Origin of the sequence: Rhodococcus sp. 06-462-5 (assembly GCF_002258315.1) — a bacterium.
Lineage (GTDB): Bacteria > Actinomycetota > Actinomycetes > Mycobacteriales > Mycobacteriaceae > Rhodococcoides.
Map to the genome: position 1 here is coordinate 1 of NZ_NOYD01000029.1, position 56353 is coordinate 56353.

A 56353-nucleotide genomic window follows, 5' to 3' on the forward strand; every position below is an offset into this window, starting at 1 on the left:
TCGGACACCTCAGGGGCGGGCGGCACCGTCTCGATGCCGTCCACCCCTGATCCGCCGTCCCCCGAAAGCATGAACAGAATCTACCGCGACCCACCGACAAACTTTCGAACAGAAGTTCCCAGGACTCAGGGGTCGCACGATGCATTGACGGTCACGGTTCCGAGTGTCGTGTTATGGCGTGGATAACCGAGCCTCGAAATTGTGACATTGTCGGTTTTGCGTAACGCCGAGTCGCGCTGTCGCTGGTCACGGCGTTCAATAGCGGGCAAGGCAGACGTAACGACCACAGCAGCGTTGCTTGTTCGGCGACAGACGCGACTGCATTGCAGCACCTCCGGAGCTCGATTCCGAGCCGGTGTCCGTTGGCTGAGTGTTGACCCAGTGGGGATGATCGACATGAACGACGCTTTTCGCTTCGCCGCTTCGTGCAGTTCACCGAGGGAACTGATCGCCCGACTTCAATTCGGAATGACGGAGTTGTGGCCCGAGGACACAGCAATACCCGTCCGCTGGCACTGCATGGCAGACCTGATCGATTCGGAGCGAGGATTGCTCGTCGAATTGGATGGAGCAGTGTCCAAACCGGTTGTGGATGCGCTCGCCGCCACAGCTGAATTGTGCAGACAATCGGCTTCCGAGCCTGTTCCCCAGTCGGATTGGAGGTTGCTCCGTCGCGCCTTGGAGTGGCTGGAGTGCAGTGGTTCGGAAGTAGACCGTGCTCTGCTTGCCGTGGGAGACGAAGTGGCACTGGTCGGTCTCGACAGCGAGGACGAGGATCTTTCCGTCGCGACCTGGTTGTGCATCGAAGCACTCGATCGGTTTGCCGCCACCGAAGACGCGCTCGGCTATTGGGTGCACCGCTTGGATGTGCACGAGTCGAAACTTGCTCAGCAGCCCACGGATTCGGACCGCCGCGGCAGCGAAACTTCCGCCTTGCCGATGGCCGTCTGAGTCGGTACGGCTCTTGCTGTTCGCTGGGAGCCGGTGGCTCAGCCGGTCGTGGAAGCAATGGGTCGTCGGCACCTGACTCGTCGGAAGTATTCCCTGTCGCATCGATCGGTATCCGGCGTCCACCCTCCGTCGAAGAAGTTGTCGTCACTGCAGAGAGGTGCGAATCGATAGGCGAAATAGGCCAGGTCGTCGATGCGTCGGCCCGGTCCGGCTTCGTCGAAATCTATCAAGGCGACGGCAGTGGAACCCTCGAAGACGATGTTGTACGGGGCTGCGTCCCAGTGGCAGATCACCTCGGGTTCGATGCCGTCGGGCAGGTGTATGGCGTGACCGTCGGGCAATCGCAGACCGACGGTGAGGTCGTGCAGCCGACGCAAGATTCGGGTAGCGCTTTCCAGCGCTTCGATGGTGCGAATGTCGGCAGGAATCGGATAGTTGCCGACAATTCCATGCCGGTACGTGAGTATTTCTCGACCCTTGTCGTCTACTCCCAAGAATCGCGGAGCGTATTGGAAACCTCTGCGCTCCAGATGGTTCAGTAGAACGTGCACCGCGGCCGAGTGGTCACCCGTTGTTCGACGCACCGTCTCGCCGACCCGATGCACGACGGTCCTGTTCCCTCCGGGCAACGGGATCTCCGTCTCGTCGTTCATGCTTCTACGGTCTCACGTGCTGGGGAATTCCTACCCCGGTTGGCAACTGCGCCGGCCCTCTCGTAGTATCGAGAACGTAGGACCATCCAGAGCGACCGAGAGACCTGGCTCTATGACGTCGCAGCAACCCCCCGACTCGTCGGGTGAGGGTGCTACCGCCGGGACCGATGGAGGAATGTACGTGAACACCCGAGTCGCCTCAGGTTTCGTCGACGGATGCCGTCGGATTCATGTCGATCTGTGCCGTCTGAACGGTTCGACCTGTCGTAGCTGACATTTCGGCACCGTACTTTTCGACACCACACCTCATCATCTGCACGAACTCCTTCCTGGGCACACATGGCTCGGACGCGGGAGTTCTCGTGCGATCGACCAGATACCGGAGACACCCACGTGTCCACTCGCCCTGTTCTTTTGGTGGCCGGAGTAATCGCCGCCACCGCCACACTGCTCGCCGGGTGCGCAGGGAGCGCCTCCACCTCGGCTGCCGACGCCGGACCACCGCAGTCCGGAGGGACGCTGCGCTACGGTCTGTCCGGCGCTCCCACCTGCTCCGACCCGGCACAGTCCGGTACCAATCAGACGATCTACGTCACCCGCCAGGTGGTCGACTCACTCACCGATCAGAATCCGGAGACCGGCGAGATCGAGCCATGGCTGGCCGAGAGCTGGGAAGTGAGTCCGGACGCAAGGTCGTTCACCTTCCAGCTGAAAGACGGTGTGACGTTCAGTGACGGCACCCCGCTCGATGCCGCTGCCGTCAAGGACAATTTCGACGCCATCACCGGCACTCTCGGTGCCGCCAAGGCGCCGCTGGCCGCCAGTTACCTGACCGGATATCAAGGTGCCACGGTCGTCGATCCGCTCACGGTCCGCATCGACTTCGCGGCACCGAATGCGCAGTTCCTGCAGGCGAGTTCGACGCCTCAGCTCGGAATTCAATCCGTCGCGACCTCGGCCCAGTCGGCCGAGTCGCGGTGCTTGGGTACCAACATCGGATCGGGACCGTTCACCTACGCGGACTACCAACAGGACCGCTCCGTCACCTTGGCCAAGCGAACCGGATACAACTGGGGCTCTGCGGTATTCGGTCACGAGGGCGAGGCGTACCTGGACCGCATCGAATTCACCATCGTGCCCGAGTCGGGTGTACGTACCGGCAGTTTGTCCTCCGACCAGCTCGACGCGGTCAGTGACGCGTTACCGCAGGACGCGCCGCAGATCGAGGCGACCGGTGGCCGGATCCTGGCGACGTCCAACCCCGGCGTTCCGTTCGGCATTCAGCCCAACGTCACTCGCGGAGCGCTGCAGGACCCCGCCGTCCGAACGGCCCTGGTGCCGGCGATCAACCGTCAGGAACTCGTCGACACAGTTCTCGGACCTGACTTCCGAACGGCGACAAGCACGTTGGCCAGTGCCACCCCGGGGTACGTCGAACTCGCCGACGTCACCTACGATCCCGAGAAGTCGAAGTCGCTCCTCGACGCAGCGGGTTGGGCTCCCGGAGCCGACGGGATCCGCGAAAAAGACGGGCAGAAGCTGAGTTTCAAGGTCATGTACTCGGCCGTGTTCGCCGGCAACCAGGCGATTCTGGAGCTGACCCAGCAGCAATTGCGCGCGGTTGGTGCCGACCTACAGCTCGAGCTGGTCTCCAATTCGGAGGCGACGGCGCGGCAGGGCACCAAGGACTACGACTCCACGTACTACAACAGCACTCGCGCCGACGGGGATATTCTGCGTACCTCGTTTGCCGTGGACGGGCGGAACCTGAACGCGCGCGGCCCGATTCCGGATCTGGATGCATCGTTGTCCGAGCAGCTCTCGACCACCGACGTGGCCGAGCGCAACGAGATCCTCGCAACCGCGCAGCAGCAGGTGCTCGACAACGGTTTGTGGATTCCCACGATCGAGCTCTCGCAGGCCGTCGGCGCGGCGTCGAAAGTACAGGATCTGAAGTTCGAGGCCTCCGCTCGCCTGCAGTTCTTCGACACCTGGCTGAGCGGGTAGTAGCGCCGTGACCCGCTACATCGGACAGCGAGTACTGCAGGCACTGGCAGTGCTGTGGGCTGCGTTCACCATCTCGTTCATCGTGCTCTTCCTCCTTCCGTCGGACCCGGTCAGTCTTGCCGTGGACTCGGCCGGATCGGGCACCCCGGCGGACGCTGCGGCCATCGCCGAACTGCAGGCTCGCTACGGCCTGGATCAGCCGGTGCTGGTGCAGTATTGGCATTCACTGGTCGGGGCCGTGCAGGGCGACTTCGGATTGTCCATTGCCACCGGCCAGTCGGTGACGACGGCCATTCTCGACGCGGTGCCCAGCACACTCGGTTTGGCGGCCACTGCCCTGGTGCTGGCGGTCGTGTTCGGATCCGCGGTGGCCTACGCCGCCACGTACACCCAGATCGCATGGCTGAAGAACCTGTTGCTCGCACTCCCACCGCTCGGGGTGGCGGTGCCGACGTTCTGGGTAGGACTGCTGCTGCTGCAACTGTTCTCGTTCCGACTGCGCTGGTTCCCCGCATTCGGCGACGCAGGCGCAGCGTCGTTGGTGCTGCCTGCGGTGACACTGGCATTGCCGACCGGTGCTGTCGTCGCTCAGGTCCTGGCTACCAGCATGGCCACCACGTGGAAGCAACCGTTTGTGGATGTGGCCCGCGCCAAGGGGGTCTCACGCCTCCGGGTGCAGACTCGACACGTTCTGCGACTGTCTTCGATCCCTGCCTTCACGATTGCCGGGGTGCTGGTGGGCACCCTGCTGGCCGGATCGGTGGTGGTCGAGACGGTGTTCTCCCGCGCCGGAGTCGGACGGTTGACCCAGACATCGGTCCTGGCCCAGGACATTCCGGTGGTGCAGGGCATCGTCGTTCTGACCTCGCTGGTCTTCGTCCTGGTCAATCTCGCAGTCGACCTGCTCTATCCGCTGATCGATCCGCGCATCGTGCGCGAATACCGGCCCGCGCGGGCCAGTGCAGAACCGGAGAAAGCTCATGTCTGACATATTGATTCGTGAACCTGCCGTTCATTCGGCAATTCCCGCGGCAGGCGAAGACGCACCGGCACCCACGCGGCACCGGGGTCCGCGAGACGTGTTGAAGCACATCTGGCTCGCTGGCTCCGTGGTCGTGCTGTTGCTGGCTCTCGGGTTCGCGTTGTTCCCGTCCGTCTTCGCCAGCGGCGACCCGCTGGTCGGTACACCGGCCGATAAACTCCAGGCACCCAGCGCGTCGCACTGGTTCGGCACCGACAACATCGGCCGTGACGTCTTCACCCGAGTGGTCCATGGTTCCGGACTGTCTCTGACGGCAACGCTGTTGGCTGTCGGTATCGCCCTGGTGGTCGGCTCGATCATCGGTCTGGTTTCGGGTGCCGTCGGCGGAATGGTCGACGCGGTGCTGATGCGAATCGTCGATGTGTTGCTGTCGATTCCGACGCTGCTGCTCTCGTTGGCACTGGTGACCGCTCTGGGCTTCGGCACTGTGAACGTCGCTATCGCCGTCGGTGTCACGCTGATTGCCAACTTCGCCAGAGTGATGCGCTCGGAAGTACTGCGGGTGCGCAGATCCCTGTACGTCGAAGCGGCCTACGCCTCGGGTGTGAGGTGGTTCGATGTGTTCCGCAGGCACATCCTCAGAAACTCGTACGGCCCCGTGATTGCCCTCGCTGCAGTCGAATTCGGTATGGCAGTTCTCGCGGTATCGGCGCTGAGCTTCCTCGGTTTCGGCGCTGCTCCGCCCACCCCGGAGTGGGGATCGCTGATCTCCGAGGGCCGCAACTTCCTGGCCACCGCCTGGTGGATGACAACATTGCCGGGATTGGTGATCGTGGCCGTCGTCGTGTCCGCGCACCGCCTCGGGCATGCACTCGAAAGGCGATCACAATGAGCCCCATTCTCGAAGTAGAGAATCTGCACGTGAACTACGGTGAGACGACCGCCGTCTCCGGCGTCGGGTTCACAGTCGACCGCGGTGAAGTGGTGGCCGTGGTCGGTGAATCGGGCTCCGGAAAGTCGACGACTGCGCACGCCCTCATCGGTCTGCTCTCGGGTTCCGGACGCATCGTGGGCGGATCGGTGACGTTCGACGGGCAACGGCTCGATACGGCGTCGGACAAGACGCTGAACCGGTTGCGCGGCCGCCACATCGGGCTCGTCCCTCAGGATCCGACCACCTCGCTGAACCCGGTGGTTCGCGTCGGCGACCAGGTTGCCGAGGTGCTGCGGGTGCACGGTCTGGCCGATCGACGCTCCGCGACGATCGAGGCGATTCGCATCCTCACCGAAGCCGGTCTGGACAACCCCGAAGTGCGGGCGCGGCAGTATCCGCAGGACCTGTCCGGTGGGCAGCGTCAGCGCGTACTGATCGGAATCGCTCTCGCGTGCCGCCCGGATCTGGTGATCGCCGACGAGCCGACCAGTGCCCTCGACGTCACTGTGCAGCGTCGAATCCTCGACCATCTCGACACCCGAATCGCCGAGACCGGTGCCGCTGTCTTGTTGATCACCCACGACTTGGGCGTGGCTGCGGACAGAGCCGATCGCCTGATCGTCATGAGCGCAGGACGGATCGTCGAATCCGGTCCCACCGCAGAGGTACTGGCGAACCCGACGCACGCGTACACACGTCAGCTGTTGGCCGCGGCACCGTCGCTGAATACGACCGTGCGACCCGCGCACACCACGGCGGCCGAGCCGATCCTGACGGTCGCCGACGTCTCGAAGCGGTTCACCATAGGCCGCGGCGTTCACCTCGATGCGGTCAGAAAAGCCACGTTGACCGTCGAACGTGGGCGGACGGTCTCCCTCGTCGGCGAGTCCGGGTCGGGCAAGTCCACGTTGGCGCGCATCGCGATCGGTCTCGAGACCGCGTCGTCGGGTTCGGTCACTTTCGACGGCAGGGACATCACCGGTCTGCGTGGCAAGGCCAGGCGTGAACTGCGGCGGCGTGTTCAGATCGTCTATCAGAACCCGTACGCCTCACTGAACCCGAAGCTGCGCGTCGGCGAGATCGTGCGAGAACCGTTGGATGCGTTCAAGATCGGTTCCTCGAGTGAGCGTTCCGAGCGCGCCAGGACGCTTCTCGATCAGGTAGCACTCACCAGCGACTACCTGGCCCGCCGGCCGGCCGAGCTCTCCGGCGGGCAGCGCCAGCGCGTTGCCATTGCCCGAGCGTTGGCTCTCGCACCGGAACTGGTGGTGCTCGACGAGCCGGTCTCGGCCCTCGACGTATCGGTGCAGGCGCAGATTCTGACGCTGCTGGGCGACCTGCAGTCCGAGCTGGGTCTGAGCTACCTCTTGATCTCGCACGATCTGGCCGTCGTTCGTCAGATCAGTGACACCGTGGCCGTCATGCAATCCGGCGTCATCGTGGAATACGGCGACACCGCAACACTGTTCGACAATCCGCAGCAGGACTACACCCGCGAGCTACTCGGGGCCATTCCCGGAAGCACGCACGAGAAAGCGAGCACCAGTGTCTGACAAGCTGTTTCTGACCGCGATCGAGCTGAGAGGCACCGGCGCACATCCTCAGGCCTGGCGTCGTCCCGATTCTCGCGTCGAAGAGGTGTTCACAGCCGGGTTCTGGATCGACCAGCTCCGGACTGCAGACCGAGCGGGTATCGATCTTGCGTTCCTGGGCGATTCGTTCGCCAGTCGGACGCTCGAGGCCGCAGCAATCGCGGCTCGGGCCGCCGCCCGCACCGACAACATCGGGCTGGTACCCACGATCACCGTCACGCACACCGAGCCGTTCCATATCTCGAAGCAGATCGCGAGCCTCGATTTCGCGTCCCACGGCCGGGCCGGTTGGCAGGTCGAGGTGAGTCCGGGAGCCGAGCAGGCAGCGCTGTTCGGCCGGAAAGCGGAGCAGGACAACGGCAGCCTGTGGCGCGAAGCGGACGAGGCAATCGAAGTCGTCACCAGGCTCTGGGACAGCTGGGAGGACGACGCGGAGATCCGCGATGTCGAATCGGGACGGTTCATCGACCGAGACAAGCTGCACTACATCGACTTCGAGGGTGAGAACTTCTCGGTCAAGGGTCCGTCGATCACTCCGAGATCTCCGCAGGGGCAGCCACTCGTCGTGATTCGCGGCGACTCCGAGGAATCCGTATCGGTGGCCGCCGCGCGTGCCGACATCGTCCGCATCGTCGCCGACACGGTCGAGGATGCGGCAACGACCGCCGCCCGTATTCGACGCGCCGTCGTCGCGGAAGGCCGTGACCCGGCCGACGTGTTCGTCCTGCTGGACGTGGAGGCCTTGGTATCCGATTCTGCCGCTGAAGAACTCGCTCAGCTCGACAACTGGGCGGGGCACGTCAGAGCCGCCGAGAGTGTGTCGCATATCGGCGACCTGGCAGGCCTTCATCTCCTGCTCGGTTCGATCGAAGCAGCCGGCCTGGACGGAGTCACCCTGGTACCGCTCGCGTTGCCGTCAGGAGTAGAGGCACTACCGGCCACGGACACCCGCAGTGGATCGACTCTGCGTGATCGTCTCGGCCTGTCGCGTCCGGTCAATCGCTACGCACTCGAAGGGAAGAGCCTGTGACGAAGAAGCAGATACATCTGGGTGCTCATTTCCCCGGCGTCAACAACACCACCGTCTGGGCCGATCCGGAATCGAAGAGCCAGATCGAGTTCGACTCGTTCGTGCACCTCGCCGAATCGGCCGAACGCGGTCTGTTCGATTTCTTCTTCCTCGCCGAAGGACTGCGACTGCGAGAGCACCGCAACAAGATTCACGATCTCGATGTGGTCGGGCGACCGGACACGCTCACCGTCCTCAATGCGCTTGCGTCGGTGACGACCAAACTCGGACTGGCTGGGACGATCAACACCACGTTCAACGAACCGTTCGAGCTCGCCAAACAATTCTCGTCGCTGGATCATCTGTCCGACGGTAGGGCGGCATGGAACATGGTGACGTCCTCGGACGCGTTCACCGGCGAGAATTTTCGGCGGGGTGGCTACCTCGATCGTGCCGACCGTTACGTGCGGGCCAACGAGATCATCGACGTCGCGCGAAAGCTCTGGGACTCCTGGCAGTCCGACGCGTTCGTCGTCGATCGCGAGCGTGGCATTTTCGGTCGCGAATCCGAGATCCGCGCAGTCTCGCATTCCGGTCCGCAATTCGATGTCCAGGGTCGCTTCACGCTGCCGCGCAGTCCGCAGGGACATCCGGTTCTGTTGCAGGCAGGCGATTCCGACGAGGGCCGCGAGTTCGGTGCGGCCAAAGCCGACGCCATCTTCACCATCCACGGCACGCTCGAGGACGGACAGAAGTTCTACTCCGACGTCAAGGGTCGGCTCGCCAAGTACGGCCGCGAGCACGACGACCTGAAGGTGCTGCCCGCCGCGACGTTCGTGCTCGGCGATTCTGCGCAGGACGCCGCCGAGAAGGCGGACCACATCCGGCATCAGCAGGTCAGCGGCAGGACGGCCATCGCATTCCTCGAGCAGGTGTGGGGACAGGACATGTCCGCGTACGACCCGGACGGGCCACTGCCCGACATCGAACCCAGCGGCGATGTGTCCATCACCCGGGGCCGTGCGCGACACGGCGACCCCAGAACCATTGCGCAGCAGTACCGCGAGCGCGCCCAGGCCGAGAACCTGAGCATTCGTGAACTGATCATCGCGATGACGACGCGGCAGCAGTTCGTCGGAACCCCCGCGCAGGTGGCCGCGGAAATCGACAGCTATGTGCAGAACAACGCCAGCGACGGGTTCATTCTCGTCCCGCATATCACCCCGGCCGGCCTCGATGAATTCGTCGACAAGGTGATACCGGAACTTCAGGACCGCGGCAGCTTTCGCACCGAATACAGGGGAACCACCTTGCGCGACCACCTCGGTCTGCGCCATCCGTACGAACAGCGAGAAGGAGTGCGAGCATCATGAGTGAATTCGAGCAGGACTGGAAGCAGTGGCATGCAGACCGCGAGGCGTCCTACGGTGATTCGCTCGGTTGGGTGTCGTTGACCGGGTTGTATTGGCTCACCGATGAATTCGAGACTGTCGCGGATCTCCCCGGCCGGTGGAAGGCCGACGCCGACTCGGTGACTGTCGAAGGGCTCGACGGCGTGACGACGCTGAATCCGGTGGAGGGTGCGCCGGGGATTCTGGTCGAGGACGGCGATCGGCGTATCGAGGTGATCCGTCGCACGGGTTCGGTCGCACTGCGGGTTCACGACCCGAAAGCTCCGACCCTGCAGTCCTACAGCGGCATCCCGGCCTACGAACCGAGCGAGAAGTTCGTTGCCACCGGGACGTTCACCTCGTACGACTCGCCGGTGACCGTCACGACCGGAGCGGTGGTGGAAGGACTCGAACATCATCACTCGGCGGTTGGCACTCTCGACTTCGAATTGGCCGGTACCGCCGCGCAGCTGATTGCGTTCGGCGGCAACGGCAACGGCAATGGTCTGAAGGTCCTGTTCACCGATGCCACGAGCGGGGTGACCACCTACCCGGCTGCGCGGATCCTGGCAGTGCCCGCTCCGGTGGACGGCACCGTCGTTCTCGATTTCAACCGCGCTTCCAACCTTCCGTGTGCATTCACCGACTACGCGACGTGCCCCGTGGCACCGGCCGAGAACAGGCTGACCGTCGCCGTCGAAGCCGGGGAGAAGAACCCGAGATGACGCGCGTTCCGTTGTCGGTTCTCGATCTGTCCCCGATCAGCGAGGGGTCGACAGTCTCGCAGGCACTGCGAAACACCGTCGATCTGGCTCGCCAGACCGAGGAGTGGGGTTACGAGCGCTACTGGGTGGCCGAGCACCACTTCGTGGCAGTCGCGAGTTCGTCACCTGCCGTGTTGATCGGTCTGATCGCCGCTGCCACCAACAGGATTCGCGTCGGATCCGCGGCTGTGCAGCTGGGGTTCACGACGGCTGCTGCCGTTGTGGAGTCCTTCGGGACGGTGGATGCGTTGTATCCGGGACGTATCGATCTGGGTGTCGGTAGGTCCGGGCAGCGGCGAGCAGCAGCCCTGGCCGGTGCACCACCGTCCGCTCCCGAGCCCGCCGTGTCTTCGGGGCCCGGCGGACTGTTCCCGGTTGCCCCCGCCGAGGCGGCACCGCGGAAGACCCCGCTGCTGGCCGCATCGTTGGCTGCGCTTCAGCAACCGCACGCTCAGGCTCCGGAATTCGTCGAGCAACTCGACGACCTCGCTGCGTTGCTCGTCGGTACCTACGAGCGCGACGGGGTGCCGTTGACGGCACGCCCGGGTGTCGGGGCCGACGTGTCGCTGTGGCTGTTCGGCAGCAGTGCCGGGCCCACGGCCCGTGAGGCCGGTGCCCGCGGTCTGCCGTTCGCGGCCAGCTACCACTTCAGCCCGGGAACGACCCTCGATGCGATCGACGAGTATCGCCGAGCGTTCGTTCCGTCGACCCGCTTGTCCGAGCCCTACGTGGCTGTCTCGGCCGATGCGGTGGTTGCGGAATCGGATTCGCAAGCCCGTGAGCTGGCTGCGTCGTTTCCACAGTGGGTGCACAGTATTCGCAGTGGTCGAGGTGCCGTCGAGTATCCGGATCCGACGAGCGTCGCCGCACTGACCGACGAGCAGTATCGGCTCGTCGCCGATCGGGTGGAGACCCAGTTCGTCGGATCCGCGGCAACGGTGTCGGACAGGCTGGAGGCGCTGCAGGAAGCGACCGGTGCGGACGAACTGGTACTCACCTCGGTCACGTACGACCATGCGGACAGGCTGCGCTCGTACGAATTGCTCGGCAAGGAGTGGGGACTGCCGCGGCTCCGAGTCTGAGCGGAACATTTGCGTCGTGGTGACCGTTGTACCGCGCATGACACGAGTTGCGGTTGCAGCGTCCTACGGTGGTCCGGAAGTCGTCGAGATCGTCGAGCAAGAGCTACCTGAGCCGTCCGAGGGCGAGGTTCTGGTCGAGGTGAAGGCGATCGGCGTCAACCCCTTCGACTTCAAGAGTTACAGCGGTGCTTTCGGCACCGACGAATCCAAGCTCCCGATCGCATTGGGCAGCGAGGCGTCGGGGATCGTCGTTGCGGTCGGCGGAGCCGTCGAGGGCCCGGTCGGCCCTGTCGCCGTCGGCGACGAGGTGATCGTGTCCGGCCGGAACGGCACGTACGCCGAGAGGATTCTGGTTCCCGCGCGATTCGTGTTCCCGAAGCCGAAAGCCTTGGACTGGATGGTTGCTGCCGGTGTGCTCGCTGTAGCTGGAACTGCTTACGACGCACTGGAATCCGTTGGCGTCAAGGGCGGTGACACTGTTCTCGTGCATGGGGCGGCAGGCGGGGTGGGGTCAGTGGTGGCACAGCTCGCGAAGGAGCGCGGTGCCACCGTCATCGGGACTGCACGCCAACAGAACCACGACGCGCTCCGTGCCTACGGTGCCGTGCCCGTCGAGTACGGCACCGGACTGATCGACCGGGTACGAGCAGCCGCCCCGAACGGTATCGACGCGGCAATCGACACGGTGGGCACCGACGAGGCCGTCGACGTATCTCTCGAATTGCTCACAGACCGAGCGAGATTGGTCACCACGGGAGCATTCGGACGGGCTTCGGCGGACGGGTTCCTCACCGTCGGCGGGCCGGCGAGCATGGAGCGGCGACGCCTCGCATCCCCGCGGCTGTTGGAGCAGGCAGGTGCAGGTGTGTTCGAGGTGACGGTTGCCAAGACCTTCCCGCTCGCCGAGGCTGCCGTGGCGCACGCTGAACTGCAATCGACGCATCCGCGCGGAAAGTTCGTCCTGATTCCCTGACGCGGGAGCTGTTCGATCCGCTCTGTGGCAGGCCGCCGCGGACGTTCTGCGATCGGTTAGCGTGGGCGCATGAACTCGGCCACGGACGACCTGGTGAAGAGCTACCTCGACGCCCTCCATCGCGCCGACCTCGATGCGATCGTGAGTCTGTTCGCGCCAGGTGCCGTTGTGCATTCGCCGTTGTACGGTCCGACTCCCGCACCCGACTTCTATCGCGCTTTGTTCATCGATACCGACAGCGCGGAGCTGACGTCGAAGGGCGTGTCAGAGGGGCACACCTCGGCAGGAACGCGGCTCGTCACGTTCTGGTTCCATTTCGACTGGCGGCTACCCTCCGGGGTGGCTGCCCCGTTCGACGTCGTCGATGTCGCCGAACTCGACGACGACGGCCGGATCACAACACTGTCGATCGTGTACGACACGGTCGACGTGCGACCAGCTTTCGAACGGGAGACCGGATCTTCTTGGAGGTCGACGGAACAGGATCGGTAGCGCCAGGCCTTCGAATCAGCGTGATTGCAACGGGTGCGCTGTTCGGGCGGCGAGCCTAGCGTCGCGTTCATGACCTGGCTCAGAAGACGACTGACGGCCATCATCGATCGTCTGGGATCACAACCTGCCTGTACCCACGCTGCCGTCGACTTCGGTGTTCGCGGCTGAACGACGTCGAATCCGGCCGAGGTGCAGTGGGGGTGGGGCGTTTTCGTGTCAGCGGTCGTATGAATCCCACCATGTCAGCACTCGGGTTCCGATCAAGGTCAGGTACTTCGAGCGTTCGCCCTCCGGCACGTCGGTCTCGAACCAGACCCGACCGGACAGGGTTCGACCCTGCAACCACGTTCCGTCGCTCTGTCGGGCGGCCCGGACGACTCCGATTGCCTCCTCCAGACGGCGATCCGGCTGCGTTCCGTCGAGCAGAGACGCGTGCCGAAAATAGTCGAGTGCGTTGAGAGCGCTGTACATCCAGCGGAACGGGTGGACGAAGCGACTCACCCAGGGTCCGACCGCCTCGCCGGTGGACAACGTGTACAACAGCTTTCGCGTCAACAGATATTCTTCACCGGTGCGTCGTGCGGCCCGCGTCTCCATCGTGGCGCGGGTGGCCCTGTCGTACTCCAGCAATCCTTTCAACGAGTTCAGCGTCGAGTGGAACGACGATCGGGTCGAACCGTCGACCCACTCGCAGTTCCATCCGCCGTCCTGCAGTTGGTGCTCGAGAAACCATTCGACGATGCCCTCGACGTCGGCACCGAGCCACAGCCCGTTGGCGAGGGTCCACGCATTGATGCAGCAGTCCACCTCGCCGCCCCAGTACGGCAGGTTCTCGTACTCCCACCGGCTGTTCTCCGCGAGCAGCTCTGCGGTGCGACGCGATTGCAGAACGGCTGGGTCGACACCCCATTCGCGCAGCGAGTTCAGCGACCAGGTGGTTGCGGTCCAGGGTTGCCCCGGTTCGGCCGAACCGTCGAAGCCGGCAGGGAAGTACGCACCACCCGCCCATTGGCCGTCCGCGTCCTGCAGCGCCAATAGCCGTGCACCGAATCCTTCGGTCGGCACTCGTGCGCGCGTTGCCTCCCATATCGCGGGGGATTCGTTCACGATGTCGCGCTCGACCTGCCAACGCAGCGCCGGATCCGAGTCGATGAGCCATTCGCGCAGGGAGTCGGCGACCATGGCCGAGGAGTCTAACGTCGTTCGTTCGCGGGCGGTCCAGCTAACGATCGGGTCTCGACTCGCGTGGGGTAGCGCTCTGCACGATCTACGATTGCGACATGACTGCCGATCCGACCACGCCCGCATCGTCGACCAGTTCGGCCAACTGGAAACGACGCGCCATCCTCGTCGGAGCGGGCATCGTGCTGCTTCTGATCGCCTACTTCATCCTCGCGGCTTTCCTGCCGCGCTGGTGGAGTCTGCGGGTCGAGGAACTGGCCGATCGCACGTTCACCAAGGGCATCTTGTGGGGACTGCTGTTCGGCATCGTCTGCACCTTCGCGCCGCTGGTGTTCTTCTGGAGCGCATGGTCGGTTCGCAAAGGCAGGGCAGGAAAGCAACTGGCGATCGGATCGGTCATCCTGGCTGTCGTCACCGCCATCCCGAACCTGTTGACACTCACCATCGTTCTCGGAACCAGCAATGCCGCTCATGCCGGCGAACGCACTCTCGACACCAGCGCACCGGGCTTCCGCGGCGCGACGGCATTGGGCGCGATCATCGCCGTGGTCCTCGTGGCTCTGCTGGTCTTCGTTGTCGTTCGCCGAAATCGTCGTCGCAGGTCCGTCGCACTGTCGCAGTAACGGTCAGGCGCTCCGCAGTACGGTCGGGTCGGTGATGACGCGGATGCCCGGCTCCGGGTCGAACCGGTAGCCGGCACCGCGGACGGTGGTGATCAGCCGGCCGAAGTGACCGAGCTTGGTTCGCACACGAGACAGGTGAACGTCGACGCTGCGACCGCCGTCCGAGGTACTCAACTCCGACCTCCCGACGACGACGCGTGGGCGCTGCGCTAGATACGCGAAGATCTCGAACTCGGTGTGGCTGAGGCGCACACTCTTGCCGCCGACGATCACGTCGCGAGCCGGCAGGTCGATCACCAGAGGAGCGTTGAGTTCGTTGACCCGCACGTCGAATCGGGTGAGGATCTTCGCATGCGGGGCATAGCTTTTCGCTGCGCCACGAAGGGCATCGGCGAGTGCGTGCAGTTGTGGGCGGGTCAATCCCTGCAAGGACGACGTGCCCGAGTCCGAAATGCGGAGGACGACTGTGGCTTCGGTGCTCATAGCTGGTTGTCTCCTGTGACGAACGTGCGCTGCAGAACTGGGTCGGATGGTCAGCGTGGGCAGTGACAGTTCTCGTTCACAGTCACAGAATGATCGATGGGGTGAGGTTTCGTCAGGGATGCGCTCACCGTGATTGCAACGGTTGACCGGAGGATCTCGCGCATGTTGCGATCAGGCGTGACCGACGCACTCCACCCTTGCACCGACCTCATCACCCGTTCCGTCGACTGGGATCATCCCGACGCCGACGCTCTCCGGGCCGAGATGGCCGCCGAGGTGGGTCCTCGCTACGCAGATCGCGCTGCCCTGATGGCGAAGACCCAGGCCAATGCCGTCGACGAGGGCACGGTGCACCGCACGTTCGTCGTCTACCGCCGCGATGCCGAGGGGGTCGAGCAGGCGGTCGGCCATGCGGCACTGCGGTGGAACGGGCTCGACCTCGAGCTCAAACGAATGTTCGTCCACATAGACCACCGTGGAACAGGCGTCTCGACGGCACTGCTGGTCGCCTCGGAGAACGCGGCTCGTGAGCAGGGACTGCCGCGGCTGATCCTGCAAACCGGAGACCGTCAGCCCGACGCAGTGAGGCTGTACGAGAAAAGCGGTTACACCCGTATCCCGGTGTTCGCGCCCTACGAAGTGCTCCCGTTCTCCAACACCTTCGAGAAACGGTGGTGAGTCGATCGACGGTCAGAGCTTGGGCAGGGTCATGATCTCGGCACCGTCGTCGGTGATGATCACGGTGTGCTCGCTGTGAGCGGTGAGGCAGCCCGTCGTACTGCGCAGAGTCCAGCCGTCGGGATCGGTGACGAGTTCGGCGGTGTCCTCCATGACCCACGGCTCCAGTGCCAACATCAAGCCCGGGCGTAGACGGTAACCACGGCCGGGACGTCCGGAGTTGGAGACGTGGGGATCCTGGTGCATCGTCGAGCCGATGCCGTGGCCGCCGAACTGCATGTTGATCGGGTACCCGGCAGCGCTGAGCACCGTGCCGATGGCGTGGGAGATATCGCCGATCTTGTTGCCCGGTCGAGCCGCTTCGATTCCCGCGGCCAGCGCGCGCTCGGTGGCGTCGATCATCTCGAGGCTCTTGGCGGGCTTGTTCTCACCCACGACGAAACTGATGGCCGAGTCCGCTGCGACGCCGCCGAGGATCACGGCCAGGTCCAGAGTCAGCAGGTCGCAGTCGCCCAGCGCGTAGTCGTGCGGAAGGCCGTGCAGCACAGCATCGTTGACGGAGGTGCAGATGTAGTGACCGAACGGACCGCGGCCGAAGGACGGCGCGTAGTCGACGTAGCAGGACGTCGCCCCGGCTCCCTCGATGATCTCCTTGGTCCACTGATCGATCTCGAGCAGATTGGTGCCGACTGTGGCGCGTTCGCGGACGGTCCGAAGAATTCCGGCGACCAGGGCTCCGGATTCGCGCGCGAGGGGGATCTTGGTGGGGGGAAGGATTTCGATCATGTGGTGCCTTTCGACGTATGCCGAACAACGATACCGGTATAAGTATTGGTGTCGAGTCCGACGGCGCGCAAAGCCGTGTGTCGGTTCGTGCGACGCTGTCTGTCGTGTCTGCTCATCCTCTCGACGACCCCGTTCGTAATTCCCTCGAGGGCTCGCTCTCGCGGTTCGCGGTCCGGCGTGGGCGGATCGTGCGGGCCGATCCCGAGGTGTCTCCGTTCCTGGTGCACCCCGACGTGCTCGAGTCCCAGGACTGGGACGACATCGCCGCCCTGTTCGGGCCACGCACCGTCGTAGGGCTGAACGGTCCGGAACGCGCACTGCCCGAAGGGTGGTCGCAGGTGGAAACATTCGGCTTGGTGCAGCTGGTCGGCACGCATCTCGAGACGCGGCCCTTCGCCGAGGCGGTCGAGCTGACGGCAGCGGATGTCCCGGAGATGCTCGACCTGGTCGGCCGCACCGAGCCCGGACCGTTCCTGCCCCGCACCATCGAACTCGGCACGTACCTCGGTGTTCGACGCGATGGCGTGCTGAACGCGATGGCGGGCGAGCGCATGCACCCTCCGGGGTGGACGGAGATCAGCGCGGTCTGCACCGACCCGGCGTTCCGCGGGCAGGGGTTGGCCACCGACCTGGTTCGCGCGGTCGGTCACGGTATTCGCGCCCGCGGTGAGGAGCCGTTCCTGCATGCGTCGGACGCGAACGTCCGCGCCATCGAGCTCTACTTGTCCATCGGGTTCGAGTTGCGCCGAACCTCGCACCTGACGTTGGTCCGTACGCCCGCGCCGAACCCGAGATAGGTCTCGAAATTCGCTGTTGCGTGCTCCGATCTCGAAGACATACCGTTACCTATGCGAATAAAAGGAGACGTGATCTACGACGACGGGCTGGTCCGTCTCGACGAGGCAGGCGTCACCCTGAGGTACTACTACTTTCCCTTCGCCACGAAGAAGTTCGTGCCCTACGACAGGATTCGCGCCGTCGACACCGCCGTCCTCGGCAATTGGAACGGGCGGTGGCGGCTGTGGGGTGCGCCCTGGATCGATCAGTGGCTTCCGCTGGACGTGATGCGTCCCAAGAAGGACACTGCAGTGGTGCTCACCCTTCGCCGCATCTCGCCGGTTTTCACCCCCGACGATCCGGACCTGGTTGCTCATCTGATTCGCGAGCGCATGGCCGTACGGCAGTGACGCGCCCCGACGAGCGGTTCACGCTCGCCAGTGAACGCACTTTCCTTGCCTGGCTGCGGACCTCGCTCGGGCTCCTGGCCGGTGGTATCGCAATCGTTCACCTGGTTCCGGATTTCAGCACGGGATGGGTTCGGACGACCCTCGGTCTGATTCTCATCGGCCTCGCGGCCGCGGCACCGATCATCGGTCTGCGACGGTGGATGCGCGTTCGAGCTGCCCTGGAGAACGGTGCGCCGATGCCCGAGTCGCGGGATCTGTGGATCTTCGCCGTCGGTATCGGCGCGGTGGCGGTGCTGGCGGCGGTGGTCACGGTTCTTGGGATCCAGTAGCGCGCTGCCGACGGCCGAAGGTGCACAATCGAGGAACTAGGACGACCAACGACAGGAGTTCGGCGTGGCGCAGGGTCTCAAGCTGGGGTACAAGGCATCGGCGGAGCAGTTCGGACCGCGGGAGTTGGTCGAGCTCGGTGTGCTGGCCGAGCAGCACGGTATGGATTCGGCGACGGTCAGCGACCACTTCCAGCCGTGGCGTCACGAGGGTGGCCATGCGCCGTTCTCGCTGGCCTGGATGACGGCCGTCGGTGAGCGAACCAGCACGATCCAGCTCGGCACCTCGGTGCTGACGCCGACGTTCCGCTACAACCCGTCGGTCATCGCGCAGGCGTTCGCGACCATGGGCTGCCTGTATCCCGGACGCATCATGCTCGGTGTGGGTACCGGTGAGGCGCTCAACGAGATCGCCACCGGGTTCACCGGCGAATGGCCGGAGTTCAAGGAACGATTCGCGCGCCTGCGTGAGTCGGTGCGGTTGATGCGTGAGCTGTGGCTCGGCGACCGCGTCGACTTCGAGGGCGAGTACTACACGACCAAGGGCGCGTCGATCTACGACGTTCCCGAGGGCGGCATCCCGGTCTACATCGCCGCAGGCGGACCAGTGGTGGCGCGCTACGCAGGACGCGCAGGCGACGGATTCATCTGCACGTCGGGCAAGGGCATGGAGCTCTACACCGACAAGCTGCTTCCCGCGGTGGAAGAGGGCGCGGGCAAGGCCGAGCGCGACGCCGGTGAGATCGACAGGATGATCGAGATCAAGATCAGCTACGACACCGATCCGGAACTGGCGCTGGAGAATTGCCGCTTCTGGGCCCCGCTGTCGCTGACGCCGGAGCAGAAGCACTCGATCGACGATCCGATCGAGATGGAGAAGGCTGCCGACGAGTTGCCGATCGAGCAGGTCGCCAAGCGGTGGATCGTGGCATCGGATCCGGACGAGGCAGTGGAGAAGGTCAAGCAGTACACCGATGCGGGCCTGAACCACCTGGTGTTCCACGCACCGGGCCACGATCAGAAGCGATTCCTCGAACTGTTCGAGAAGGACCTCGCGCCGCGCCTGCGCAAGCTCGGCTGACTCCCGACGAGATCAGAGATCGGCCGTGAGGGCGAACAATCGCATGTCGCGGTCGGTCCTGGTCTCGTACTCGCCGTACACCTCGACCATCGCGTCGAACTGGCGGTAGATGCGAGCCTTCTCGTCGCCGGTGATGCGGGTGGCGGTCACCGGAATTTTCTTGCCGCCGATGGCCACCACGGCCTTCGGGTCGGCGAGCAGGTTCGACGTCCACGCCGGATGGTGCTGCTGACCGAAATTGGAGCCGACGACGTAGATCTTGTCGGCCTCCCGGTAGTACAGCAGCGGGCTGGTCCTGGGCTTGCCGGATTTGCGGCCGGTGGTGGTCAGCAACACCACCGGGGCCGCGATCGGGCCGAGGACGGTGAAGCGGCCGTCGGATTTCGTCAGCAACCACCGGTCGACGCCTGCAAGGTTCCTGATGACCCACGAACCGGGCTTCGTCGACGCGAACTTCACGGCGGGCTTCCGGATGAACGAGGTTTCGCTGCCCCAGCGCACATCCGGGAACGGTGATTCGGCCATGGTTCATGGGACAACCCGACCGCGCCCGGTGTCAACACCGCAACCATTAAGCTGGCGGGCATGGCTGAGCCCAGCGGCACCGACGCGTCGGACATGTATCCCTCGAGCATCTACATCGCGTCACCGGAAGGGGACACCGGGAAGTCGACCATCGCGCTCGGTGTGCTGCAGATGCTCGCCGCGTCCGCGGCTCGGGTCGGGGTGTTTCGTCCTATCGCCCGATCCACCGACGAGCCCGATTACATCCTCGAGTTGCTCGTCGAGCACACCACCGCAGATCTGACGTACGAGCAGTCGCTCGGCGTCACGTACGAGCAGGTGCATGCCGATGCGGATTCGGCGCTCAGCGAGATCGTCAACCGGTACCACGAGGTGGCCGCTCAGTGCGACGCCGTGGTGATCGTGGGCAGCGATTACACCGACGTCGGCAGCCCCAGTGAGCTCGGTTTCAATGCCCGCATCGCCGTCAATCTCGGTGCCCCCGTGTTGCTTGCGCTGCGTGGGTCCGGTCGCACTCCCGACGAGATCGCGCAGTTGGCCACTCTGTGCCACGGCGAGCTGCGTCAGCACCATGCCCACCTCGCTGCGATCGTGGCGAACCGTTGCGCGCCGGACGATCTCGACGCGGTCACCGACGCATTGGCGTCGGTCGGCGTGCCTGCTTGGTCGCTGCCGGAGATTCCGCTCCTCGTCGCGCCGACGATGGCGGAACTGCTCGAGGCGGTGGACGGCACGCTCTACTCCGGTGACTCGTCGCTGCTGCAGCGAGAAGCATTGCGAGTCATGGTCGGTGGCATGACGGCCGAGCACATCCTCGAACGTCTCACCGAGGGCGTCGTCGTCATCGCGCCGGCAGACCGATCCGACGTGTTGCTCGCCCTCGTCAATGCCCATGAGGCGGAAGGCTTTCCGTCCCTCGCCGGCATCATCATGAACGGCGGCATCGAACCCCACCCGGCGATCGCCCGACTGGTGGCAGGGCTCGGCCCCCGGTTGCCGATCCTGACCACCGAGCTCGGCACCTTCGATACCGCCTCTGCTGCAGCGCAGACGCGCGGCCGCGTGGCGGTGGGCTCGCAGCGCAAGGTGGACACCGCACTCGGCCTGATGGAACAGCGGGTCGACGCGAAAACCCTTCTGGGGCGGCTCGACATCGCCATTCCCACCATCACGACCCCGCAGATGTTCGAGTACCAGCTGATTCACCGGGCCCGCGCCGACCGCAAGCACATCGTGCTCCCCGAGGGCAGTGACGATCGCATCCTCCGGGCTGCCGGACGTCTGCTGCAGCGTCAGGTCGCGGACCTGACGATCCTCGGCGAGGAAGGTCCCATCAGGCGACGTGCATCGGAACTGGGCGTCGACCTCGACAGCGCAACGGTTCTCGACCCCAAGAACTGCGACTACGCCGAGGACTTCGCCGCCGAGTACACCGAGCTGCGCAAGCACAAGGGCATGACGATCGACCGTGCCCGCGAGATCATGGCCGACATTTCGTACTTCGGAACAATGATGGTGCACAAGGGAATTGCCGATGGCATGGTCTCCGGTGCCGCGCACACCACCGCACACACCATCAAGCCGTCGTTCGAGATCATCAAGACCACCGAAGGCGTGTCGACGGTGTCGTCGATCTTCCTGATGTGCCTGTCCGATCGGGTGCTCGCCTATGGCGACTGCGCCGTCGTACCCGACCCGACCGCCGAGCAGCTCGCCGACATCGCCGTGTCCTCGGCACAGACTGCAGCCCAGTTCGGCATCGAGCCGCGGGTGGCCATGTTGTCGTACTCCACCGGTGAGTCCGGTTCCGGAGCCGATGTCGACAAGGTTCGGCAGGCCACCGCGCTTGTGCGCGAACGTAATCCGGAACTGCTCGTGGAGGGTCCGATCCAGTACGACGCGGCGATCGAACCGTCCGTCGCCGCGTCGAAGCTGCCCGACTCCGACGTCGCAGGCCGTGCGACGGTCTTCATCTTCCCGGATCTCAACACCGGCAACAACACCTACAAGGCCGTCCAGCGCAGTGCCGGTGCGGTCGCCGTCGGACCCGTTCTGCAGGGTCTGCGCAAGCCCGTCAACGATCTCTCGCGCGGTGCGCTGGTCGAGGACATCGTCAATACCGTCGCCATCACCGCGATTCAGGCACAGGGCATCGCGGCCGCAGCCGATCAGGAGGGCAAGTGAGCATCCTCGTCGTCAACTCCGGTTCGTCCTCGGTCAAGTTCCAACTGGTCGACCCCGGCTCGGGGGAGTCCGTGGCCAGCGGGCTCGTGGAGCGCATCGGTGAATCCGACGGCCGCGTCGAACTCGACCACCGAGGCGAGACCGTCGAACGAATCCAGCACATCGACGACCACGGTGCCGGTCTGGCCCTGGCCTTCGAGATGCTCGCCGACGCAGGCGTCCAACTGGAATCGGTCACCGCCGTCGGGCATCGCGTGGTCCACGGCGGGACGGTCTTCTACCGTCCGACGATCATCGACGACTCCGTCGTGCAACAGATCTCCGATCTGAGCAACCTTGCACCACTGCACAATCCGCCGAACGTGCTGGGTATCGAAGTCGCCAGGAAGCAACTGCCGAACGTGCCGCACGTGGCAGTGTTCGACACCGCATTCTTTCATTCCCTGCCCGACGCGGCCGCGACCTACGCCATCGACGCGACCGTTGCTGCCGAGCACGACATCCGGCGCTACGGCTTTCACGGCACCTCGCATCGGTACGTGTCCGAGCAGGTGGCGCAGTTCCTCGGACGCGATCTCGCCGACATCGACCAGATCGTGCTGCATCTGGGCAACGGTGCCTCCGCTTCGGCAGTCGCGGGCGGCAAGGCGGTCGACACCTCGATGGGACTGACCCCACTCGAAGGTCTCGTGATGGGTACCCGCAGTGGGGATATCGATCCCGGCGTGATCATGCACCTGCGGCGCAGTGCAGGCATGAGCGTCGACGACATCGACGACCTGCTCAACCGTCGCTCCGGCCTGATCGGACTGTCCGGGGTCAACGACTTCAGGCAACTGCAGAAGCGGATCGACGACGGGGACGCCTCGGCACGCCTGGCGTACGACGTCTACATTCATCGTCTGCGCAAGTACATCGGCGCGTACATGATCGGGCTGGGCAAGCTCGACGCCATCACGTTCACCGCCGGTGTCGGCGAGAACGCCGCAGCGGTGCGTGCGGACGCCCTGGCGAATCTCGAGGGCTTCGGCATCGAGATCGACGCCGAGCGTAATGCGCTGCGCAGCAAGCAGGCTCGGGTGATCTCGACCGACTCGTCCACCGTCACGGTGTTGGTGGTGCCGACCGACGAGGAGTTGGCGATCGCTCGCGCCGCCGATGAACTGGTACGCGGCTAGAACAGCGAACGCGGCCTGATCGCGTTCGCCAGATCCACCAGCGAGAAGCGGTGGGCGCGATCGGTGGCGTTGCGGGCCAGTGCGCGTAGGCCCTTCTCGGTGCCGCGCCGCAGCCCGTCCTCGGTGAACGGGACGCTGAGAATGGGTTCTCGTTCGGCTGTCGCAGCGTGGCCGGAGACGATCCAGTCCAGGGCCATCGCCAGCACCAGCGTGCGCATCTGCAGCGCCCGGCTCTCGGCCTTGGGTAGCAACGCCACTCGCCGTGCCGCAGAACGGAAATCGGCCTCGGACAGCTCGGCTCGCGAGCGATCCATCAGCAACGTCAACACGCTGGTCATGCGGGCCATGGAGTAGTGTCGCGAGCTGATCGGCACCTGATCGAGCGCGGCGATGGCACCGGTCTGATCGCCGCGGCGCTGCAACTGCCTGGCCAGGCCGAACGCGGAGCTGACGATGCCACGATTGGTTCGCCACACTGCTCGGTACAGGCCCTCGGCGCGGGCCCGCCACTTCTCGGCTTCTTCTTCGTTGCCCGCGGCCACATGCCCGAGTAGTTCGGAGGTGGCTCCGAGAGCGAGCTTGGGTGCCAGTTCGCCGGGCATCGCACCGAGAACGTTGTCGAAATTGGTGAATGCAGAGTCGTATTCGTGGTGCAACAGCGCGATCAGGCCCGCGTACCACTGCACTCGCCACGGGTCCGCGGTGTGGTCGGTCGACTGCACCTTGGCCAGAATGTCGGTTGCGTCGACGACGTTCCCGAGATCCAGGTGGGCCTTGACCTCGGCCAGGGTGATCTCGAGACTCAGTTCCACCGGACTCGAGGAGCCTGCGGAACGGTTCGATTCGGCTCCGGCGGTGACGCGTTCGATGCCGTTGCGTTTGGCGTGCTGCAGCGAGTCCAGGGTCTGTCGAGGTTCGACGTGTACGGCCGCCGCCAGCAGCGGTGCGCTCGGGTCGTTGGGGTCCACGAGCGGAACCGGAAGCGCGGCAACCACTTCGGCTGCGGTCATTCGTTCGTGGCGTACCGTGCCGTCCACGTAGGTGTCGGTGCGGCCCACCGACTGCTCGGTGCCGAACGTCGTACGCGGCGGGCTGAACACCGTCGATAGTCCCGGCCGCTCGACACCTGTCCTGATGGCCAGAATCTCACGCAGCACCCCGGTGGCCTGCCCGGCGAATTCGTCCGCGGATCGGAACCGCCGAGTGGGGTCCTCGTGCGTCGCGCGCAGCAGCAGTCGATACAGCGACGGAAACTGCTGTAGTACCTCGGATTCCTCGGCGGAGGGGAGCCCGTCGAGGTACTTGCCGTTCTTCGACGGCATGTCCAGCGTCAACACTGCGAGCGTGCGGCCGACGGTGAAGATGTCCGACGCCACCGTCGGTCCCGTTTTCACGATCTCCGGTGCCTGGTAGCCCACCGTGCCGTACAGGTAGCCGTAGTCCTCGATGCCCGCGACCGCGCCGAGGTCGATGAGTTTGATCTGGTCGTCGGAGACCATGATGTTCTCCGGTTTGAGATCGTTGTAGACCAGCCCGATCGAATGCAGATAGCCCAGTGCCGGAAGCACTTCGAGAACGTAGGCCAGCGCCTGCTCGACGGGCAGACGGGCACCGTCGCCGCAGGCGGTGAGGATGTCGCGCAGTGAGCGGCCGCCGACGTATTCCATCACGATGAAGCCGACGGTCGACCCGTCGCTGCGGGGTTGCTCGACGAAGTTGTAGATCTTCACCACGCCGGGATGGGCGACCTCGGCGAGGAACTGCCGCTCGGCGACCGCGACGGCGTGGGCCTCTTCGTCCCCGAAATGCAGCAGTCCCTTGAGGACCACCCAACGGTCGCTGACGTTACGGTCGATGGCGAGGTAGATCCAGCCGAGCCCACCGTGTGCGATGCAGCCCTGAACGTCGTACTGGCCGACCACGCGATCGCCCGGCTCGAGCAACGGAGTGAAGTCGAACGTGGCACCGCAGTGCGGGCAGATACCCATTGCCACGTCGGGCTCACCCGGTTCACTGCGGCCGACCTTGGCATTGCACTTCCAACAGAACCGTTTGTGCTGCGGCACCGTCGGATCCGACATCACGGCAGTGGCGGGATCGATCGGTTCGACGCGAGGCACGTCCACCAGACCGCCACCGAGTCGACGCCGAATGCCGGTGCTGCGCGATCGACCGGATCTCGACCGACCCGTCTTGGAGCGAGTGGAAGCGGACTGTGACGCGGTGGATGTCGGGTTCCGATCACCGACCGATGACCGCGATACGGCCTGAGTACGCTCGACGCCGTCCGTTCCCGAGACTGCTTGCGTTCTCGACACTGCCCGGGTGCGTTCGCTGTCGTCGGCGCGCGAGACCGCCTGCGTTCGCTCCGCCGGGGCCGTGGGCTGCTGTTCGTCGTCGTCCATGTCCGGGCCCCTAATCGCTGTACGTCGCGCTGGGCGGACCGGGAGAGGGGCCGAGCACCGTCAGCCATCGGTCGTAGATGCGATTCCAGGTGCCGTCGGAGCGGATGCGTGCCAACGTCCCGTTGACGAAGCGCACCAGATCCTCGTTGTTCTTGTTGATTCCCACCCCGTACGGCTCCGGGCTCAGGCTGTCGCCGACGATCTCGAGGTAGGGATCCTGAGCGGCGAGGCCGGCGAGGATGGCGTCGTCGGTGCTGATGGCGTCGACCTGCCGTTGCTGCAGCACCACAAGGCAATCCGACCACATCGGTACCGTCACCACGGTCGCGGCGGGCTGGACGCGTTGAAGGCGTCGCAGCGAGGTGGTGCCCTCCACGGCGCATACTCGCTTGCCCGCCAGGTCCTCGACACCGCGGATGCCCGATCCCTGCACCACCAGAACACGGTGCTGCGCTTGGAAGTACACGGTGGAGAACTGCACGTCCTTGCGGCGAGCGCACGTGATGGTCATGGTCTTGACCACCATGTCCACCGAAGAATCCTGCAGAGCTTCGAGCCGCTGTGCGGAGGTGAGGATGCGAAAGTCCAACCGATTCGGATCGCCGAACAGGTCTCGTGAGACTTCCCGTGCGATGTCGACATCGAACCCGACCAACTGGCCGGTCATCGGATCGCGGAAGCTGAAAAGGTTGCTGCCCGTGTCCAACCCGACGACCAACCGGCCTTTGGCGCGCAGCGCGTCGAGTGTCGGTTGTGGCGGCGGTGGAGCATCGGTGCCTACCGTCAGCGGTCGCAGGCTGGCGGTGGGGCGTGCGCACTCGTCGTCGGCCGGGCTCTCGGTGGGCCTGGCGGCGACGGACGCGCCGTCCGGTAGCGGCGGTTCGGTGAACGTCGTCTCCGCTTGCGGCGGAGCGTTGTCCGGCGTGGCGCAGCCGACCACGAGCGCGGTGACCAGAATGCCGACGGCGAGCAGACGTTTCACAGGTACTCACGCAGCCTCGGGAACAGGCCGACACCGAAGGCGACCGACGCGAACACGGTGAGCACGTATGCGCCGTTCGACAGTCCGGACAGCACCCACACCGATCGGTCGATGTTGGAGCGCAGTTCGCTTCGCGCATTCTCGATTCCGTCGACCAGAACGCTGTCCAGCGCGGTGAACGCGGCCGCCGAATCGGACTCGCCGGTGCCGGTGGCAATGGAGACCGCGCCGTTGAAATCGCCGACCTCGAGTGCGGAATCGATCCTCGAGTGCGAGACCGACCACGTGTTCAGTGCATCGATCACCGCGGTATCGCCCTGGAACATCTCGGTCAGCCGAGAGACGTTGGCGTCGAACGATTCTCCGTAATCCTGACCGCCGCCGCGACGGGCGAGGTCGAGTGTCTCGTCCGCTCTGGCCTGTTGCGCCAGAATGAAACCCGTCGTGTAGGACTTCAGCGGGGACACTCCGCGGTCGATCGCGCGATCGGTGGCGATCGAGGAAATCAGTCCCACCACCAGCATCCAGCCGAGCAGTCCGGCGACAGCGACTGTGGCAGTGAGGAATCCGACGTTCAACGTTCGGCGAGTGGTTCGCGACAGGTACCACTGGGCCAGGCCGGTCATCAGCAACAGGAACACCAGCGAGCCGATCGCGAACAGTGGAGGGCTGGTGAACCGTTCCTGATCGGCCGAGACCCGCGACGCCTGTTCGGTGTACAACTTCTCGGCCAGCGGCAGCAAACTGGACTGCATCATCGTCGACGCCTCGCCGAGATACGCCGCGCCGACCGGATTTCCGCTGCGGTTGTTGGCTCGCGCAGTCTCGACCAGACCGCTGTAGACCGGCAACCCAGCGGCGATCTGCGTGAGCACCGCGCTGGTGGCCGCGTCGTTCTCGGTCACCCCGGCCGAGGCCGCGATCAGCTCGGACGACGCCTCGCCGAGCGCCTGCGAGTAGCGCTCGCGTACCTCCGCCGGCTCGAGACCACCGGCGATGAACGCGGTGGCCGCGGCCGCGTCGGCCACCGACAGAGCCCCGTACAGATTCTGTGCCGAGTTCGCGAAGGGCTCGGTGCGCACCAACAGGGTGCCGAGGGTGTCGACCCGATCGTGCACGGCCGTGGACGCGAGATTCCCGACCGTCAACGCGAGCACCACCAGCGCGATTCCCATCGCGACCAACCGTGCAGGCGTCGAACGCATCGTGTAGCGAACCGGTGGCTTGCCTGCAGCGACACCGACGTGCGTAGCCGTTGTCGGGGGGACGGCAGCGGAGGGGGTAATACCGGCCGCGATCACGCACCCGAGCATATAAGCAGGCGGACCGTACTGCAGCCACTACAGGCAGGTGATTCACCTAGGGTGGTGAGCATGCGTGGTGACGGTGACGGCTGGGTGATCGGCGAGAACGGCACACGGCACTGGGGAAAGCACGGAGCCGCCGGACTGTTGCTGCGTGCACCGTCCGACGCAGGCGAGCCGATGGTGTTGCTGCAGCACCGTGCCCTGTGGAGTCACCAGGGCGGAACCTGGGCACTACCCGGCGGAGCCCGCGATTCCCACGAGAGCACCGCGCACGCCGCGGTGCGCGAGGCCCACGAAGAAGCCGGCATCACGGCCGACCAGCTCAGTGTTCGCAGCGAGCGCGTCACCGCGAGTGTCGAGAGCGGCTGGTCGTACACCACCGTCGTCGCCGATACCGATCATCCGTTGACCACCGTGCCCAACGGGGAGAGCACCGAGCTGCGCTGGGTGCCGGAGTCGATCGTCGACGAACTCCCGTTGCACCCGGGCTTCGCGTCCAGCTGGCCTTCGCTGCGCACCGTGCCGCTGCGGGTGCTGCTCGACACCGCCAACGTGCTGGGGTCCCGGCCGAATGGATGGTGGAAGGACCGCGCCGGATCCACCGGTGCACTGCTGACCTCGCTCGCCGAGACGCTGCCGCGGACCGTCGAACTGCCCAGCGGTCAGTACGGCTGGCTCACCCGCATCGACGCCGTACTCGAAGGCCAGGCCCGCGACGCCGTGGTCGACGACCCCCGCACCCGGACGATTCTCGCCGACGGCAGTGGCGACGACACCTTGGCCGAGCAGGCCGACATCGACGGAGACCTGACCGCGCTCGTCACCGCCGACCGCGGACTACGCGACCGGCTGCCGGAATCGGTGCAGGTCCTGACGCCGTCCGCGGTACTGGGTTGGCTCTAGGCCTGCAGCGCCTGCACCAACGAACGGGCGGCGGCCTGCGGGTCCCGCGCCTCGGTGATCGCTCGGACCACCACGATACGATCGGCACCGGCCGCTCGAACCTCGTCCACGTTGGTCGCGTCGACGCCGCCGATCGCGAACCACGGCCGTTCCGGCAGCGCGTCCGCGGTCGCCCGAAGAGCTTCGAGTCCCGCGGCCTTGCGATTGGGCTTGGTGGGCGTCGGCCACACCGGCCCGACGGCGAAGTAGTCGACGCCGTCCTCGATCGCGGCGAGCGAGGACTGAGCGCGGTTCTGCGTCGAGCGGCCGATCACCACGTCCGGCCCCAGGATCTGACGGGCGTAGTGCACCGGCAGATCCCCCTGACCCAGATGGAGAACGTCGGCGCCCGAGGCCAACGCCAGATCCGCACGGTCGTTGACTGCCAACAGCGCACCGTGCCGCTTGGTCGCGGCGAGCAGAATCGCCAGCGCCGCGAGCTCGTCCTTGGCCTCGAGGGGACCGAACTCGCGCTCGCCTGCGGAGTTCTTGTCGCGCAGCTGAATGATGTCGACGCCACCGGACAACGCGGCCTCGGCGAACTGCGCGAGGTCGCCCTTGTCGCGCCTGGCATCGGTACACAGGTACAGGCGAGCGGACGCAAGACGCTCACGGGGAGTCTGGTTGCGGGCGGTCTGAGATGGATGCACAAAGCGAACTGTATTCTCATGGTGGCCGCCACCGACGACGGAGTAGCCGAGAAATCGCGGGAGTCCCGGGGATCGTGGGGCTGAGAGTGGGTTCGCCGCCCTTACCGTCAATACCTGAACCCGATCATGCGGGCGCAGGGAGTGAGGACGTGAATCGCGTGCATATCGTCGTAATCGGCGGAGGCGTCATCGGGTTGTCGACGGCGCTGCGCCTGTCCGAGGACGGTCACCGAGTGGTCGTGCACGATCCCGCGCTGGGTCGAGGCGCATCCTGGGTCGCAGGCGGAATGCTGGCCCCGCTGTCCGAGGGCTGGCCCGGCGAACACGAACTGCTGCACCTGGGCGCTGCGTCGTTGGCGCGTTGGCCGGACTTCGCCCGACGCCTCCCCGGCCCCTCGGTGTTCTCCGCAACCGGGTCGGTGACGGTTGCCCTCGACTCCGCCGACGCAGCCGACCTGCGAACCATCGCCGAATGGGTGGGTGAGCAGGGACACGAACTCGAGATTCTGGGACGAGCGCAGCTGCGCGAGCTCGAACCTGCTCTGGCACAGAACATTCGACTGGGTCTGCTGGCTCCGAGCGAACTGTCGGTGGACAATCGGGCGCTGATCGCCGCGCTCGAGCAGGGGTGCCTGGACGCGGGGGTCGAGTTGGTGACCACCCCGGTGGAGACCGTGCCCGACGCCGACCAGGTGGTCCTGGCCGCCGGTGCGCAGTCGGCCGCGTTGTGGCCCACGCTGCCGGTCCGGCCGGTCAAAGGCGAGATCCTGCGACTGCGCAGACGGCCGAGCGCCGCACCGCCACCATCGCGCACCGTTCGCGGAACCGTGCACGGCCGCGCGATCTACCTGGTACCGCGCGGCGACGGATTGGTCGTCGGCGCAACCCAATACGAATCCGGCCAGGACACCCAGGTCACCGTCGCCGGGGTGCGAGACCTCATCGCCGACGCCGAACGACTCATGCCGAGCATCGGCGAGTACGAGCTGTACGAAACCGCCGCCGGACTACGGCCCATGAGCCCGGACGGGCTACCGCTGATCGGCAGACTGTCTCCCCGGTTGATCGCCGCAACCGGACACGGCCGCAACGGCATCCTGCTCGCGCCCATCACCGCCGACGCCGTCGCCACGCTGATCTCCGGCGAGACGCTCCCCGAGGCGAAAGCAGCCGACCCCAACAGATTTCCGCAGATCGAGAGGACACCATGACACAGGTCGCGATCGGTATCACCGTCAACGGTGAGGACCACCTGCTCACCGAGGACATGACCATGCGTCGGCTGCTCGAATTCCTGGGCATGCCCGAGAAGGGCATCGCCGTCGCCGTCGACGGAGCGGTACTGCCCAAGAGTCGCTGGGACAGCACCAGCGTCGAAAAGGGTTGGACCATAGACGTTCTCACCGCCGTGCAAGGCGGTTGAGGGCATGACGGGATTGACCATCGCAGGCCGCACCTTCACCTCCCGGCTCATCACCGGCACCGGCGGGGCGGCGAATCTCGCGGTACTCGAGGAGGCCCTCGTTGCGTCGGGCACCGAGCTGACCACCGTCGCGATGCGTCGCGTCGACGCCGCCGGTGGGACGGGAGTGCTGGATCTGCTGCGCCGGTTGAACATCGCCCCGTTGCCGAACACCGCAGGCTGCCGCGGCGCGGCCGAAGCAGTTCTCACCGCGCAACTCGGCCGCGAGGCACTCGAGACCGACTGGGTGAAACTCGAAGTGATCGCCGACGAGCGGACCCTGCTGCCTGACGCCATCGAATTGGTCAAGGCCGCAGAACAACTCGTGGACGACGGCTTCCAGGTGCTCCCGTACACCACCGACGACCCGGTACTGGCCAAGCGGCTCGAGGACATCGGCTGTGTGGCCGTCATGCCGCTCGGCTCACCCATCGGCACCGGCCTCGGCATCTCCAACCCCCACAACATCGAGATGATCGTCGACGCCGCATCGGTTCCGGTGATCCTCGACGCGGGCATCGGTACCGCCAGTGACGCCACCCTCGCGATGGAACTCGGCTGCGACGCGGTGCTGCTCGCGACCGCGGTGACCCGGGCGAAGGATCCGGCGCTGATGGCGTCGGCGATGCGGAACGCGGTGGCGGCGGGATACCAGGCCCGACATGCCGGCCGCATCCCGAAACGATTCTGGGCGCAGGCCAGCTCGCCCATGTGAGTGGTAATTCGTAGCAGGGGTCGAACTTCCACGCACATGGAGCGCTGCGGCACCTCTTGTGACGTCCTCGTGTCCGGCAAACGCGCGCGCTTTTGCGAAACGCGCGCGGAATAGTGGCGAATACGATGCGATTCCGCGCGCAACTGGCAAACGCGCGCGCGTTTGCGACCGCCTGCCGCCCGCTCGACCGCGTGCCACCCCTGCGACCGCGTGCCACGGATGTGACCGCCGCGTGCTGCGTATCTGGCAAACGCGCGCGCTTTTGCGAAACGCGCGCGGAATAGTGGCGAATACGATGCGATTCCGCGCGCACCTGACGAATGCGCGCGCGTTTGCGGCGGCGCCCCTGTGACCCCGCGCCCATCTGACCGACTGTCTCAGGGTGTGTGTCATCCGAAAGGATGATGGAGAAGGCGACTGTGGGTCGATGTGCAGACCCTTGTCGGTGGGGGACAGTTGTACCCATGATCGAAGTGACAGGACTGACCAAGCAATACGGCGCGGTGACGGCGGTCGACAACCTCACCTTCACCATCAGACCCGGCATCGTGACCGGCTTCCTCGGCCCCAACGGCGCAGGCAAGTCGACGACCATGCGGATGATCCTCGGCCTCGACCGCCCCACCAAGGGAACGGCGACCATCGAGGGCAAGAACTACAGCCAACTCAAGCAGCCACTGCGTACCGTCGGCGCACTGCTCGACGCCAAATGGGTGCACCCGAACCGTTCGGCGCGTGCACATCTCGAGTGGATGGCGGCCTCCAACGGCATTCCGAAGTCGCGCGTCGACGAGGTGCTGCGTCTGGTGGGCCTGTCCGAGGTGGCCAAGAAGAATGCGGGCGGGTTCTCGCTCGGTATGTCGCAGCGGCTCGGGCTCGCCGGCGCGTTGCTCGGTGACCCCAAGGTGCTGCTGTTCGACGAGCCGGTCAACGGACTCGATCCCGAGGGCATCGTCTGGATCCGAAAGTTCATGCAGCGCTTGGCCGCCGAGGGGCGCACGGTGCTCGTCTCGAGCCACCTGCTCTCGGAGATGGCGCAGACTGCAGAGCATCTCATCGTCATCGGACGCGGCAAGTTGATCTCCGATTCCTCGGTGCAGGAATTCATCGACCACGCCTCCGAGGCATCGGTGCGCGTCCGCAGCCCGCAGCTCGACGGTCTGCGCCAGGCGCTGACCACGGCCGGTCTGACCGTGCGTGAGCCGGACAAGACCGACGAACTTCAGCCCTCGCTCGTGGTGCTGAACTCGACCACCGACGCGATCGGCGACATCGCCGGCCGAGCCGGAATTACGTTGCACGAGTTGGCCTCCCAGCGAGGTTCGCTCGAGGAAGCATTCATGAAACTCACCGGAGACACAGTGCAGTATCACGGCGCGGGAGCCGACACTCCCAACACTCAGCAAGCAGGTCCTCAGCAAGCGATGGGCGGTGCACTCTGATGGGCGTTCTGGCAGCAGAGAGAATCAAGTTCACCTCGACCAAGTCGCCGTGGTGGTGCAGCGCGATCATCGTGGTGCTCGGTCTCGGGTTCGCGGCCATTCTGGGTTGGGCTGCGAAGTCGGCCCTGAGCCTCGACGCGCCCGACGGTATTCCGCCCACAACGGCTTCCGACGTCGTAGGACTCGGAGTCGGCACGTTCGGTTCGATGGTGCTGATGATCCTGGCCGCGTTGACCGTGACCAGCGAGTACCGGTTCGGGCTCATCCGCACCACGTTCCAGGCGGTGACCAACAGGGGATCGGTGCTGGCCGCGAAGGCTCTGCTGGTCGGCGTCTACGGTGCCATCCTGTCGTTCGTTCTCGCCGTGATCGGGCTCTACCTGGCGAAAGCTCTCGCCGGCGAGCAGGCGGGCGTATTGCTGGGGTTCGACGTCGACGGAACGTGGCGCATCCTCTACGGCACCGCCATCCTGGCGTTCTTGCAGGTCGTTCTGGCGATCGGCGTCGGCGCTCTCATCCGGCAGTCCGCAGGCGCAATCGCCATCCTGCTGCTGTGGCCACTGCTCATCGAGAACCTCGTCGGAGTGATTCCGAATGTGGGCGACAAGATTCAGCCGTTCCTGCCGTTCCTCAATGCCAATCACTTTCTCGGCTCCAGCGGCGGAATCGACTTCCATTGGGGCCCGATCGGCGGACTGATCTACTTCGTCGCGTTCACCGCGGTGATCTTCGGGGCAGCGGTGTTCGTCGTCAATCGTCGGGACGCCTGACGCCACTCGCCGGTAGGGTGTCCGCTATGCGGATTTCCTTACTTGCAGGTAGCGCTGTCACTGTCTTGATTCTGGCCGGTTGCTCGTCCACCTCGGACGAGGAACCGGCCAGAGTTTTCGCGACACCCGACGGGCCCGGCCTGTCTGCCGCGGTCACCGAGGAGGCCTTGGTGGGGCACCTCGAACAATTGGAAGCGATCGCCGCCGAGAACGACGGAAACCGCGCGGCCGGCACCGCCGGTTACGACGCGAGTGTCGATTACGTTGTCTCGCAACTCGAATCGGCCGGGTTCGAGGTCACCACCCCGGAATTCGAGTTCGAGACCTTCGAGGCGCAGACGCAGACCCTCTCGCTGGCGGGCACCGAGATTCCGGTGTTCGCGCTCAGTTACTCGCCCACCACCACTGCCGAGGGGATCACCGCACGCGTCGTCGGCGCTCCCGCCGGCGCAGACGGCTGCGAGGCAGCCGATTACACCGGTCTCGACCTGGCAGGAGCCGTCGCGGTCGTGCCACGCGGAGTGTGCCCGTTCGGCGTGAAGCAAACCGTCGCAGCAGAACTCGGGGCGGCCGCCGCGATCATCGTCAACAACGAACCGGGACCGCTCGATTCGGGCACGCTCGGCGACGCCGACACCGCTCGGATTCCGACCGGCGGTGTCAGCCAGGAGGACGGCGCGGCCGTTCTCGCCGCACCCGAGGTGACGCTGACGCTCGTCACCGAAACCGAAACGACCACCAGTCGCAACATCATTGCGCAGACCACCACCGGTTCGACCGAGAACGTCGTGGTGACCGGTGCCCATCTCGACAGCGTTCCGGACGGGCCCGGCATCAACGACAACGGAACCGGCACGGCGGCTGTCCTCGAGACCGCGCTGCAGATGGGCAGTGCCCCCGAGGTCACCAACGCGGTGCGTTTCGCGTTCTGGGGTGCCGAGGAGAACGGACTCGTCGGTTCCACCAAGTACGTCGAGGGCCTGTCCGACGAGGACAAGCGAAACATCGCTCTGTACTTGAACTTCGACATGATCGGCTCGCACAACGCCGGCTACCTCGCCTACGACGGAGACGACTCCGACCAGGTGGGTGAGCCCGCCGGACCGGCCGGATCCGACGCCATCGAGCGCACTTTCGTCGATCGACTGGCCGAGGAGGGCGTAGCCGTCGACGGGACCGATTTCGACGGTCGCTCGGACTACGGCCCGTTCATCGAGGTCGGCATCCCCGCCGGTGGTGTGTTCAGCGGAGCGGACGAGAACAAGACCGCAGCGCAGGCCGAGAAGTGGGGCGGCACCGCGGATCAGACGTTCGACGAGAACTACCACACCGACCAGGACACCCTGGCGAACGTCGACCGCGCCGCACTGGCGAAGAACGGTGCGGCCGTGGCCTACGGCATCGGCGTCTACGCGCAGTCGGTGGAGGGCCCCAACGGGGTTCCGGTGGGTGCCGAGCGCGAGGCCGCGCGCGCCGAAGGGTGAGGGAAAGTATGTGTAACCGTGGGTTACGCTCGATGCTGTGAACGCAGTCGTCTCCTCGGTCGTGGAGTGGGTCCGCACCACCAACCGAGCGCCCGCGGTGGTCGGGGCGGTTCGGCGCGTGCGTCGCGCGCTACCGGGTGACCCCACGTTCGGCGATCCCCTGTCGATCGACGGTCCGGGCCGAGCCCTGGCGGTCGCCCGCGTCGCCGACAGGTTCCTGGCTGCGAACGGACTCGACGACGAACCCGGCGCGTCCCGCGAAGTGGGCCTCGGGGCGTTGCAGCTGTGGCAGGCGATCCTCGAACGTGCAGGCCGGGGTCGCGGTGAGCACGACGTCACCATCGTGTTCACCGACCTCGTCGGGTTCTCGTCCTGGTCGCTTCGGGCCGGCGACACCGCGACCCTGACGCTGCTGCGCAAGGTCTCCAAGGCCGTCGAACCCGAGGTCGCATTCCGCGGTGGCCACGTCGTCAAGAGGCTGGGCGACGGCATCATGGCGGTGTTCGCCGATGCGGGCAAAGCCGTCGACGCGGTCTTCGCGGCCCGCGAGGCCCTGAAGGGCGTCGACGTCGACGGCTACACCCCGACGATGCGCGTCGGCATCCACACCGGCAGCCCGCGTCAGGTGGGATCGGACTGGTTGGGCGTCGACGTCACCGTCGCCGCCCGGGTGATGCAGACCGGCGGCAACGGCAACATCATGATCTCCGCGTCGGCCCTCGAGGCGGTCCCGCCGGAGGTGCTCGACGCCTTGCGCGTGGTCTCCAAGCCCTATCGCCGCAGCTTCTTCGCTCCGAAGATCAAGGGCGCACCCGACGACCTACGCATCCTCCGACTCGTGCAGTCGCCACAGCGGTGACACCGGCCCGTGGCCTGCGCCCAGATCGTAGGACGCGGCCAGGCAGCGGGTGACCCACTCCTTGCCGAACGCCACCGCGTCGGGCATCGAGTATCCGTGCGCCAGGGCCGAGGCGATCGATGCGGCGAGGGTGTCGCCGCCGCCGTGATCGTTGCCGGTGTCGATGCGCTCGCTGGTGAACTCGAGGAAGGTGTCGCCGTCGAACAGCAGATCGGTGCTGTGCGTCGAGGTCCGCAGGTGACCGCCCTTGACCAGGGCCCACTGCGCTCCCAATCCGTGTAGGGCCTCGGCGGCGCGGTGTGCGCTGGAGTCGTCGACCACATCGATGCCGGTGATCAGCCGAACCTCGTCGAGGTTGGGGGTCACGAGCGAGGCGATGGGAAACAGGGTGTGGCGGATGGCGTCGAGGGCTTCGGCGTGCAGCAGCGGGTCGCCGTGCATCGACGCGCACACCGGATCGACGACCAGGGGAACCGGCTGATCTCGGCCGATGCCCACCTCGGTGCAGACGGCCGTGACCGCTTCGATGATCGCGGTGGAGGCCAACATTCCGGTCTTCGCTGCGCCGACTCCGATGTCCGAAACGACGGAGCGAACCTGCGCTGCGACGACGTCCGGCGGAATCTCGTGGAAGCCCGTCACGCCGACGGTGTTCTGGACCGTGACCGCGGCGACGGCAACGCACGCGTGGACGCCGAGCAGCGCCATCGTTCGGCTGTCCGCTTGGATTCCGGCACCGCCGCCGGAGTCGGTTCCGGCGATGGTCAGCGCGCGGACGGGAGTCTCGCCGTTGGGCGTGAGCGGTAGGAACTTCACGAGAGAAGACAGTACCGGCGGGCGGGGAGACGGCGGTCTCGGCAGGCGAATCGGAGCGGCGAGTTCGTGGCGAAAACATGGGCCGGCCTTGAATGTTGTTGTATCACAACGTCGAACAGGGTTGCTTATGATCCGTACCAGCATTCCTGTCGGGTGGGACGGACGAACCTACGCATCCGAAGGTTTGTTGGTAGAAAAGGTGACAGAGCCACCATGCGCATGTTTAATAGTGGTGCACGTCACATTGGTTTCATTCGTTCATCACTCCACACACAGCGAAGGAGGCGTCCCATGCTGGCAAGTTCTCCTAGCGCTGATGTCTCGATCAACAAAGACCAGAACCGGTTCGAGCTTCGATTGAACGGCGATCTCGTCGGGATCGTCGGCTTCTACGAGGTCGAGGGAAACGGCAAGCGTGCGACGCGTACCCATGTCGTGTCCTTCATGCACACGGTCGTCACCGAGGATTTCGGTCATCAGGGTCTGGCCGGAATTCTGGTGCGCCGCGCGCTCGACAGTGCTCGGTCCTACGGCTGGAAGGTCAAGCCGGTCTGCACCTACGTGCAGCGTTTCGCCGCGGCCAACCCGGAGTACAACGACATGCTCGTCGCGCTCTGACGTTTCTTCCAAGGTTGTCGATCGGTCACGGTAGGCCGGTCACATTCAGGGCACGACTCGGCGACGATCGATGCACTCGCCTCGCGTCACATGGACAACACTGATCTCATGAGTGACATGAGTCACATACTTCCACGTCGGGTTCACGGGCCCGCTCCTGTCGATCGGCCCGTCGTTCGTATCGACGACGACGTCGATCACAACAGGTTCGATCTCTTCGTCGACGACGAACTCGTCGGCATTCTCGGGTACCGCTTCGGTGAGGGCGACGACGGCGGTGTCGGCCCGGTCGTCGCGCTGATGCACACCGTCGTCAAGGAGGAGTACGGCGACCGCGGGTGGGCGGGCGTGCTGGTGCGAGCCTCGCTCAACACCGCTCGCGATCGGCAGTGGCGCATCGTCCCCATCTGCACGTACGTCCGGCGCTATCTGGCGCAACACGAGGAATTCCTGGATCTGATCGCCGAATAGAGAGCAGTGCTCTTGTTTTATCGCCGCATCGAGTGAATACTGCTTCCTGAAGAGAGCGCCGCTCTCGAAAGGATGGCTTTCACCGATGCCTGTAGCCCTGTATCTGTTCGTCGGAGTCATGTTCGCCGCATATCCCGCACTGCGCCCCTACTCGGACGAGGTGGGCGTCGCGGGAGCCGACGCCTTCGCATCCTCGAATTGGGTGCTCGCCCACACGTTCGCCATGCTCGGCTTCGTCGCGCTCGCACTGACCGTGCTCTACGCCGGTCGACGGTCCGATCTTGCGGTCGTGACCACCTGGATCGGCGTCGGGTTGGTGCTGCCGTACTACGGCGCAGAAACCTTTGCCCTGCATGCGCTGGGTGTCGATGCCGTACAGAACGCGAACCCGGGCCTGATCGATCTGGCCGACCCGATTCGGTACTCGCTCGTGCAGTCCGTCATGTTCGGGCTCGGACTGGTGCTGATCGGCGTCGGGCTGGTGGCATTCGCTCTACGCAACCGCTACGCCGTGGTGCTCGCTGCAGGGTTCGTGCTCTTTCTCCCGCAGTTCTACACCCCGCCGGCCGTGCGGATCGCGCACGGAGTGCTGATCGCCGTCGGGGCGATTGTTGCCGCCAGGGCCGTGGCGAACAGGTCGGCGGACGCTGTTCAGCCGATCTCCACGATCACCGGAGCGTGATCGCTCGCCCCCTTGCCCTTGCGCTCCTCGCGGTCGATCGACGCACCGGTCACTCGAGCCGCCAGGGCAGGGGAGGTCAACGCCATGTCGATGCGCAGACCCTGCTTCTTCGGGAAGCGCAATTGTGTGTAGTCCCAGTAGGTGTACGTCCTGGGCTCGGGGGTGAACTGCCGCGTCACCTCGGTGAAGCCGGCGTCGCCGAACGCAGTGAAGGCGTCGCGCTCGGCCTGCGAGGTGTGGGTCTTGCCCTCGAACAGTGCAGGATCCCAGACGTCGTCGTCGGTGGGCGCGATGTTCCAGTCGCCCACGAGTGCGATCTGCGCCTGCGGATCCGCTGCCACCCACGCCTGTGCGTCGGCCTTCAGCGCAGCGAGCCACTCGAGCTTGTAGGTGTAGTGCGGATCGGCGAGTTCGCGGCCGTTCGGCACGTACAGGCTCCAGACCCGAACCCCGTCGCACGTGGCACCGATGGCGCGGGCCTCCTGAGCGGGGTCGATCTCGGGATCCTTGCTGAACCCGGGCTGATCCTCGAACCCGACCTGCACGTCGTCCAGGCCGACGCGAGACGCGATCGCGACGCCGTTCCACTGACTCAGCCCGACGTGGGCCACCTCGTACCCGATGTCGGTGAACCGCTGATACGGAAACTGTGCGTCCTTGCACTTGGTTTCCTGCATCGCCAGGACATCGACATCGGATCGCTGCAGCCAATCGACGATTCGATCCTGACGAGAGCGGACGGAGTTCACATTCCAAGTAGCCAAGCGCACGGGAACGAACCCTATCGAACGCCCCCGACAGGGTTCGGACCCGTCGCGTTCTCGGGCCGGGCGTAGCGATAACGATGATGGTCCTCGAAGCCCAGGTCTCGGTACAGGGCAACGGCTCGGGTGTTCTCGACCGCCACCTGCAGGTAAGCGTGCGTCGCGCCGTGCTCGCGACCCCAGCGGACCAGTTCTCCGCACATCAAGGTGCCGAGCCCGTTGCGCCGATGCTCGGGGGAGACCCAGAGCGAGGTCAATCCCACCCAGCAGCGACCGCCAGGGGCGGTGGTGACGGCCGCGCGGCCGACGGCGGCTGCCGACGACGAGCGCGCGCCGATCATGCCGAAACCGAGGGTTCCGCCCCGAACCGCCGAGACCACCTCCGCTGCGCCCGCGGGAGCCGCGCGGCCCTGGTAGTACAGGCGATCCAGCCACTCGGCTGTCGGCTCCGCGGTGACGGCGATGGCCGAATCTCCATCTCGCAGAACGAGTTTCGAGATGTCCGCGGCCATGACGGCACTTTCGTTGTACGTCGACCAACCCGCCGGGGGAGTGCCGAGGCGATCGGGAAGGGCGAGCGTCGGCGGTAATCCGCGAGCGGCGTATCGGGCTGTGATGCGTGCCAGCGTCTCGGGTGCCGTCGACGCTCCGGGCTCGATCGGTACGGCCGAATTGGCGCGGCCGGTGAACCCGTGACCGAAACGCAGTTGCCAGCCGTCGATCCATTCCCGCTCGACGCCCGGCCAGCCGTCGGCAGCGGCAGCCTCGAGGGAGCGAATTTCCGAGGTTCGAATCGGCTTGGGCCCCAAGGGTTTCAACGCCACGATTCGTTCGGCTGCAACCTGCACCAGTGTGCCGTCCCTGCCGCGCACCACGACCGCACCGGCGTCGATCGACACCAGTTCGCCGATCACGTCCGTCATCGGGTGGGTGTGGCCGGGTGGCAACCGATAGCGAAGCATCACCCGCGTACCCACCGGAACGGTCAGTCGTCGTCCTCGTCGTCGTGGCCGAACGGGTCGTCCACCGTGCCGGGCGTCCAGCTCAGCCCGGGCACGCCCCACCCGGCGCGCTTGATGGCCTTCTTCGCGGCCCGTGCGTGCCGACCGATGAGCACGTCGGTGTAGAGGAAACCGTCGAGATGCCCCACCTCGTGCTGGAGCATCCGAGCGAAGAAGCCGCGACCTTCGATGTCGACGGGCTCGCCCTCGGCGTCCGTACCGGTCACGCGAGCCCACTCGGCGCGCCCGGTGGGGTGCTGCTCGCCGGGGACGGACAGGCAGCCCTCGTCGTCGTCGTCCGGGTCGGGCATCGTCTCCGGGATCTCCGACGTCTCGAGCACCGGGTTGACGACCTCGCCGCGCCGGCGGAAGACCTTGCCGTCCTCGCCTTGATCGGGGCAGTCGTAGATGAACAGACGCTTGCCGACGCCCACCTGATTCGCGGCGAGTCCGACGCCGTTCGCGGCGGCCAACGTCTCGTACATGTCGGCGATCAGCTCGGCCAGCTCGGCGGGTGACTCGGTGACGGGAGCGGTTGCGGTGTGCAGCACCGGATCGCCGACGATCCGGATGGGAAGAATTGCCATGGTCGACAAGGATAGTAGGTGGCGCATGTGGTCGGGTTCGCTGCCGGTGTTCGCCGAACACGCCACGCGCCGGTACCTCGCGGGAGCCGTGCTCGAGCCGTCGAGCATGGTTGAATGATCCCCGAAGTACAACTGTGTAATTCGGTCGGTGCTCCTACGGGTGCCGGCAGTGCTGGGGGAAGCAGATTTCTCCGGGTGGGTGATCTGCCGACCCGAGGAAGTCGAGAAGTCGAGGAGTGGGATGGACGGCGCAGCAGCGCGTGACTCGAACCAGTCTCAGCAACCGGGAAATTCGGACGGCTCTCAGGATCCGAACGAGGTCGGTGCGGACGGACTGAGTCGACGAGAGCACGACATCCTGTCCTTCGAGCGGCAGTGGTGGAAGTACGCCGGGGCGAAGGAAGAGGCCATCAAGGAACTCTTCTCGATGTCGGCAACCCGCTACTACCAGATCCTGAACGCGTTGGTCGATCGTCCCGAGGCACTCGCCGCGGACCCGATGTTGGTCAAGCGCCTGCGCCGGTTGCGTGCGAGCCGGCAGAAGGCTCGTGCGGCACGTCGGCTCGGTTTCGACGTCTGAGCAGGTCCCAGGGTTCCGTGTGCCGGGTCGCCGTCGACGGTCGGCTAGGGTCGACTACGTGAGCAGCCCGAACCCGGAACAGACCGGGCCACCACTCCGTGCCCTGGCCATGGTGTTGATCTCGCTCGCGATCCTGTTCGCGGCGATCGGCGCGTTGTCGCTGACCGGTTCCGATTCCGACGAAGCGGCCGCCGAACCCGCTGCCGAAACGACGAGTGCACCGGCTGCGGTCGCACCCACCGCACAGGCCCCCGCAGCCCAGGTACCGGCAGCTGATGCGCCGACCAGCAGCGCGCCGACCACCACCACCTCGGGTACCCCCGCCGACGTCGAGGTGCGGGTACTGAACAACTCCAACGTCTCCGGCCTGGCGGCTGGTACAGCGAGCACGTTGACCGCCGAGGGGTGGACCGTCGCCGAGACCGGCAACTTCAGCGAAGCGCAGTTCGCGCAGACCGCGGTGTACTACGGCACCACAGCAGGCGAGGAACAGGCCGCACAGACGATCGCCACGCAGCTCGGCGTCCCGGCCGAGCCCAAGCCGACCTCACTCGAATCCACGGCAGGCGTCGTCGTCATCGTGACTCAGTAGTCCCACAGCGGCCAGTTCCACAGCATCGACTTCCGTGCCCGATTCGGCTGAATCGGTCGGCACGTTATCATTTCCGAGCCCGGCGAAACTGCCTGAAAGAGGAGCGATTTCCGATGGACATGTTCAAGCGACGCACTGCTGCCACCCGCTCATTGCGTTACGTGGCCCCGGTCCTCGCGATCGCAGCGCTCGGGCTCTCCGCCTGCAGCAACGGCGAGGTTCCGTCCGATGTCCCCGGTACCGTGCCGCCGGTCTGGACCGGCGAGGCCGATCCGTCGGCGGAAGCTGTCGCCGGTGACAGCCCGGCCGAGTCGGGCTCCGGCGAGACCATCGAGGGCACCCTGCGCGACGCTGCCGGTGCCGAGGTCGGCCAGGTCTCGTTCGCGTCCGAGGGCGACAAGCTCACCGTCACCGCCGAGGTCGAGGGTATGACCCCCGGCTTCCACGGCTTCCACGTCCACGCCGTCGCCGCCTGCGAGCCGAACTCCGTGGCACCGACCGGCGGAGATCCGGGCGCGTTCCTGTCCGCGGGTGGTCACCTGCAGGTCGACGGACGCACCGAGCACCCGGCCAGCGGTGACCTGACGTCCATTCAGGTCGGCGAGGACGGCACCGGAATGCTCGTCACCACCACCGACGCGATCACACTCGACGATCTGCGTGCAGAGGGTGCCGGAACCTCGGTGATCGTGCACGAGGGTGCTGACAACTTCGCCAACATCCCGCCGCGATACACCCTGCCCGACGGTGCCGCTGTGCCGGACATGACGACTCTGATGACCGGCGACGCCGGCTCGCGGGCGGCATGCGCGGTACTGCAGTAGTTTGAACGCTCCCCGGATCGACTTCGCGAGTTCACCGCGCCCGACGCTCGGCGTCGAGTGGGAGATCGCGCTGGTCGACAAGAACACGCGGGACCTGGTCAACTCCGCCGAGGCGGTCATGGACGGCGTCCGCGATCTCGCCGGGGACACCCCGCGGGTGACCAAGGAACTGTTGCGCAACACCGTCGAACTCGTCACCGGAGTGTGCGAGAACGTCGGGGAGGCCATGGAGGACCTCGGCGGCTCGCTGGAATTGGTGCGGCGCGCTGCGGACCCATTGGGAATCGATCTGTTCTCGGCGGGCACTCATCCATTCGCCGAGTGGTCCACCCAGCAGCTCACCAGCTCTCCGAGCTACGACGAGTTGATCGCTCGTACCCAGTGGTGGGGTCGGCAGATGCTGATCTGGGGTGTCCACGTGCACGTGGGTGTGTCGTCTCCCGACAAGGTCTTTCCCATTCTCAACTCGCTGCTGCTGCAGTACCCGCACCTGCTGGCGCTGTCGGCGTCCTCGCCGATCTGGGCGGGCAACGACACCGGCTACGCCAGCAATCGGGCGCTGATGTTCCAGCAGCTGCCGACGGCCGGTCTGCCGTTCCAGTTCGAGGACTGGTCGCAATTCGAGGGCTTCGTCCGTGATCAGCTCAAGACCGGCGTCATCGAGCAGCTCGGCGGCATGCACTGGGACATTCGGCCTGCCCCCAAGTGGGGCACGATCGAGGTTCGGGTGTGCGACGGGGCGTCGACCAAGCGGGAGCTCGCCGCTCTCGTCGCGTTGACGCACTGCCTCATCGTGCACCTCGACGAACGTCTCGAAGCGGGGGAGACCCTGCCGTCGATACCACCGTGGCACGTGCAGGAGAACAAGTGGCGGGCCGCCCGATACGGCCTCGACGCCGAGATCATTCTCGACTCCGACAGCAACGAACGTCTGGTCACCGACGATCTGCACGACCTGCTCGAGAAGCTGACGCCGACGGCCGTCCGGTTGAACTGCGTCGACGAGCTGGCCGCGGTGGCCGACATTCCCCGGCGGGGGGCGTCGTACCAGCGTCAACGGGCCGTGGCCGCGACATCGGGCGGCGACCTGCGAGCCGTCGTCGAATCGCTGGTCACCGACCTCCGATCCTGATCCGATCGCGCTACTGATCCGATTCGTTCGGTTCCATCTCGTTGACGATCAGCAGTCCGTCGCGGCCGCGCTGTTCCCGGTAGGCGACGCGGCCGACCGTGTGCGCGATGACCGGAGCGGTGACCAGGGTGAAGATGCCCACCAGCACGAGCATCCAGATGTCGACGTTGCCGCGCAGGCTGATGACGGCCCCGATCAGAACCATGATCAGCCCGACCACCTGAGGTTTGGTGGCCGCGTGCATCCGCGAGAGGGTATCGGGAAAGCGCACGATGCCCACGGCTGCGGTGAAGGCGAGCAGGGCTCCGAACAGGATGAAGACGGAGGCAATCCACTGGGCTGCGGTCATCGTTCGCCCCTCACTGTGTCGATCATTCGTCCCTCACTCTGAATCGTGCGATGCTGACCGATCCGACGAAGCTGACCAGTGACAGCGCGACGATGGCCGGCACGAGGGTGGTGTCGCGGCTGTAGACGGCCCACACGCCGAGACCGCACATCGAGACGGCCAGGATCGTGTCCATTGCGACGAGGCGGTCGAGCGTGCTCGGTCCGTCGAGCAGTCGGTACGCGGTGAGAATCGCGGCACCGATCAGGAGGGCTCCGGCAATCGCCAGTACGACGGTCACGACCAGTCCCCCTTCCTCTTGTCGTCGGTCTTCTTGTCGTCCCGGGGAGCGTCCGAATCGGCCTGGGCCGGATCGTCGCCGAGCACTCCGTGGTACTGCTCGTACTCCTGGTAGTGCAGCGGGCTCGGCTTCCAGTCGGAGTCTCGCTCGAACGCGGCGATGAAGAGCTTCTCCAGGTTTCGTACGTAGGCGTAGAAACCGTCGACGGCCTTCTGGGTGCCCATGTCCAACACGTGCACGTACAGCAGGCGTCTGGTCCGGTCGATCTCGAGCACCATGGTGCCGGGCACGAGATTCATCGCGTCGACGAACAGGGTGAGCACCAGATCGGACTTGATCGCGATACGGCAGCGCAGCACCCCGGTGACCGGTGGAGCCTTGGGCCGGATTGCCAACCAGGCCACGCTGAAGCTCGATTCCATTGCGTAGTAGAGAAATACGACGGCCAGCTTGACGAGTGAGAACACGTGGATGCGGCCCTCGACCGGAACGCGAGGCAACGGCAGCAGCACCATGATGAGCAGTCCCACGGCAATGCCGCCGAGGATGTTCGCCGCAGAGACGTTGCCCCACAGCAGAACCCAGATGGCGGTCAACCATGCCAAAGTCCACAGGCGAAGCAGGAAGGAACGGTTCATCTTCATCGAGTGCCTTCCTCGTTTCCTCGTGCCTGCTCCACGGCCCGATCTCCGACGAATTCCGCTCCGCGAACCGCATCGATGTACACCGATCGGTCGCGAAGGTCCGCCGCGGCGCGATCGCTGATGTCGATGATGGGCCCGGCGAACACCGTCATGGCCAGGCCGACGGCAACGAGCCCGATCGTCGGGAGCAACATGAAGGCCGGCATCCGGCCCACGTCCTCGCGATCACCGAACTGGATATCGGACGAGTCGTCGAGAAGAGCGGACGGGCTGTTGTCGGCCAGGTCGCCCTCGGGAGCATCGGCGCGGGCGCGCCAGAACGCCTTGGTCCAGACACGGGCGACGACGTACAGCGTCAGCAAGCTTGTGACCGTTCCGCCCGCGACGAGCAACCAGGCCAACACGCTGCCCTGCTCGCTACCGGCCTGCAGCAGTGCGACCTTGCCGATGAAGCCCGAGAACGGCGGAATGCCACCGAGATTGAGGGCCGGCACCAAGAACACGATCGCCAGGACCGGGCTGGCCGCAGCCAGACCGCCGAGGCGTCGGAGAGACGACGAACCGGCCTGACGCTCGATGAGACCGACGACGAGGAACAGCGTCGTCTGCACCAGAATGTGGTGTGCGACATAGTAGATCGAGCCGGACAATCCCGATTGCGTCGACAGCGCGACGCCGAAGATCATGTAGCCGATATGGCTGACGAGGGTGAACGAGAGCAGTCGCTTGATGTCGCTCTGAGCGATGGAGCCGAGGATGCCGACGAGCATCGTCAGCAGACCACAGACCATCAGTACGTTGTCGAGCGAGCCGTCGGGGAACAGCAGGGTGTGGGCGCGGATGATCGCGTACACACCGACTTTCGTCAGCAGGCCGGCGAACACGGCGGTGACCGGTGCCGGGGCGGTGGGGTAGGAGTCGGGCAGCCACGTCGACAGTGGGAACACCGCGGCCTTGATGCCGAACGCGACCAGCAGGACCGCGAAGATCGCGGTTCTGGTTCCGGGGTTGATGTCGTCCATCCGTACCGCGATGTGGGCCAGGTTCAGCGTCCCGGTTGCGCCGTACACCAGCGCGATGCCGATCAGGAAGATCAGCGAGGACACCATCGACACCATCACGTACGACACGCCCGCACGGACGCGGTCCGCGCTCGCACCGAGTGTCAGCAGCACGAACGACGCCGCGAGCAGCACCTCGAAGCCGACGAACAGATTGAAGAGGTCACCGGCGAGGAACGCGTTGCAGACACCTGCGGTGAGCGCGAGGTAGGTCGGCAGGAAGATCGAAACGGGCTGGTTCTCGCTGCCGTCGCGGATGCCCTGGCCGATCGAGTAGACCATGACGGCCAGCAGCACGATCGACGAGACGACGAGCATCATCGCCGACAGGCGGTCCACCACGAGGGAGATGCCGAGTGGGGAGTCCCAACCGCCGACCTGCAGCGCGCTGGTGCCGTCGCGATCGGCGAGGTAGAGCATCACCGACGAGATCGCGACCACAGCGGTCAGCGCGACGATCGTGATGAAACGCTGAGCGCGGGGACGTCGACCCAGCACCAGAGTCAGAGCTGCCGCAAGCATCGGAATCAGTACCGGCAGCGGAGTCAGAACGTCGATCACTCCTGGGGAGATCGTCACTGGTCGTCTCCCTTCTTCTGTGGCCTGCTGTCGTCCTTCTCGGCTGTGTCGATGCCGTCGAGCCCGCGCACCTGCGGATCGTCGTCGTCGTTGTCGAAGTCACCGTCGTGCAGATCCTCGTAGCATTCGAGGTCCTCGCGATTGACGAGTTGCTCGATCGGAATCGGGTTGCCCTTCGAGTCGAACGCGTCGCCGCCGAAGCTCGGCTCGCCCGTCACCGGGTCGTCCGAGCGGTCGCGGTCGGGGGCCTCGGCCATCGAGCGACGCCGGGAGACCTTGGTGTCCTCGGGGTCGTTCTCGACGTCGTCCTTGGTGTTCAGAGTGAACGACCGATACGCCAGCGCCAGCACGAACGCCGCGATACCCATCGTGATGACGATCGCCGTCAGGATCACTGCCTGGGCGAGCGGGTCGGCCATCTCCTGATTGACGGCGTTGTCGCGGCCCACGATAGGTGGTGCCCCCGCGGGCCCGCCGACGGTGAGCAACAGCAGATTGACGCCGTTGCCGAACAACAGCAGTCCGAGCAGCATCTTGGTGATACTGCGTTCGAGCAGCAGGTACACACCCGATGCGACGAGAACACCGGTGATGATCAGCATTCCGAGATCTGCGGTCATGGGGCGCTCACTCGGCCTTGGCTCTGCATTTCCACCTGCGCGTCGAGACGGGCACCGAGACTACGGAGCACGTCGAGTACCAACCCGACCACGATGAGATACACACCGAGGTCGAAGAACAATGCGGTGACCAACTTGATGTCGCCGAGAATCGGCAACGTCACCTCCAACGTCGCCGAGGACAACGCCGGGGCACCGAGGAACATCGACGCCACCGCGGTACCGGCCGCGAAGATCAGCCCGAGTCCGAGGATCTTTCCGGCGTCGATCGGCACTGCCTCGCCGAGCTCGTAGCGCCCACCCGCCAGGTACCGCAGCACCAGCGCGAGTCCGGCGGTGAGCCCACCGGCGAAACCGCCGCCGGGGGCGTTGTGGCCGGAGAAGAAGAAGTAGATCGAGAGCACCATGATCGTGGGGAAGATCAACCGCGTCGTGACCTCGAGAATCAACGAGCGATGTCGTGGATCGATGAGATCGCCGCCGAGCAACCACGTCGTCTCCGCAGCGAAATTCGCATCCGAGGACGATGCGGGGGCGTCGGACACCCGCGGAGCGCTGCCGAACCGGCGGTTACGGAAGACCAGGCTGGCCACGCCCGTTGCCGCGACGAGGAGAACGCAGATCTCGCCGAGGGTGTCCCAGGCACGGATGTCCACGAGGATGACGTTGATGACGTTCTTGCCGTCGCCCAGGTCGTATGCGGCGTCCGGCAGGAGCAGCGACACCGGTGCCGTGTTTCGGGCGTTCATCGCGAATGCGCCCAGCACACTGACGGTCGCTCCGACGGCGACGGCCAGCACGGCGCGGGGGGCCCGCGAACCGGCCGAGCCTCGATCGTCTACCTCGGCAGGCAGCTTGCGCAGCACCAAGACGAACACCACGAGGGTGAGGGTCTCGACGAGGAACTGGGTCAGGGCCAGGTCCGGTGCGCCGTGAATGGCGAAGATGACGCCGCAGCCGTAGCCGGTGAGCCCGACGAGGATGACGCTGGCCAGGCGGTTGCGCATCACCGTGGCTCCGAGGCCACCGGCGATCATGATCACGCCGATGACCAGCTGCAATGGGGTGTTCCACAGGGTGTAGTCCAGGCCGGAGTCCTGGCCGACGAGCAACACGATCATCGGCAGCAGCACCAGAGTCAGCAGGATCGTGCCCTGGGTGAGGGGGAGCGAACCACGCTGGGTGGTGCCGGTCAGGCGGATGGACAGGGCGTCCATGTACTTGAGCACGTTGTCGTAGATGCGGTCTGCATTGCCGAGCGGGGGGTGCTCGAACTTGAGCCGATTCACCACCCGGTGCGCGATGAACAACCCGACACCGCCGGTGACGACGATGACCGTGAGCGCGAGCGGAAGGTTGAATCCGTGCCAGAGGGCCAGGTGGTAGGGCTCCTGGCCGTACGACGGGAGGGTGCGGGCGTAGGGACTGACGATGCGGTCGACGATCGAGGATCCGAATCCGGCGATCACGCCGAGAACCGCCAGGAAAGCAGGTGCAGCCAGGAACAGTGCGGACGGTGCGTGCATCGCCCTGACCGACGGACTCGGACGCTTGAGCTGCTTGCGTGCGAACGCGCCCCAGACGAACCGGATGCTGTAGGTGACTGTGAGGATCGAGCCGATCACCAGGCCTGCGACGACGACCGCCGCGACCGTTGGATCGAGCGTCGGCGTGCTGATCACGGCCGACAACGCCGTCTCCTTGCCGACGAAACCGAGCATCGGCGGGAGTCCGGCCATGCTGGCCGCGGCCAGCGCCGCTATCGCGGCGAGCCAGGGAGCCTTCTTGCCCAGGTGGGCGAGTTTGCGGATGTCGCGGGTGCCGGTGGTGTGATCGACGATGCCCACGACCATGAACAGCGCCGCTTTGAACATCGCGTGTGCGATCACCATCGTCAGGCCGGCGAGCATGGCCTTTTCCGAGCCGATGCCGACCAGGACCATGAGGAAGCCGAGCTGGCTGACGGTTCCGAACGCGAGAATCAGCTTGAGGTCGAATGCGCGCAGAGCTCGCCATCCGGCCAGGATCATCGACAGCAGTCCGAGGCTGATCACGGTGGCGCGCCACGGGCCGGAATCGGCAAACCCCGGGGCCAGGCGTGCCACCAGGTAGATGCCTGCTTTGACCATCGCGGCGGCATGGAGGTAGCCGCTGACCGGCGTCGGTGCGGCCATGGCTCCTGGCAGCCAGAAGTGCAGTGGCACGATGGCCGACTTGCTCAGTGCGCCGATGAGAACCAGCACGATCGCGACACCGGGCAACCAGCCGCCCGGCGCGTTCGCGACCAGCTCGGAGAGGTTGTAGGTGCCGGACACCTGGCCGAGGATGATGATGCCGACCAGCATCGCCAGCCCGCCGGCGGTGGTGACGAGCAGTGCCTGAGTGGCTGCGCGTCTGCTCGAGGCTCGCTCGGCGTAGTGGCCGACGAGCAGGAACGACAGGACCGTCGTGATTTCCCAGAAGATGTAGAGCACCAGCATGTTGTCGCTGGTGATGAGGCCGAACATCGCACCGGAGAACGCGACCATCTCGGCGGCGAACAGTCCGAGCCGGGGCTCGTCGTCCTCGAAGTAGCGTGCGCAGTAGAGCAGAATCAGTGCGCCGATGCCGAGGACCAGCAGCGACATGATGGCGGCGAGGGAGTCGAACCGCATGTCGATGTTCATCGACAGGCCGGGGACCCATTCGATGTTCAGCTTCTGATCGGTTCCCCAGTTGCCGAACACCCAGATCAGGCTGAGCAGGGGTACGAGTGCGAGGGGGAAGAAGGCATTGCGACCCCACAACCGGACCAGCAGCGGCGCGAGCAGCGCGGCGGCGGCGTGCGCAAGAAGAATGGCGAGCAAAAATCACTCCGTCGTCTCGGTCGCATCGGCGGTGAAACCGAGCGGTGGTCGTAGGGCGGCGATGAGTAGGGTGTGCGAAGTCCGTATGAAATTCGATGCGAAGCTTTGGGAAGTAACGAACCGGTCGCCGATCGGCAGCCGTGAGTTGTCGATGTCCACTTTACTTTGCGTGGTCGGACGCGTGCCAAGCGGTACAGAACGGCCGCAAGTCCGTGAGAGGGGAGCGCGCCGGTGACCGAGCCGAATCTCATTCGGACCGCCGGGCTGGCGTACGTCCGGGATCGTCGAATGATTCAGACGCGATCGGTCGGCAAATCTGCGTTCTACATGGCGGGCGGAAAGATCGACCCCGGCGAGACACCCGAGCAAGCACTCCATCGTGAGATCAGGGAAGAGCTCGATGCGGCGGTGACGGACGCCCGATTGCTCGGCGTGTTCGAGTGCGAGGCCTGGGGGCACCCGGCGGGCACCCCGCTCGAGATCACCTGTTTCCTCGCCGATCTGGCGAACGATCCGACGCCGACCAGCGAAATTGCCGAGATCAGGTACTTCACCCGGGACGAGTACGCGGCGATGCCCGACGTCGCTCCTGGATCCCTGATGGTGTTCGACCGGATGAGAGCACTCGATTTGATCGACTGAAGCGGGTATGTTGGAGACGGGAGAACGTACGTTCTCCACCGGCCACCGTTGAGGAGTACCCATGACGAACCTGTCCCAGAAAGCCACAACCCTGCTCGAGCTGCACCAGCCAGGAAACCCGGTCGTACTGCCGACCGTGTGGGATGCCTGGTCCGCCAACCTTGCCGTGTCCGCAGGCTTCACCGCGCTGACCGTCGGAAGCCACCCCGTCGCCGACTCCGTCGGCAAGCCCGACAACGAAGGCATGACCTTCGACGAACTGCTCACCCGCATCTCGCAGATCTCCGCAGCCGTCGACGTGCCGCTGTCGGTCGACATCGAAGCCGGCTACGGCGAGGATCCCAAGCGACTGATCGACGGCCTCATCTCCGTCGGAGCCGTCGGCCTCAACATCGAGGACACCGTGCACAGCGAGGGCGGGCGCCTCCGTGAAGCGCAGGAACACGCCGACTTCGTCGGAGCACTGCGCGCAGCGTCCGACGCCACCGACGTCCACGTGGTCATCAACGCCCGCACCGACCTGTTCGTCAAGGCGATCGGCGACGAGAGCGACCGCGTCGACCGCGCCATCGCACGCCTGAAGCTGGCCGCCGCGGCCGGAGCCGACTCGCTCTACCCCGTCGGATTCCACAACGACGCCGATTACAAGCGCCTCGCCGAGGAACTCCCACTGCCCATCAATGCCATCGCCAACCCCGCCGAAGGCGACCTGAAGCACTTCGCATCCCTCGGCGTCGGCCGCATCAGCTTCGGTCCGATCTTCCAGATGACACTCGCCAAGCGGGCAGAGGAAGTCCTCGCGCGCTGGAAGTAAATGCCTCCGGCAGTGGTGTGGTCGAGTGCCGCAGAGGGCACCTAACCGCACCACTGCCGCTAGGCACTCCCGTAGGCCCGCAGATGCGCCACCTGCTCGGGATCGAGTGACGGCTTCACCGTCGCCCGAGCGGCGGCGACATCGGCGGCGGTGACGTCGGCTGCATCCATCGACCGGCGCATCGCCGTCAACGCGGCCTCACGCAGCAAGGCCGCGCAGTCGGCCGCGGAGTAGCCGTCGAGATCGCGCGCCAGCGACTCCAGATCCACGTCCTCGGCGAGCGGGATGGATTTGCCCGACGCCTTCAGGATGTCCACGCGGGCATCGGAATCCGGCGGCGGCACGAACACCAGGCGCTCGAGTCGACCGGGGCGCAACAGGGCGGGATCGATCAGATCGGGCCGATTGGTCGCCCCGAGTACGACGACGTCGCGCAACGGTTCGACGCCGTCGAGTTCGGTCAGCAGCGCCGCGACAACGCGGTCGCCGACGCCGGAATCCGAGCTCTGGCCGCGTCGGGGGACGAGCGCATCCACCTCGTCCAGGAAGATCAGCGACGGAGCGGAATCGCGGGCACGCTGAAACAGTTCTCGCACAGCCTTTTCCGATGATCCGACCCATTTGTCCATCAGTTCCGCGCCCTTGACCGAGTGCACGCTGAGCTGCCCGGAACTGGCCAGCGCTCGCACGAGGAACGTCTTGCCGCAGCCGGGTGGACCGTACAGCAGAACTCCTCGCGGCGGCTCGATTCCCAAGCGCGCGAACGAATCCGGGTGACGCAGCGGCCACAGTACCGCCTCGGTGAGCGCTTGCTTGGTCTCCACCATGTCGCCGACGTCGTCGAGCGTGAGACTGCCGATGGCCAGTTCTTCGCTACCCGAGCGCGACAGTGGACGGATCACCTGGAGAGCGCCCACCAGATCGTCCTGCGTCAACGAGGCCGCGGCCGAATCGTTCGATGCGCGAGCCGCCGCCCGCAGCGCCGCCTCCCGCGTCAGTGCGGCCAGATCGGCGACCACGAAACCCGGTGTTCGAGAAGTTATCTCGGCCAGATCGACGTCGCCCTGCGGAACCTTGCGCAGCAGATGCTCGAGCAGACCCTTGCGGCCTGCCGCGTCGGGCAGGGTGAGGGTGAGCTCACGGTCGCACAGGTCCTGACCGCGCAACCGGGGATCGGTTGCCTCCGGGTGAGCCGTCGTCGCGATCAACGCCAGACCGGGAGTGTCCACGGCCCGGCGCAGCACGTCGAGGACGAACGTGGACGCCGGTTCGGGAACGGAGGGCAGCAACGCGTCGACGTCGGTGATCAGCAGAACCCCGGAGCCGGCGAGTTCGTCGACTGCCGCGGTGACCCGGTCCACCCGAGCCGAGGCCTCCAGCGCACCGATCGACGGTCCGTCCAGCACGACGCATGCGCGTTCGCCGATGACCGCGCGCGCCAACGTCGCCTTGCCGACCCCGCCCGGTCCGGTGATCAACACCCCAAGATGCGGCGACGCGCCCAGCGTCGCCAACAGCTCCGACTCGTCCAACGCCAGCCGCAGCCACTCGGTGAGTTTCGACTGTTGGGCGCTCACTCCCACCAGATCCGCCACACTCACCGGCGGTGCCGCGGACTTCGGGGCCGGAATCGACGCAGCCGACGGCTGTGCAGCGGTGACGGTGCCGGAGCCCCAGCCGACCGCCGAATTGGGCTGCACACTCACCGGCCCACCCGACGGGTCGACAGCCGAGACCGTCAACAGTTCGGTGGTCCACGCAACCCCGAACGTCCTCGACAGCGCCTGCGTCGCAGACGTGGTCGAGGTGCCGGGTCCGAGATCGCGGGGGAGGAGCGAGACCGTATCGCCCACCGTCAGCACCTTACCGAGCAACGCTTGGCGCAGGGTGGCGTCGGAGATGGAACCGGTGGCGAGCGCGGATCCTGTCACCGTGACGGTCCTTGCCCCGTAAACGGTGACGGGTCCGACTGCGACAGAAGCATTTTCGCGAAGTCCGGTGTTGGAGAGAGTGACGTCGTCCAGCAATGCGGTGCCCTGAGGGGATCCGTCGGGAGCCGCTGCGACGACGGCGGCAGTGCGACGAGAACCGATGAGCGACACGGCATCCCACTCCCGCAGGCCGAGAGCCGCGAGAACTTCCGGATGCAGGCGCACGACGCCGCGTCGGGCGTCGGCCGCCGAGGTGTTGAGGCGGGCGGTGAGAACGAGCTCAGGCGTCGTCGAGCGGGATTCGGTCACACACCCAACATTAGCCGCGAGGCACTAGCTGCGAGGTCGACGCAGTCCCAGACGAGCCTGCGAACGCCGATTGTTGCCCGGTGCGCGTCGGATGGCCCGGCGCTCTGCGCGGCGCTCGGCCGGCTTGGCGTCCCAGGTGTACGGGCGCGCGGCCGTCCACCGCTGCGAGCGCACCGCGAACGGGATGTGCACCAGGTAGGCCAGCACCAAGCCCATCAGCAGGATCAGCGGGAAGGTGATGAGCGCGGCGGCGAGCAGCGCGACGAGCACCAGCAGGATCGCGGCCAGCCGCGGCGGCACCGAGACCGTCTTGAGCGCCAACGTGGGGATGCGGCTGACAATCAGACCGGCGGTGAGGATCGCCCATCCGGCGACGACGTAGAACGAGGCCCACCAGCCGTCGCCGAATTGCTCGAAGCCCGCGATCGGTGCCATGGCGATGAGCGCTCCGGCGGGGGCGGGAACACCGGTGAAGTACTCACGCGCGTAGGCAGGCGTGTCGTCCTCGTCGAGCAGGGTGTTGAAGCGCGCGAGGCGGAGCACGATGCTCACGGCGTAGACCAGAGCCACGATCCAGCCGCCGCTGCTGCCCTCGAGCAGCGTCACGTACAGCACCAGCGCCGGGGCCACACCGAACGAGATGGCGTCGGACAGCGAGTCCAGTTCGGCGCCGATCTTGCTGGTGGCGTCGAGCAATCGGGCGATGCGACCGTCCAGTGCGTCGAGGATCGCAGCGGCACCGATCATGGCGAGCGCGGTGCCGAGCTGGCCGTCGAGGGCGAACTTGACCGCGGACAGGCCCGAGCACAGCGCGAGAATCGTGACGACGGACGGGAGCAGACGGATGGCAGCAGGCGGCTTCGCGCGTCTGGTGATCATGTCGGTTTCTACTGCGGAAGCTCGGCGAGGACGGTCTCGGCTCCGACGGCGCGTTGGCCGCGTTCGACCAGAAGTGTGGTGCCCGCGGGGAAGTAGGTGTCGACGCGGGAGCCGAATCGGATCAGGCCGTACGTGTCGCCGATCGACAGGGTGTCTCCGACCTTCGCGTTGTTGATGATGCGTCGAGCGATGAGGCCTGCGATCTGTACGACGGCGACATCTTGGCCGGAGTCGGTCCTGATGTGCATGCTGTTGCGCTCGTTGACCTCGCTGGCCTCGGCCAGGTCCGCGGACTTGAACTGGCCCTTTCGGTGCACGACCTCCACCACTCGACCGGCGACGGGAACGCGCTGCACGTGCACGTCGAGAACCGAGAGGAAGATGCTCACGCGCGGAACCGGCTGCGAGCCCAGATCGAGCTCGGCGGGCGGGACGGCGGTGTCGACGAGCGTGACCAGGCCGTCGGCGGGAGCGACGACGACGCCGGGGCGGTTCGGCGGCACTCGCGACGGGTGGCGGAAGAAGGTGGCGCAGGCTCCGGCGGCAACGAGACCGGCGTTGCGAACCCACTTGGAACGGCGGCCGAGAACTGCGACGGCGAGCGGACCTCCGACGAACGGCAGCCCTGCGGGGTGTAGCGGTGGAACCGTTTCACGAACCAAATCGACGATGTGAGCCACTCCGGTGCGGGGCGGTTGACCAATCGGGGCGGGACGGCGTGCCACGGTCTCCTCTAACTTTTCGTCGGACATGGGCTGGCAGTTCGTGGTGCTGGAACAAGGTGCAGACGCGCGACTGCCGAGGCCCTCACAGCGTACGTGAGGTGCCCCGGCAGTCGAGAAGTGCGAGTGAAATCAGACGCGGCTGCGACCCGTCACGAGCTTGACCAGGAACAGCAGGATGCACGCGCCCAAGAGGCAGGTGATGAAGCTGAAGATGATTCCGCCGCCCTCGACGTCGAGGAAGGTGCTGAGCAGGAAGCCGCCCAGGAGGCCGCCGATGATGCCGACGACGATGTTCAGGATGATGCCCATCTGAGCATCGGTCTTCATGATCTTGCTACCGATCCAGCCGGCCAGTCCGCCGATGATGATCCAGCCTACAAATCCGAGTCCCAACATAGGGTGCCCCCACTTTCCGTTCGTGTCTGTTGCTTGTCGAGACGACGGATGCCCGTGGGAAACGAACCTGAAACATTCCTGAGAAAAGTTATTTCGAGCTCGACTTCTCGCTCTCGGTCTTGATACGACG

General features: G+C 65.7%; 60 protein-coding genes and 2 riboswitches (1 of these 62 cut by a window edge). Of the genes, 36 read left to right on the plus strand and 24 right to left on the minus strand.

Features of this window, described 5'->3' with window-relative positions; genetic code table 11:
- The first annotated feature begins 519 nt into the window (after positions 1-519).
- Entirely contained in the window at positions 520-951 is a 432-nt protein-coding gene (locus CH251_RS15280) for a hypothetical protein (RefSeq protein ID WP_218828307.1), read from the plus strand.
- A 38-nt stretch (positions 952-989) separates the two neighbouring features.
- On the opposite strand, the gene CH251_RS15285 is transcribed toward CH251_RS15280, so the two are convergent.
- Positions 990-1604: a phosphotransferase gene (locus tag CH251_RS15285; protein ID WP_094613901.1), complete on the minus strand. Its 615-nt coding sequence runs from the start codon at positions 1602-1604 to the stop codon at positions 990-992.
- A 79-nt stretch (positions 1605-1683) separates the two neighbouring features.
- A riboswitch (SAM riboswitch) is annotated at positions 1684-1778 on the plus strand.
- Positions 1779-1997: 219 nt separating this feature from the next.
- Here CH251_RS15285 and CH251_RS15290 point away from each other — a divergent pair.
- From CH251_RS15290 to CH251_RS15335, 10 genes are all read left to right on the plus strand, one after another.
- Complete coding sequence (locus CH251_RS15290; RefSeq protein WP_373454955.1) at positions 1998-3611, plus strand: ABC transporter substrate-binding protein; 1614 nt, start codon at positions 1998-2000, stop codon at positions 3609-3611.
- 7 nt (positions 3612-3618) lie between these two features.
- Complete coding sequence (locus CH251_RS15295; protein ID WP_094613903.1) at positions 3619-4599, plus strand: ABC transporter permease; 981 nt, start codon at positions 3619-3621, stop codon at positions 4597-4599.
- Complete coding sequence (locus tag CH251_RS15300; protein ID WP_094613904.1) at positions 4592-5485, plus strand: ABC transporter permease; 894 nt, start codon at positions 4592-4594, stop codon at positions 5483-5485. Before CH251_RS15295 ends, CH251_RS15300 begins: the two co-directional genes overlap by 8 nt.
- Positions 5482-7080, plus strand: coding sequence for an ABC transporter ATP-binding protein (locus CH251_RS15305; protein ID WP_094613905.1), 1599 nt, complete (start codon positions 5482-5484; stop codon positions 7078-7080). The genes CH251_RS15300 and CH251_RS15305 overlap by 4 nt, the downstream gene beginning before the upstream one ends.
- On the plus strand, positions 7073-8149 hold the full coding sequence (locus CH251_RS15310; RefSeq protein WP_094613906.1) for an LLM class flavin-dependent oxidoreductase: 1077 nt from the start codon (positions 7073-7075) through the stop codon (positions 8147-8149). The genes CH251_RS15305 and CH251_RS15310 overlap by 8 nt, the downstream gene beginning before the upstream one ends.
- Positions 8146-9501 carry an NtaA/DmoA family FMN-dependent monooxygenase gene (locus CH251_RS15315; protein WP_094613907.1) on the plus strand — a complete coding sequence of 452 codons (1356 nt, stop codon included), beginning with the start codon at positions 8146-8148 and terminating at the stop codon, positions 9499-9501. Before CH251_RS15310 ends, CH251_RS15315 begins: the two co-directional genes overlap by 4 nt.
- On the plus strand, positions 9498-10244 hold the full coding sequence (locus CH251_RS15320; protein WP_094613908.1) for a DUF1684 domain-containing protein: 747 nt from the start codon (positions 9498-9500) through the stop codon (positions 10242-10244). Before CH251_RS15315 ends, CH251_RS15320 begins: the two co-directional genes overlap by 4 nt.
- Complete coding sequence (locus tag CH251_RS15325; protein WP_094613909.1) at positions 10241-11365, plus strand: LLM class flavin-dependent oxidoreductase; 1125 nt, start codon at positions 10241-10243, stop codon at positions 11363-11365. Before CH251_RS15320 ends, CH251_RS15325 begins: the two co-directional genes overlap by 4 nt.
- A 37-nt stretch (positions 11366-11402) precedes the next feature.
- Positions 11403-12338, plus strand: a complete 936-nt coding sequence (locus tag CH251_RS15330; RefSeq protein ID WP_094614070.1) for an NADP-dependent oxidoreductase — start codon at positions 11403-11405, stop codon at positions 12336-12338.
- A 69-nt stretch (positions 12339-12407) separates the two neighbouring features.
- Positions 12408-12830, plus strand: coding sequence for a nuclear transport factor 2 family protein (locus CH251_RS15335; RefSeq protein WP_094613910.1), 423 nt, complete (start codon positions 12408-12410; stop codon positions 12828-12830).
- 216 nt (positions 12831-13046) lie between these two features.
- Here the strand turns inward: CH251_RS15335 and CH251_RS15340 are convergent, their stop codons facing one another.
- On the minus strand, positions 13047-14012 hold the full coding sequence (locus tag CH251_RS15340; RefSeq protein WP_094613911.1) for a squalene cyclase: 966 nt from the start codon (positions 14010-14012) through the stop codon (positions 13047-13049).
- Positions 14013-14110: 98 nt separating this feature from the next.
- Between CH251_RS15340 and CH251_RS15345 the strand changes: the two genes are divergently transcribed.
- Positions 14111-14635 (plus strand): permease, encoded by a 525-nt coding sequence (locus tag CH251_RS15345; protein ID WP_094613912.1) that lies wholly within the window; start codon positions 14111-14113, stop codon positions 14633-14635.
- Between the two features lie 3 nt (positions 14636-14638).
- On the opposite strand, the gene CH251_RS15350 is transcribed toward CH251_RS15345, so the two are convergent.
- Positions 14639-15118 carry a winged helix-turn-helix domain-containing protein gene (locus CH251_RS15350; RefSeq protein ID WP_094613913.1) on the minus strand — a complete coding sequence of 160 codons (480 nt, stop codon included), beginning with the start codon at positions 15116-15118 and terminating at the stop codon, positions 14639-14641.
- Between the two features lie 162 nt (positions 15119-15280).
- Here CH251_RS15350 and CH251_RS15355 point away from each other — a divergent pair, with 162 nt between their 5' ends.
- Positions 15281-15796 carry a GNAT family N-acetyltransferase gene (locus tag CH251_RS15355; protein WP_094614071.1) on the plus strand — a complete coding sequence of 172 codons (516 nt, stop codon included), beginning with the start codon at positions 15281-15283 and terminating at the stop codon, positions 15794-15796.
- A 12-nt stretch (positions 15797-15808) separates the two neighbouring features.
- On the opposite strand, the gene map is transcribed toward CH251_RS15355, so the two are convergent.
- Positions 15809-16582 (minus strand): type I methionyl aminopeptidase, encoded by a 774-nt coding sequence (map, locus tag CH251_RS15360; RefSeq protein ID WP_094613914.1) that lies wholly within the window; start codon positions 16580-16582, stop codon positions 15809-15811.
- Between the two features lie 104 nt (positions 16583-16686).
- Between map and CH251_RS15365 the strand changes: the two genes are divergently transcribed.
- From CH251_RS15365 to fgd, 4 genes are all read left to right on the plus strand, one after another.
- Positions 16687-17379, plus strand: a complete 693-nt coding sequence (locus CH251_RS15365; RefSeq protein ID WP_094614072.1) for a GNAT family N-acetyltransferase — start codon at positions 16687-16689, stop codon at positions 17377-17379.
- Positions 17380-17448: 69 nt separating this feature from the next.
- On the plus strand, positions 17449-17769 hold the full coding sequence (locus CH251_RS15370; RefSeq protein WP_256979090.1) for a hypothetical protein: 321 nt from the start codon (positions 17449-17451) through the stop codon (positions 17767-17769).
- A complete protein-coding gene (locus tag CH251_RS15375; RefSeq protein ID WP_094613916.1) occupies positions 17766-18098 on the plus strand; it encodes a YidH family protein in 333 nt (110 codons plus the stop codon). The genes CH251_RS15370 and CH251_RS15375 overlap by 4 nt, the downstream gene beginning before the upstream one ends.
- A 64-nt stretch (positions 18099-18162) precedes the next feature.
- Positions 18163-19176, plus strand: a complete 1014-nt coding sequence (gene fgd, locus CH251_RS15380) for a glucose-6-phosphate dehydrogenase (coenzyme-F420) (RefSeq protein WP_094613917.1) — start codon at positions 18163-18165, stop codon at positions 19174-19176.
- Positions 19177-19188: 12 nt separating this feature from the next.
- Here fgd and CH251_RS15385 read toward each other — a convergent pair whose 3' ends face one another.
- A complete protein-coding gene (locus CH251_RS15385) occupies positions 19189-19701 on the minus strand; it encodes a nitroreductase/quinone reductase family protein (RefSeq protein ID WP_094613918.1) in 513 nt (170 codons plus the stop codon).
- Between the two features lie 60 nt (positions 19702-19761).
- Here CH251_RS15385 and pta point away from each other — a divergent pair, with 60 nt between their 5' ends.
- Together pta and CH251_RS15395 are read left to right on the plus strand one after the other, a co-directional pair.
- Entirely contained in the window at positions 19762-21885 is a 2124-nt protein-coding gene (pta, locus tag CH251_RS15390; RefSeq protein WP_179273317.1) for a phosphate acetyltransferase, read from the plus strand.
- Positions 21882-23063, plus strand: coding sequence for an acetate kinase (locus tag CH251_RS15395; RefSeq protein WP_094613919.1), 1182 nt, complete (start codon positions 21882-21884; stop codon positions 23061-23063). Before pta ends, CH251_RS15395 begins: the two co-directional genes overlap by 4 nt.
- Here the strand turns inward: CH251_RS15395 and CH251_RS15400 are convergent.
- Genes CH251_RS15400 through CH251_RS15410 form a run of 3 tightly spaced genes read right to left on the minus strand, consistent with a single transcriptional unit; the run spans position 23060 to position 27751 of the window.
- Complete coding sequence (locus CH251_RS15400; RefSeq protein ID WP_094613920.1) at positions 23060-25468, minus strand: serine/threonine-protein kinase; 2409 nt, start codon at positions 25466-25468, stop codon at positions 23060-23062. The genes CH251_RS15395 and CH251_RS15400 overlap by 4 nt on opposite strands.
- A gap of 10 nt (positions 25469-25478) precedes the next feature.
- Positions 25479-26450 carry a glutamate ABC transporter substrate-binding protein gene (locus CH251_RS15405; RefSeq protein WP_094613921.1) on the minus strand — a complete coding sequence of 324 codons (972 nt, stop codon included), beginning with the start codon at positions 26448-26450 and terminating at the stop codon, positions 25479-25481.
- Positions 26447-27751, minus strand: a complete 1305-nt coding sequence (locus tag CH251_RS15410) for a hypothetical protein (protein WP_256979091.1) — start codon at positions 27749-27751, stop codon at positions 26447-26449. Before CH251_RS15410 ends, CH251_RS15405 begins: the two co-directional genes overlap by 4 nt.
- Before the next feature lie 72 nt (positions 27752-27823).
- Between CH251_RS15410 and CH251_RS15415 the strand changes: the two genes are divergently transcribed.
- Entirely contained in the window at positions 27824-28660 is an 837-nt protein-coding gene (locus CH251_RS15415; RefSeq protein WP_094614074.1) for an NUDIX hydrolase, read from the plus strand.
- Here CH251_RS15415 and thiE read toward each other — a convergent pair.
- Positions 28657-29349, minus strand: a complete 693-nt coding sequence (gene thiE, locus CH251_RS15420) for a thiamine phosphate synthase (RefSeq protein ID WP_094613923.1) — start codon at positions 29347-29349, stop codon at positions 28657-28659. The two genes, CH251_RS15415 and thiE, sit on opposite strands and share 4 nt — an antisense overlap.
- Positions 29350-29395: 46 nt before the next feature.
- Positions 29396-29509: riboswitch (TPP riboswitch) on the plus strand.
- On the opposite strand from thiE, the gene thiO reads away from it, so the two are divergent.
- The 7 genes from thiO (at position 29508) to CH251_RS15455 (ending at position 36081) form a co-directional block, all read left to right on the plus strand.
- Positions 29508-30560 (plus strand): glycine oxidase ThiO, encoded by a 1053-nt coding sequence (gene thiO / locus CH251_RS15425; protein WP_256979122.1) that lies wholly within the window; start codon positions 29508-29510, stop codon positions 30558-30560. (Overlaps the previous riboswitch by 2 nt.)
- Complete coding sequence (thiS, locus tag CH251_RS15430; RefSeq protein WP_094613924.1) at positions 30557-30772, plus strand: sulfur carrier protein ThiS; 216 nt, start codon at positions 30557-30559, stop codon at positions 30770-30772. The genes thiO and thiS overlap by 4 nt, the downstream gene beginning before the upstream one ends.
- A gap of 4 nt (positions 30773-30776) precedes the next feature.
- Positions 30777-31526, plus strand: a complete 750-nt coding sequence (locus CH251_RS15435) for a thiazole synthase (protein WP_094613925.1) — start codon at positions 30777-30779, stop codon at positions 31524-31526.
- A 464-nt stretch (positions 31527-31990) separates the two neighbouring features.
- The gene (locus CH251_RS15440) at positions 31991-32968 is read left to right on the plus strand and encodes an ABC transporter ATP-binding protein (protein ID WP_094613926.1); all 978 of its coding nucleotides are present in this window, start codon (positions 31991-31993) and stop codon (positions 32966-32968) included.
- Positions 32968-33738: an ABC transporter permease gene (locus CH251_RS15445; protein ID WP_094613927.1), complete on the plus strand. Its 771-nt coding sequence runs from the start codon at positions 32968-32970 to the stop codon at positions 33736-33738. The genes CH251_RS15440 and CH251_RS15445 overlap by 1 nt, the downstream gene beginning before the upstream one ends.
- Before the next feature lie 26 nt (positions 33739-33764).
- Positions 33765-35222, plus strand: a complete 1458-nt coding sequence (locus CH251_RS15450) for a M20/M25/M40 family metallo-hydrolase (protein WP_094613928.1) — start codon at positions 33765-33767, stop codon at positions 35220-35222.
- 37 nt (positions 35223-35259) lie between these two features.
- Entirely contained in the window at positions 35260-36081 is an 822-nt protein-coding gene (locus tag CH251_RS15455) for an adenylate/guanylate cyclase domain-containing protein (protein WP_094613929.1), read from the plus strand.
- Here the strand turns inward: CH251_RS15455 and thiD are convergent.
- The gene (gene thiD, locus CH251_RS15460; RefSeq protein WP_032393765.1) at positions 36043-36897 is read right to left on the minus strand and encodes a bifunctional hydroxymethylpyrimidine kinase/phosphomethylpyrimidine kinase; all 855 of its coding nucleotides are present in this window, start codon (positions 36895-36897) and stop codon (positions 36043-36045) included. The genes CH251_RS15455 and thiD overlap by 39 nt on opposite strands.
- Before the next feature lie 291 nt (positions 36898-37188).
- On the opposite strand from thiD, the gene CH251_RS15465 reads away from it, so the two are divergent.
- The 3 genes from CH251_RS15465 to CH251_RS15475 all read left to right on the plus strand — a co-directional run bounded on the left by CH251_RS15465 (position 37189) and on the right by CH251_RS15475 (position 38668).
- The gene (locus CH251_RS15465; protein WP_037186711.1) at positions 37189-37515 is read left to right on the plus strand and encodes a GNAT family N-acetyltransferase; all 327 of its coding nucleotides are present in this window, start codon (positions 37189-37191) and stop codon (positions 37513-37515) included.
- 117 nt (positions 37516-37632) lie between these two features.
- The gene (locus CH251_RS15470; protein ID WP_256979123.1) at positions 37633-37986 is read left to right on the plus strand and encodes a GNAT family N-acetyltransferase; all 354 of its coding nucleotides are present in this window, start codon (positions 37633-37635) and stop codon (positions 37984-37986) included.
- A gap of 85 nt (positions 37987-38071) precedes the next feature.
- Positions 38072-38668, plus strand: a complete 597-nt coding sequence (locus tag CH251_RS15475; protein ID WP_094613930.1) for a hypothetical protein — start codon at positions 38072-38074, stop codon at positions 38666-38668.
- Here CH251_RS15475 and CH251_RS15480 read toward each other — a convergent pair.
- The 3 genes from CH251_RS15480 to CH251_RS15490 form a co-directional block, all read right to left on the minus strand.
- On the minus strand, positions 38638-39438 hold the full coding sequence (locus tag CH251_RS15480) for an exodeoxyribonuclease III (protein WP_094613931.1): 801 nt from the start codon (positions 39436-39438) through the stop codon (positions 38638-38640). The genes CH251_RS15475 and CH251_RS15480 overlap by 31 nt on opposite strands.
- An 11-nt stretch (positions 39439-39449) precedes the next feature.
- Entirely contained in the window at positions 39450-40355 is a 906-nt protein-coding gene (locus CH251_RS15485; RefSeq protein ID WP_256979093.1) for an N-acetyltransferase, read from the minus strand.
- Between the two features lie 62 nt (positions 40356-40417).
- The gene (locus CH251_RS15490) at positions 40418-41020 is read right to left on the minus strand and encodes a peptide deformylase (RefSeq protein WP_218828308.1); all 603 of its coding nucleotides are present in this window, start codon (positions 41018-41020) and stop codon (positions 40418-40420) included.
- Positions 41021-41261: 241 nt separating this feature from the next.
- Between CH251_RS15490 and CH251_RS15495 the strand changes: the two genes are divergently transcribed.
- The 4 genes from CH251_RS15495 (at position 41262) to CH251_RS15510 (ending at position 44148) form a co-directional block, all read left to right on the plus strand.
- A complete protein-coding gene (locus CH251_RS15495) occupies positions 41262-41600 on the plus strand; it encodes a DUF3263 domain-containing protein (RefSeq protein ID WP_094613933.1) in 339 nt (112 codons plus the stop codon).
- Positions 41601-41658: 58 nt separating this feature from the next.
- A complete protein-coding gene (locus tag CH251_RS15500; protein WP_179273316.1) occupies positions 41659-42192 on the plus strand; it encodes a LytR C-terminal domain-containing protein in 534 nt (177 codons plus the stop codon).
- Between the two features lie 113 nt (positions 42193-42305).
- Entirely contained in the window at positions 42306-43016 is a 711-nt protein-coding gene (locus CH251_RS15505) for a superoxide dismutase family protein (RefSeq protein ID WP_094613934.1), read from the plus strand.
- 1 nt (position 43017) lies between these two features.
- Entirely contained in the window at positions 43018-44148 is a 1131-nt protein-coding gene (locus CH251_RS15510) for a glutamate--cysteine ligase (protein ID WP_256979094.1), read from the plus strand.
- Between the two features lie 10 nt (positions 44149-44158).
- Here the strand turns inward: CH251_RS15510 and mnhG are convergent, their stop codons facing one another.
- The 6 genes from mnhG to CH251_RS15540 are packed head-to-tail and all read right to left on the minus strand — an operon-like array spanning position 44159 to position 50527.
- Positions 44159-44497: a monovalent cation/H(+) antiporter subunit G gene (gene mnhG / locus CH251_RS15515; protein WP_094613935.1), complete on the minus strand. Its 339-nt coding sequence runs from the start codon at positions 44495-44497 to the stop codon at positions 44159-44161.
- Between the two features lie 22 nt (positions 44498-44519).
- Positions 44520-44777 carry a monovalent cation/H+ antiporter complex subunit F gene (locus CH251_RS15520; RefSeq protein ID WP_032393772.1) on the minus strand — a complete coding sequence of 86 codons (258 nt, stop codon included), beginning with the start codon at positions 44775-44777 and terminating at the stop codon, positions 44520-44522.
- Positions 44774-45415: a Na+/H+ antiporter subunit E gene (locus tag CH251_RS15525; RefSeq protein WP_373454961.1), complete on the minus strand. Its 642-nt coding sequence runs from the start codon at positions 45413-45415 to the stop codon at positions 44774-44776. The genes CH251_RS15520 and CH251_RS15525 overlap by 4 nt, the downstream gene beginning before the upstream one ends.
- Before the next feature lie 2 nt (positions 45416-45417).
- On the minus strand, positions 45418-47061 hold the full coding sequence (locus CH251_RS15530) for a Na+/H+ antiporter subunit D (protein ID WP_094613937.1): 1644 nt from the start codon (positions 47059-47061) through the stop codon (positions 45418-45420).
- On the minus strand, positions 47058-47681 hold the full coding sequence (locus CH251_RS15535; RefSeq protein ID WP_032393775.1) for a Na(+)/H(+) antiporter subunit C: 624 nt from the start codon (positions 47679-47681) through the stop codon (positions 47058-47060). The genes CH251_RS15530 and CH251_RS15535 overlap by 4 nt, the downstream gene beginning before the upstream one ends.
- Positions 47678-50527, minus strand: coding sequence for a Na+/H+ antiporter subunit A (locus tag CH251_RS15540; RefSeq protein ID WP_094613938.1), 2850 nt, complete (start codon positions 50525-50527; stop codon positions 47678-47680). The genes CH251_RS15535 and CH251_RS15540 overlap by 4 nt, the downstream gene beginning before the upstream one ends.
- A 288-nt stretch (positions 50528-50815) precedes the next feature.
- Here CH251_RS15540 and CH251_RS15545 point away from each other — a divergent pair, with 288 nt between their 5' ends.
- Together CH251_RS15545 and CH251_RS15550 are read left to right on the plus strand one after the other, a co-directional pair.
- On the plus strand, positions 50816-51169 hold the full coding sequence (locus CH251_RS15545; RefSeq protein WP_094614080.1) for an NUDIX domain-containing protein: 354 nt from the start codon (positions 50816-50818) through the stop codon (positions 51167-51169).
- A 61-nt stretch (positions 51170-51230) separates the two neighbouring features.
- Complete coding sequence (locus tag CH251_RS15550) at positions 51231-51983, plus strand: isocitrate lyase/phosphoenolpyruvate mutase family protein (RefSeq protein WP_094613939.1); 753 nt, start codon at positions 51231-51233, stop codon at positions 51981-51983.
- Positions 51984-52042: 59 nt separating this feature from the next.
- Here CH251_RS15550 and CH251_RS15555 read toward each other — a convergent pair whose 3' ends face one another.
- The 5 genes from CH251_RS15555 to CH251_RS15575 all read right to left on the minus strand — a co-directional run.
- Positions 52043-54223, minus strand: a complete 2181-nt coding sequence (locus CH251_RS15555) for an AAA family ATPase (RefSeq protein WP_094613940.1) — start codon at positions 54221-54223, stop codon at positions 52043-52045.
- 24 nt (positions 54224-54247) lie between these two features.
- Positions 54248-55102, minus strand: a complete 855-nt coding sequence (pssA, locus tag CH251_RS15560; protein WP_037186737.1) for a CDP-diacylglycerol--serine O-phosphatidyltransferase — start codon at positions 55100-55102, stop codon at positions 54248-54250.
- Between the two features lie 8 nt (positions 55103-55110).
- Positions 55111-55827 carry a phosphatidylserine decarboxylase gene (locus tag CH251_RS15565; RefSeq protein ID WP_094614081.1) on the minus strand — a complete coding sequence of 239 codons (717 nt, stop codon included), beginning with the start codon at positions 55825-55827 and terminating at the stop codon, positions 55111-55113.
- A 129-nt stretch (positions 55828-55956) separates the two neighbouring features.
- On the minus strand, positions 55957-56223 hold the full coding sequence (locus tag CH251_RS15570) for a GlsB/YeaQ/YmgE family stress response membrane protein (RefSeq protein ID WP_094613941.1): 267 nt from the start codon (positions 56221-56223) through the stop codon (positions 55957-55959).
- A gap of 88 nt (positions 56224-56311) precedes the next feature.
- Positions 56312-56353 carry the final stretch of an SRPBCC family protein gene (locus tag CH251_RS15575; protein WP_094614082.1) on the minus strand. 423 nt of this gene lie beyond the right edge of the window, so only the last 42 of its 465 coding nucleotides appear in the window; its start codon lies beyond the right edge, outside the window; it ends in the stop codon at positions 56312-56314.

Excerpts from the sequence above, each read along its gene's own strand:
- CH251_RS15280 (WP_218828307.1), top strand. The coding sequence starts at position 520 with ATGGCAGACCTGATCGATTCGGAGCGAGGATTGCTCGTCGAATTGGAT.
- CH251_RS15285 (WP_094613901.1), bottom strand. The coding sequence starts at position 1,604 with ATGAACGACGAGACGGAGATCCCGTTGCCCGGAGGGAACAGGACCGTC.
- CH251_RS15300 (WP_094613904.1), top strand. The coding sequence starts at position 4,592 with ATGTCTGACATATTGATTCGTGAACCTGCCGTTCATTCGGCAATTCCC.
- CH251_RS15305 (WP_094613905.1), top strand. The coding sequence starts at position 5,482 with ATGAGCCCCATTCTCGAAGTAGAGAATCTGCACGTGAACTACGGTGAG.
- CH251_RS15320 (WP_094613908.1), top strand. The coding sequence starts at position 9,498 with ATGAGTGAATTCGAGCAGGACTGGAAGCAGTGGCATGCAGACCGCGAG.
- CH251_RS15325 (WP_094613909.1), top strand. The coding sequence starts at position 10,241 with ATGACGCGCGTTCCGTTGTCGGTTCTCGATCTGTCCCCGATCAGCGAG.
- CH251_RS15330 (WP_094614070.1), top strand. The coding sequence starts at position 11,403 with ATGACACGAGTTGCGGTTGCAGCGTCCTACGGTGGTCCGGAAGTCGTC.
- CH251_RS15335 (WP_094613910.1), top strand. The coding sequence starts at position 12,408 with ATGAACTCGGCCACGGACGACCTGGTGAAGAGCTACCTCGACGCCCTC.
- CH251_RS15340 (WP_094613911.1), bottom strand. The coding sequence starts at position 14,012 with ATGGTCGCCGACTCCCTGCGCGAATGGCTCATCGACTCGGATCCGGCG.
- CH251_RS15345 (WP_094613912.1), top strand. The coding sequence starts at position 14,111 with ATGACTGCCGATCCGACCACGCCCGCATCGTCGACCAGTTCGGCCAAC.
- CH251_RS15350 (WP_094613913.1), bottom strand. The coding sequence starts at position 15,118 with ATGAGCACCGAAGCCACAGTCGTCCTCCGCATTTCGGACTCGGGCACG.
- CH251_RS15355 (WP_094614071.1), top strand. The coding sequence starts at position 15,281 with ATGTTGCGATCAGGCGTGACCGACGCACTCCACCCTTGCACCGACCTC.
- map (WP_094613914.1), bottom strand. The coding sequence starts at position 16,582 with ATGATCGAAATCCTTCCCCCCACCAAGATCCCCCTCGCGCGCGAATCC.
- CH251_RS15385 (WP_094613918.1), bottom strand. The coding sequence starts at position 19,701 with ATGGCCGAATCACCGTTCCCGGATGTGCGCTGGGGCAGCGAAACCTCG.
- pta (WP_179273317.1), top strand. The coding sequence starts at position 19,762 with ATGGCTGAGCCCAGCGGCACCGACGCGTCGGACATGTATCCCTCGAGC.
- CH251_RS15400 (WP_094613920.1), bottom strand. The coding sequence starts at position 25,468 with ATGGACGACGACGAACAGCAGCCCACGGCCCCGGCGGAGCGAACGCAG.
- CH251_RS15415 (WP_094614074.1), top strand. The coding sequence starts at position 27,824 with ATGCGTGGTGACGGTGACGGCTGGGTGATCGGCGAGAACGGCACACGG.
- thiS (WP_094613924.1), top strand. The coding sequence starts at position 30,557 with ATGACACAGGTCGCGATCGGTATCACCGTCAACGGTGAGGACCACCTG.
- CH251_RS15435 (WP_094613925.1), top strand. The coding sequence starts at position 30,777 with ATGACGGGATTGACCATCGCAGGCCGCACCTTCACCTCCCGGCTCATC.
- CH251_RS15440 (WP_094613926.1), top strand. The coding sequence starts at position 31,991 with ATGATCGAAGTGACAGGACTGACCAAGCAATACGGCGCGGTGACGGCG.
- CH251_RS15445 (WP_094613927.1), top strand. The coding sequence starts at position 32,968 with ATGGGCGTTCTGGCAGCAGAGAGAATCAAGTTCACCTCGACCAAGTCG.
- CH251_RS15450 (WP_094613928.1), top strand. The coding sequence starts at position 33,765 with ATGCGGATTTCCTTACTTGCAGGTAGCGCTGTCACTGTCTTGATTCTG.
- CH251_RS15465 (WP_037186711.1), top strand. The coding sequence starts at position 37,189 with ATGCTGGCAAGTTCTCCTAGCGCTGATGTCTCGATCAACAAAGACCAG.
- CH251_RS15470 (WP_256979123.1), top strand. The coding sequence starts at position 37,633 with ATGAGTCACATACTTCCACGTCGGGTTCACGGGCCCGCTCCTGTCGAT.
- CH251_RS15475 (WP_094613930.1), top strand. The coding sequence starts at position 38,072 with ATGCCTGTAGCCCTGTATCTGTTCGTCGGAGTCATGTTCGCCGCATAT.
- CH251_RS15485 (WP_256979093.1), bottom strand. The coding sequence starts at position 40,355 with ATGACGGACGTGATCGGCGAACTGGTGTCGATCGACGCCGGTGCGGTC.
- CH251_RS15490 (WP_218828308.1), bottom strand. The coding sequence starts at position 41,020 with ATGGCAATTCTTCCCATCCGGATCGTCGGCGATCCGGTGCTGCACACC.
- CH251_RS15495 (WP_094613933.1), top strand. The coding sequence starts at position 41,262 with ATGGACGGCGCAGCAGCGCGTGACTCGAACCAGTCTCAGCAACCGGGA.
- CH251_RS15505 (WP_094613934.1), top strand. The coding sequence starts at position 42,306 with ATGGACATGTTCAAGCGACGCACTGCTGCCACCCGCTCATTGCGTTAC.
- mnhG (WP_094613935.1), bottom strand. The coding sequence starts at position 44,497 with ATGACCGCAGCCCAGTGGATTGCCTCCGTCTTCATCCTGTTCGGAGCC.
- CH251_RS15525 (WP_373454961.1), bottom strand. The coding sequence starts at position 45,415 with ATGAACCGTTCCTTCCTGCTTCGCCTGTGGACTTTGGCATGGTTGACC.
- CH251_RS15535 (WP_032393775.1), bottom strand. The coding sequence starts at position 47,681 with ATGACCGCAGATCTCGGAATGCTGATCATCACCGGTGTTCTCGTCGCA.
- CH251_RS15545 (WP_094614080.1), top strand. The coding sequence starts at position 50,816 with ATGATTCAGACGCGATCGGTCGGCAAATCTGCGTTCTACATGGCGGGC.
- CH251_RS15550 (WP_094613939.1), top strand. The coding sequence starts at position 51,231 with ATGACGAACCTGTCCCAGAAAGCCACAACCCTGCTCGAGCTGCACCAG.
- pssA (WP_037186737.1), bottom strand. The coding sequence starts at position 55,102 with ATGATCACCAGACGCGCGAAGCCGCCTGCTGCCATCCGTCTGCTCCCG.
- CH251_RS15570 (WP_094613941.1), bottom strand. The coding sequence starts at position 56,223 with ATGTTGGGACTCGGATTTGTAGGCTGGATCATCATCGGCGGACTGGCC.